The 57,671-nt window shown below is 42.2% G+C and carries 49 protein-coding genes, 1 tRNA gene and 3 rRNA genes (2 of these 53 only partly in view); 31 read left to right on the top strand and 22 right to left on the bottom strand.

Annotated features, from left to right (window positions below; translation table 11 throughout):
• Both rsmA and WCY03_RS11410 read left to right on the top strand, forming a co-directional pair.
• On the top strand, positions 1-506 hold the 3' portion of the coding sequence (gene rsmA, locus WCY03_RS11415) for a 16S rRNA (adenine(1518)-N(6)/adenine(1519)-N(6))-dimethyltransferase RsmA (RefSeq protein WP_345992947.1). The gene continues 268 nt to the left of window position 1, outside the view; the window shows 506 of its 774 coding nt (coding positions 269-774); its start codon lies off the left edge, out of view; its stop codon occupies positions 504-506.
• A 9-nt stretch (positions 507-515) separates the two neighbouring features.
• A complete protein-coding gene (locus tag WCY03_RS11410) occupies positions 516-2,465 on the top strand; it encodes a ribonuclease J (protein WP_345992946.1) in 1,950 nt (649 codons plus the stop codon).
• Positions 2,466-2,509: 44 nt separating this feature from the next.
• On the opposite strand, the gene WCY03_RS11405 is transcribed toward WCY03_RS11410, so the two are convergent.
• Positions 2,510-3,259: a hypothetical protein gene (locus WCY03_RS11405; RefSeq protein WP_345992945.1), complete on the bottom strand. Its 750-nt coding sequence runs from the start codon at positions 3,257-3,259 to the stop codon at positions 2,510-2,512.
• Positions 3,260-3,282: 23 nt separating this feature from the next.
• On the bottom strand, positions 3,283-3,798 hold the full coding sequence (locus WCY03_RS11400; protein ID WP_345992944.1) for a hypothetical protein: 516 nt from the start codon (positions 3,796-3,798) through the stop codon (positions 3,283-3,285).
• Positions 3,799-4,008: 210 nt separating this feature from the next.
• Between WCY03_RS11400 and folE the strand changes: the two genes are divergently transcribed.
• Positions 4,009-4,593, top strand: a complete 585-nt coding sequence (gene folE / locus WCY03_RS11395) for a GTP cyclohydrolase I FolE (RefSeq protein ID WP_345992943.1) — start codon at positions 4,009-4,011, stop codon at positions 4,591-4,593.
• A gap of 12 nt (positions 4,594-4,605) precedes the next feature.
• Entirely contained in the window at positions 4,606-5,910 is a 1,305-nt protein-coding gene (gene fliI / locus WCY03_RS11390; RefSeq protein ID WP_345992942.1) for a flagellar protein export ATPase FliI, read from the top strand.
• 17 nt (positions 5,911-5,927) lie between these two features.
• Here the strand turns inward: fliI and WCY03_RS11385 are convergent, their stop codons facing one another.
• Positions 5,928-7,529, bottom strand: a complete 1,602-nt coding sequence (locus WCY03_RS11385) for an EAL domain-containing protein (protein WP_345992941.1) — start codon at positions 7,527-7,529, stop codon at positions 5,928-5,930.
• Between the two features lie 310 nt (positions 7,530-7,839).
• Here WCY03_RS11385 and WCY03_RS11380 point away from each other — a divergent pair, with 310 nt between their 5' ends.
• Positions 7,840-8,253, top strand: a complete 414-nt coding sequence (locus WCY03_RS11380) for a hypothetical protein (RefSeq protein ID WP_345992940.1) — start codon at positions 7,840-7,842, stop codon at positions 8,251-8,253.
• Between the two features lie 5 nt (positions 8,254-8,258).
• Here WCY03_RS11380 and recJ read toward each other — a convergent pair whose 3' ends face one another.
• Positions 8,259-9,857 (bottom strand): single-stranded-DNA-specific exonuclease RecJ, encoded by a 1,599-nt coding sequence (gene recJ / locus WCY03_RS11375; protein ID WP_345992939.1) that lies wholly within the window; start codon positions 9,855-9,857, stop codon positions 8,259-8,261.
• Positions 9,841-11,463: a CTP synthase gene (locus tag WCY03_RS11370; RefSeq protein WP_345992938.1), complete on the bottom strand. Its 1,623-nt coding sequence runs from the start codon at positions 11,461-11,463 to the stop codon at positions 9,841-9,843. Before WCY03_RS11370 ends, recJ begins: the two co-directional genes overlap by 17 nt.
• 111 nt (positions 11,464-11,574) lie before the next feature.
• Between WCY03_RS11370 and WCY03_RS11365 the strand changes: the two genes are divergently transcribed.
• On the top strand, positions 11,575-13,194 hold the full coding sequence (locus WCY03_RS11365) for a cation:proton antiporter (RefSeq protein ID WP_345992937.1): 1,620 nt from the start codon (positions 11,575-11,577) through the stop codon (positions 13,192-13,194).
• A 57-nt stretch (positions 13,195-13,251) separates the two neighbouring features.
• Here the strand turns inward: WCY03_RS11365 and pyrE are convergent, their stop codons facing one another.
• The 3 genes from pyrE to secG form a co-directional block, all read right to left on the bottom strand.
• Positions 13,252-13,860 carry an orotate phosphoribosyltransferase gene (gene pyrE, locus WCY03_RS11360; RefSeq protein ID WP_345992936.1) on the bottom strand — a complete coding sequence of 203 codons (609 nt, stop codon included), beginning with the start codon at positions 13,858-13,860 and terminating at the stop codon, positions 13,252-13,254.
• Positions 13,861-13,969: 109 nt separating this feature from the next.
• Positions 13,970-14,527 carry a ribosome recycling factor gene (frr, locus tag WCY03_RS11355; protein ID WP_345992935.1) on the bottom strand — a complete coding sequence of 186 codons (558 nt, stop codon included), beginning with the start codon at positions 14,525-14,527 and terminating at the stop codon, positions 13,970-13,972.
• A 90-nt stretch (positions 14,528-14,617) separates the two neighbouring features.
• Positions 14,618-14,941 carry a preprotein translocase subunit SecG gene (gene secG / locus WCY03_RS11350; protein WP_345992934.1) on the bottom strand — a complete coding sequence of 108 codons (324 nt, stop codon included), beginning with the start codon at positions 14,939-14,941 and terminating at the stop codon, positions 14,618-14,620.
• A 143-nt stretch (positions 14,942-15,084) separates the two neighbouring features.
• Between secG and WCY03_RS11345 the strand changes: the two genes are divergently transcribed.
• The 4 genes from WCY03_RS11345 to WCY03_RS11330 are packed head-to-tail and all read left to right on the top strand — an operon-like array spanning position 15,085 to position 18,280.
• Positions 15,085-16,026 (top strand): metal ABC transporter substrate-binding protein, encoded by a 942-nt coding sequence (locus WCY03_RS11345; protein ID WP_345992933.1) that lies wholly within the window; start codon positions 15,085-15,087, stop codon positions 16,024-16,026.
• Positions 16,017-16,787: a metal ABC transporter ATP-binding protein gene (locus tag WCY03_RS11340; protein WP_345992932.1), complete on the top strand. Its 771-nt coding sequence runs from the start codon at positions 16,017-16,019 to the stop codon at positions 16,785-16,787. Before WCY03_RS11345 ends, WCY03_RS11340 begins: the two co-directional genes overlap by 10 nt.
• A 12-nt stretch (positions 16,788-16,799) precedes the next feature.
• Entirely contained in the window at positions 16,800-17,588 is a 789-nt protein-coding gene (locus tag WCY03_RS11335; RefSeq protein WP_345992931.1) for a metal ABC transporter permease, read from the top strand.
• On the top strand, positions 17,585-18,280 hold the full coding sequence (locus tag WCY03_RS11330) for a methyltransferase domain-containing protein (protein ID WP_345992930.1): 696 nt from the start codon (positions 17,585-17,587) through the stop codon (positions 18,278-18,280). The genes WCY03_RS11335 and WCY03_RS11330 overlap by 4 nt, the downstream gene beginning before the upstream one ends.
• Here WCY03_RS11330 and WCY03_RS11325 read toward each other — a convergent pair.
• Together WCY03_RS11325 and WCY03_RS11320 are read right to left on the bottom strand one after the other, a co-directional pair.
• Positions 18,253-18,648 carry a thiamine-phosphate pyrophosphorylase gene (locus tag WCY03_RS11325; protein ID WP_345992929.1) on the bottom strand — a complete coding sequence of 132 codons (396 nt, stop codon included), beginning with the start codon at positions 18,646-18,648 and terminating at the stop codon, positions 18,253-18,255. The two genes, WCY03_RS11330 and WCY03_RS11325, sit on opposite strands and share 28 nt — an antisense overlap.
• Entirely contained in the window at positions 18,641-19,348 is a 708-nt protein-coding gene (locus tag WCY03_RS11320; RefSeq protein WP_345992928.1) for a Bax inhibitor-1/YccA family protein, read from the bottom strand. The genes WCY03_RS11325 and WCY03_RS11320 overlap by 8 nt, the downstream gene beginning before the upstream one ends.
• Before the next feature lie 450 nt (positions 19,349-19,798).
• On the opposite strand from WCY03_RS11320, the gene WCY03_RS11315 reads away from it, so the two are divergent.
• The 9 genes from WCY03_RS11315 (at position 19,799) to ccoS (ending at position 29,418) form a co-directional block, all read left to right on the top strand.
• Positions 19,799-21,313 (top strand): 16S ribosomal RNA (locus WCY03_RS11315).
• A 131-nt stretch (positions 21,314-21,444) separates the two neighbouring features.
• A tRNA-Ala gene (locus tag WCY03_RS11310) sits at positions 21,445-21,520 on the top strand.
• 348 nt (positions 21,521-21,868) lie between these two features.
• A 23S ribosomal RNA gene (locus tag WCY03_RS11305) occupies positions 21,869-24,785 on the top strand.
• A gap of 124 nt (positions 24,786-24,909) precedes the next feature.
• A 5S ribosomal RNA gene (gene rrf / locus WCY03_RS11300) occupies positions 24,910-25,025 on the top strand.
• The 16S, 23S and 5S rRNA genes sit together here with 1 tRNA gene alongside, the layout of an rRNA operon.
• Before the next feature lie 169 nt (positions 25,026-25,194).
• Positions 25,195-25,782: a D-sedoheptulose 7-phosphate isomerase gene (gene gmhA / locus WCY03_RS11295; protein WP_345992927.1), complete on the top strand. Its 588-nt coding sequence runs from the start codon at positions 25,195-25,197 to the stop codon at positions 25,780-25,782.
• Between the two features lie 3 nt (positions 25,783-25,785).
• Positions 25,786-26,301 carry a D-glycero-beta-D-manno-heptose 1,7-bisphosphate 7-phosphatase gene (gene gmhB, locus WCY03_RS11290; RefSeq protein WP_345992926.1) on the top strand — a complete coding sequence of 172 codons (516 nt, stop codon included), beginning with the start codon at positions 25,786-25,788 and terminating at the stop codon, positions 26,299-26,301.
• Positions 26,298-26,780, top strand: a complete 483-nt coding sequence (locus tag WCY03_RS11285) for an asparaginase domain-containing protein (protein ID WP_345992925.1) — start codon at positions 26,298-26,300, stop codon at positions 26,778-26,780. Before gmhB ends, WCY03_RS11285 begins: the two co-directional genes overlap by 4 nt.
• Entirely contained in the window at positions 26,773-29,196 is a 2,424-nt protein-coding gene (locus tag WCY03_RS11280; RefSeq protein ID WP_345992924.1) for a heavy metal translocating P-type ATPase, read from the top strand. The genes WCY03_RS11285 and WCY03_RS11280 overlap by 8 nt, the downstream gene beginning before the upstream one ends.
• 3 nt (positions 29,197-29,199) lie before the next feature.
• The gene (ccoS, locus tag WCY03_RS11275; RefSeq protein ID WP_345992923.1) at positions 29,200-29,418 is read left to right on the top strand and encodes a cbb3-type cytochrome oxidase assembly protein CcoS; all 219 of its coding nucleotides are present in this window, start codon (positions 29,200-29,202) and stop codon (positions 29,416-29,418) included.
• 5 nt (positions 29,419-29,423) lie between these two features.
• On the opposite strand, the gene WCY03_RS11270 is transcribed toward ccoS, so the two are convergent.
• Both WCY03_RS11270 and WCY03_RS11265 read right to left on the bottom strand, forming a co-directional pair.
• Entirely contained in the window at positions 29,424-29,723 is a 300-nt protein-coding gene (locus tag WCY03_RS11270; RefSeq protein WP_345992922.1) for a c-type cytochrome, read from the bottom strand.
• A gap of 115 nt (positions 29,724-29,838) precedes the next feature.
• Positions 29,839-30,135: a c-type cytochrome gene (locus WCY03_RS11265; RefSeq protein ID WP_345992921.1), complete on the bottom strand. Its 297-nt coding sequence runs from the start codon at positions 30,133-30,135 to the stop codon at positions 29,839-29,841.
• Positions 30,136-30,250: 115 nt separating this feature from the next.
• On the opposite strand from WCY03_RS11265, the gene rfaD reads away from it, so the two are divergent.
• The 6 genes from rfaD to WCY03_RS11235 all read left to right on the top strand — a co-directional run bounded on the left by rfaD (position 30,251) and on the right by WCY03_RS11235 (position 38,176).
• Positions 30,251-31,261 (top strand): ADP-glyceromanno-heptose 6-epimerase, encoded by a 1,011-nt coding sequence (rfaD, locus tag WCY03_RS11260; protein ID WP_345992920.1) that lies wholly within the window; start codon positions 30,251-30,253, stop codon positions 31,259-31,261.
• Positions 31,262-32,692: a D-glycero-beta-D-manno-heptose-7-phosphate kinase gene (rfaE1, locus tag WCY03_RS11255; protein ID WP_345992919.1), complete on the top strand. Its 1,431-nt coding sequence runs from the start codon at positions 31,262-31,264 to the stop codon at positions 32,690-32,692.
• Positions 32,686-33,300, top strand: coding sequence for a hypothetical protein (locus WCY03_RS11250; protein WP_345992918.1), 615 nt, complete (start codon positions 32,686-32,688; stop codon positions 33,298-33,300). Before rfaE1 ends, WCY03_RS11250 begins: the two co-directional genes overlap by 7 nt.
• 123 nt (positions 33,301-33,423) lie before the next feature.
• Positions 33,424-34,356 carry a TIGR00730 family Rossman fold protein gene (locus WCY03_RS11245; protein ID WP_345992917.1) on the top strand — a complete coding sequence of 311 codons (933 nt, stop codon included), beginning with the start codon at positions 33,424-33,426 and terminating at the stop codon, positions 34,354-34,356.
• A 3-nt stretch (positions 34,357-34,359) separates the two neighbouring features.
• On the top strand, positions 34,360-36,777 hold the full coding sequence (gene ppsA, locus WCY03_RS11240) for a phosphoenolpyruvate synthase (RefSeq protein ID WP_345992916.1): 2,418 nt from the start codon (positions 34,360-34,362) through the stop codon (positions 36,775-36,777).
• Between the two features lies 1 nt (position 36,778).
• On the top strand, positions 36,779-38,176 hold the full coding sequence (locus WCY03_RS11235) for an MBL fold metallo-hydrolase (protein WP_345992915.1): 1,398 nt from the start codon (positions 36,779-36,781) through the stop codon (positions 38,174-38,176).
• Positions 38,177-38,230: 54 nt separating this feature from the next.
• Here WCY03_RS11235 and waaF read toward each other — a convergent pair whose 3' ends face one another.
• The 5 genes from waaF to WCY03_RS11210 are packed head-to-tail and all read right to left on the bottom strand — an operon-like array spanning position 38,231 to position 44,992.
• Positions 38,231-39,205 (bottom strand): lipopolysaccharide heptosyltransferase II, encoded by a 975-nt coding sequence (gene waaF / locus WCY03_RS11230; RefSeq protein ID WP_345992914.1) that lies wholly within the window; start codon positions 39,203-39,205, stop codon positions 38,231-38,233.
• Entirely contained in the window at positions 39,202-41,118 is a 1,917-nt protein-coding gene (locus tag WCY03_RS11225; protein ID WP_345992913.1) for an LTA synthase family protein, read from the bottom strand. Before WCY03_RS11225 ends, waaF begins: the two co-directional genes overlap by 4 nt.
• Positions 41,105-41,794, bottom strand: coding sequence for a phosphatase PAP2 family protein (locus WCY03_RS11220; RefSeq protein WP_345992912.1), 690 nt, complete (start codon positions 41,792-41,794; stop codon positions 41,105-41,107). Before WCY03_RS11220 ends, WCY03_RS11225 begins: the two co-directional genes overlap by 14 nt.
• A gap of 40 nt (positions 41,795-41,834) precedes the next feature.
• On the bottom strand, positions 41,835-43,082 hold the full coding sequence (locus tag WCY03_RS11215; RefSeq protein ID WP_345992911.1) for a glycosyl hydrolase: 1,248 nt from the start codon (positions 43,080-43,082) through the stop codon (positions 41,835-41,837).
• Positions 43,079-44,992, bottom strand: a complete 1,914-nt coding sequence (locus WCY03_RS11210; RefSeq protein WP_345992910.1) for an LTA synthase family protein — start codon at positions 44,990-44,992, stop codon at positions 43,079-43,081. Before WCY03_RS11210 ends, WCY03_RS11215 begins: the two co-directional genes overlap by 4 nt.
• Positions 44,993-45,075: 83 nt before the next feature.
• Between WCY03_RS11210 and WCY03_RS11205 the strand changes: the two genes are divergently transcribed.
• Both WCY03_RS11205 and WCY03_RS11200 read left to right on the top strand, forming a co-directional pair.
• Positions 45,076-46,401, top strand: a complete 1,326-nt coding sequence (locus tag WCY03_RS11205) for a UDP-glucose/GDP-mannose dehydrogenase family protein (RefSeq protein ID WP_345992909.1) — start codon at positions 45,076-45,078, stop codon at positions 46,399-46,401.
• Positions 46,402-46,404: 3 nt separating this feature from the next.
• On the top strand, positions 46,405-47,373 hold the full coding sequence (locus WCY03_RS11200) for a glycosyltransferase family 9 protein (RefSeq protein WP_345992908.1): 969 nt from the start codon (positions 46,405-46,407) through the stop codon (positions 47,371-47,373).
• A 29-nt stretch (positions 47,374-47,402) separates the two neighbouring features.
• On the opposite strand, the gene WCY03_RS11195 is transcribed toward WCY03_RS11200, so the two are convergent.
• Genes WCY03_RS11195 through WCY03_RS11180 form a run of 4 tightly spaced genes read right to left on the bottom strand, consistent with a single transcriptional unit; the run spans position 47,403 to position 52,486 of the window.
• Positions 47,403-48,476: a hypothetical protein gene (locus WCY03_RS11195; protein WP_345992907.1), complete on the bottom strand. Its 1,074-nt coding sequence runs from the start codon at positions 48,474-48,476 to the stop codon at positions 47,403-47,405.
• A 12-nt stretch (positions 48,477-48,488) separates the two neighbouring features.
• A complete protein-coding gene (locus WCY03_RS11190) occupies positions 48,489-49,877 on the bottom strand; it encodes an MBOAT family protein (protein ID WP_345992906.1) in 1,389 nt (462 codons plus the stop codon).
• A 4-nt stretch (positions 49,878-49,881) separates the two neighbouring features.
• Positions 49,882-51,687, bottom strand: a complete 1,806-nt coding sequence (locus tag WCY03_RS11185; protein ID WP_345992905.1) for a carbamoyltransferase C-terminal domain-containing protein — start codon at positions 51,685-51,687, stop codon at positions 49,882-49,884.
• Positions 51,688-51,733: 46 nt separating this feature from the next.
• Positions 51,734-52,486 carry a lipopolysaccharide kinase InaA family protein gene (locus WCY03_RS11180; protein ID WP_345992904.1) on the bottom strand — a complete coding sequence of 251 codons (753 nt, stop codon included), beginning with the start codon at positions 52,484-52,486 and terminating at the stop codon, positions 51,734-51,736.
• Positions 52,487-52,544: 58 nt separating this feature from the next.
• Here WCY03_RS11180 and WCY03_RS11175 point away from each other — a divergent pair, with 58 nt between their 5' ends.
• Positions 52,545-53,690, top strand: coding sequence for a glycosyltransferase (locus tag WCY03_RS11175; RefSeq protein WP_345992903.1), 1,146 nt, complete (start codon positions 52,545-52,547; stop codon positions 53,688-53,690).
• Here the strand turns inward: WCY03_RS11175 and WCY03_RS11170 are convergent.
• Positions 53,685-54,983 (bottom strand): PIG-L family deacetylase, encoded by a 1,299-nt coding sequence (locus WCY03_RS11170; RefSeq protein ID WP_345992902.1) that lies wholly within the window; start codon positions 54,981-54,983, stop codon positions 53,685-53,687. The genes WCY03_RS11175 and WCY03_RS11170 overlap by 6 nt on opposite strands.
• A 53-nt stretch (positions 54,984-55,036) precedes the next feature.
• Between WCY03_RS11170 and WCY03_RS11165 the strand changes: the two genes are divergently transcribed.
• The 3 genes in view from WCY03_RS11165 to WCY03_RS11155 are tightly spaced (each overlapping or abutting the next) and all read left to right on the top strand, a layout consistent with a single transcriptional unit that may run on beyond the window.
• Positions 55,037-55,777 carry a glycosyltransferase family 2 protein gene (locus WCY03_RS11165; protein ID WP_345992901.1) on the top strand — a complete coding sequence of 247 codons (741 nt, stop codon included), beginning with the start codon at positions 55,037-55,039 and terminating at the stop codon, positions 55,775-55,777.
• Entirely contained in the window at positions 55,770-56,882 is a 1,113-nt protein-coding gene (locus WCY03_RS11160; RefSeq protein WP_345992900.1) for a glycosyltransferase family 4 protein, read from the top strand. The genes WCY03_RS11165 and WCY03_RS11160 overlap by 8 nt, the downstream gene beginning before the upstream one ends.
• Positions 56,879-57,671, top strand: partial view of a glycosyltransferase gene (locus WCY03_RS11155; protein WP_345992899.1) — the 5' portion only. The gene runs 32 nt beyond the window's last position; 793 of the gene's 825 nt are visible here — the first part of the coding sequence; the start codon lies at positions 56,879-56,881; its stop codon lies off the right edge, out of view. The genes WCY03_RS11160 and WCY03_RS11155 overlap by 4 nt, the downstream gene beginning before the upstream one ends.

Below are 57,671 nucleotides of genomic sequence, written 5' to 3'. Positions count from 1 at the left end.
TTTTAGAAGCTTGGCAGAGCACGCTTATTGATGAGCCTTATGATCTGGTGGCGAATTTGCCCTATTATATAGCTACAAACATCATACTCAAGGCACTCGCAGATCCCATGTGTAAGTCTCTTTTAGTTATGGTTCAACGTGAAGTCGCGCTTAAATTCGCGGCTCATACCGGAGATAAAGTCTTTAGTGGACTTAGTGTGATAACGCAGAGCGTGGGAACTGCTTCCATCGTGATCGATGTGCCCCCTTCTGCTTTTGATCCTATGCCCAAAGTAGATTCTGCCGTTATGCTGATAGAAAAGCAGAGAGACAGAAGTGATAAAGCCTTTGAAGAGATGTTGAAGACTGCTTTCTCGCAGCCAAGAAAAACACTCCTTAAAAATCTTTCATCACGCTACGACAAACAAAGACTTTTGGAGATTTTTGAAGAACTGAATCTCTCCATGACCATTCGACCCCATCAGCTCGACACTACCGACTATCACCAACTCTATAAAAAAATATAAGGAGTTTGGATGAGTGAAGCCAGTGAAGGTGCGCAGGGCATACCTGCGAAAACAGAAAAAAAACCAAACAATAATCAAAACAGAAGATCAAATAATCAAAACCGCAGCAGAGGTTCTAAAAGCAATGCAAACGCTTCTCAGAGCTCTTCCCAGTCCCGCAATAATGCTAACAGCAATAACAGCCGTAATCGCCGCCGCAATGCTCCAGCCCCGATAGACTCGGTCTTAAAAGAGTTTGTAAGCAAAAATCAGGATATTCACAAACAGCGTTTGAATCCTCACTATAAACTAAACTTGAACAGTACGGACAAGATTCGCATAACTCCGCTTGGCGGACTCGGCGAGATCGGCGGGAACATTACCGTTTTTGAAACAGAGAAAGAAGCGATCCTCATCGATGTGGGAATGAGCTTTCCGGACGAGGACATGCATGGCGTCGATATTTTGGTCCCTGATTTCTCATATATCAGAGAGATAAAAAATAAAATTGTCGGTGTGATCATTACCCATGCCCACGAAGATCATATCGGTGCCGTACCCTATCTGTATAAAGAGATGCAGTTCCCTATTTACGGAACACCGCTTCCCCTTGCGATGATAGGCAATAAGTTCGACGAACATCATCTAAAAGAGTTCAGAAGATACTTCAATCCCGTCGAAAAACGTAAAGTGTACAGAATAGGAAACGATTTTGATATAGAGTGGATGCATATGACCCACTCCATCATCGATTCATCATCGTTGGCTATCACTACAAGTGCCGGAACTATTATCCATACGGGTGACTTCAAGATAGATCATACTCCTGTCGACGGTTATACGGCGGATCTTCACCGCCTTGCATATTACGGAGAGAAGGGTGTTTTATGTTTGTTAAGCGACTCGACAAACTCTTATAACACGACGCCGACACCGAGTGAACTGACGGTTGCTCCGGGATTTGATCGTATATTCGCCAAAGCTGAGGGACGCATCATCATGTCGACGTTCAGCTCGAATATCCACCGTGTATTTCAAGCGATCCAGTATGGAATGAAATATGGACGCAAGGTGTGTGTGATCGGCCGTTCTATGGAAAGAAACCTGGAAGTGTGTATGCAGTACGATTACATAAAACTGCCTAAAAACATCTTTGTAGATGCGGATGAGGCAAGCCGTATGAGCGATAAGGACATCCTTATCGTCACGACGGGTTCACAAGGCGAGCCGAGCAGTGCACTCTTTAGAATGTCGATAGGCGAACACAGACATATCAAGATAAAGCCTACCGACCTTGTTGTGCTCTCGGCCCGTGCGATCCCGGGTAACGAAGGTTCTATCTCGACCATGCTGAACCATCTTCAGCGTGCAGGTGCAAAAGTGGCAACGGACAGAGATATCCACGTTTCCGGACATGCGAGTATGGAGGAGCAAAAGCTTATGCTTCGTCTGGTGAATCCTAAGTTCTTCCTGCCGGTTCACGGTGAGTACAACCATATCATGAAGCACAAAGAGACAGCCATCATGTGCGGGGTTCCGGAGCGCAATATCCTTCTTATGAACGACGGTGACTGTATCGAAGTGGGTCCTAAGTTTATGCGTAAAGCAAAAACCGTTAGAACCGGAAAAACATATATCGACAATCAAAACAACCATCAGATCGAAGACGATATCGTTATGGATCGTCAAAAACTGGCTCAAGAGGGTATCGTAATGATCGTCGCTCAAGTCAATGAAAGCAACTCTAAGATGATAGCAAAACCGAGAGTCACGACATTCGGTCTGGTAGCAGATAAGCAGGATAAAGCTTTTGCCGCGGAGATGGAAGATGTCTTGGAACATTTCCTCATCAATATGAAAGAGGGGCTGATCCAAAATCCTAGAGCTTTGGAAAACGACTTGCGTCAAGTTGTCAGAAAGCATATTTATCGTAAAATGAAAAAGTATCCGTTGATCGTTCCTACCGTATTTATTATGTAACGACATTTCTTACATGTAGATCTTTTCTACATGTAAGCTCCTCCTTATCGGTGAAATAACTGATCTAGCAGTATGCCTACACCTTGTTTTATTACTTCATTTTTAACTTTTTCTGTTGTCTCATCAGGCTCATCAGGCTTCTGCTGAGTTTGATTTTGTGTAGTTTGATACACTGCAGCAGTGTGTTGAGAAGCGGCTATCCTTTTTTGCTCTTCTAAAAAATAGTTCTGTTGTTTTCGAATTTTTTCATCATGTAGCAAAAGGGTAGTTACATCTATCATCGCTGCTATCACCTTATCTGTCAGTCCCATTTTTTCTAGCAGATCGATCTCATGGAGAGTAAACTTTTTATAGGGACTTTCTTGTTGCTTAATCATGGATAAAAGGATTAGCTCACTTTTACCATTTTTGAGATATTCCCGTATATCTCCTACTTTTAAACCCTTGGGGCCTATCATAGCTAACTTTAACGGTTCATCTTTGATATAGTAAACTGCTTGCGGATGATTGTCGGTATACTCTTTTAATCCCTTGTAGTCTTTATTGGCCTCTAATTTATCGACATCCTTTTGAAGCTTGGCAGATTGCCATGGCTGGTTTACTGCATCTGCTTTGTTTTGTTTTTTAATCGGCTCTTCTGCTAAGGGCTGCATCTTGGGTTTAGTATCTCCATTTGCATATGCAAATTTGCTGGATTTATCAATAGGAACGACTACAACTGCCTTGCTGGCGCAAGCGGTAAATAATGTCGCAAGCAAGGCCAGTAAACTGAGTTTGGCAAATAAATATTTCATATAACTACTTTCATTGATGATGATTATTTGGTAAGCGTATAATTACCTTTTAGTAAAATGTTGTAAAATGTTTCTTTGGAGGTAAAGCCTGACTCATCTGTAACTCCATGAGGATTACAGGTGATTATGTAATATGTAGCCTTTGGTATGGGCATAAATCTTAGACCTTGCAGTGGTCTTGCGGATCCGGCAAATGAATCATGAGAGAGTGTTAAAGATAACTCAGACGTAGCAGGTGCCTTAAAAATTGTATACTGCAGTCCACCGACTTTAGCTACTTGCACATCATTGGCGGAAATATTTAAAGTATACATACCTCTGTCCAGTTCTGTAATTAGGCTATTTATTCCCAAACTAGTTATCTCTGCATTGTTAATAGTGCAGGCTCCCATCGGATCTAATGCCCAATAAAATAAAGCTTCATTCTCCGATGGTTTCATCGAGGTCATCGCTTTGTATTCAGGTGTGCCGACCCCTATGCTGCGCATACCACATCCAGTAAGTATCAAAACCAGTACGATTAAACTAGCAAATTTCATTTTACTACTCTTTAAATAATATTTGTTATACCATTTTATACCTGCTAAACTTAAAACATAATGTAAATTCGGTTGTCGGCATCTGTTCACAACTCAACTTTTTCCTATCTTCACTCTTGTTAACAATAAATCCAATTAGAAGCCAAATCACATCATTCTCTCAGCAATTTAGTGTTAATCTATCACAATAAAAACTTTAGAGGGATATATTTGAGCAAGAAGCAAGACAAAGAGTTTGAAGAAGCCGTAAGACTTATCATACAAAGCGTGGGTGAAAACCCTTTGCGCGAAGGGCTTTTAAAGACGCCGGAGCGTGTTCGAAAGGCATATGAATTTATGTATGGCGGATATAAAGAGGACGCCAACGAGATACTCAACTCCGCACTCTTTACAAGCAGTAACGATGAGATGGTGGTCATTAAAGATATAGAGGTTTATTCTACATGCGAACATCATCTTCTTCCTATCATCGGCCGAGCTCATGTTGCTTATATACCAGACGGGAAGGTTGTGGGGCTTTCAAAGATACCCCGAGTGGTGAACGTGTTTGCACGCCGGATGCAGATACAAGAGCAGTTGACCGAACAGATCGCAGATGCTATCATGCAGACCATCAAGCCAAAAGGTGTAGCCGTCGTCATTCAGGCCCGTCACATGTGTATGGAGATGCGCGGAGTGGAAAAGATAAACTCCACGACGACATCAAGCGCGCTCAGAGGACTTTTCAAAAGTGATGAGAAGACCCGTGCGGAGTTTTTCTCTCTCATCAATGCGCCTATCGGAAATCGCTACTAAAAGTGAGGACATATGCCCTTTAAATCACTTAAATCGAAACTCTCTTCAAAAAACTACTCTACCTCATTTGGAGAGGTCATCAAGATAAATGCCAATGTTATCACGGCAAGAGGGCTGCATGTAAGCATCGGAGATATGGTCCGTATCATCTCAAGCAGTTCCGATCTGGAAACTACCGGAATGGTGACAGAGATAGACGATGCCGTTTTTTATATTACCCCTTTTAGTTTTGTTGAGGGATTTTGTTCGCAGGATAAGGTGTATCAAGACTCAAACGGTATGAACATACCGGTCAGCGAAGCGCTTTTGGGGCGTGTCGTCGATCCGTTTATGAAACCCATAGACGGCAAAGGTCAGGTAAAGTCGGATAGATTGAACCCTATCATCAAATCTCCTATAGAAGCGATGAAACGCGGAATGATAAATGAGGTATTTAGTGTCGGCGTGAAAACGATAGACGGCTTTTTGACATGCGGAAAAGGGCAGAAACTCGGTATCTTTGCGGGAAGCGGTGTCGGTAAATCGACGTTGATGGGAATGATCGTGCGGGGAAGCCAGGCGCCCATAAAAGTTGTAGCGCTCATCGGAGAACGCGGACGCGAAGTTCCCGAATTCATAGAGAAAAATCTCGGTGGGAACCTGGAGAACACCGTAATCGTCGTAGCGACTTCGGATGATTCTCCTTTGATGCGTAAGTACGGAGCATTTTCGGCTATGAGCGTTGCGGAATATTTTAAAGATATGGGGCATGACGTGCTTTTCATCATGGATTCCGTCACCCGTTTTGCGATGGCTCAGCGCGAAATAGGTCTGGCTCTTGGTGAACCGCCTACCTCAAAAGGGTATCCGCCTTCATCTTTAACACTTTTGCCGCAGCTGATGGAAAGGGCAGGAAAAGAGGAGGGCAAAGGCTCTATTACCGCCTTTTTCACGGTGCTTACGGAAGGCGACGATATGAGCGATCCCATCGCCGATCAATCGCGTTCTATTTTAGACGGGCATATCGTACTTTCCCGCGAGCTTACGGACTTTGGTATCTATCCTCCTATAAACATACTCAATTCGGCATCGAGGGTCATGACGGATATCATCGAAGAGGATCATTTTAAAGCGGCAATAAAGTTCAGACGTCTTTACACTCTGCTTCAGGAAAATGAAACGCTTATACGTATCGGCGCCTATACAAAAGGTAGTGACAAAGAACTGGACGAGGCTATTGCAAAAAAAGAGACCATGGAGGCGTTCATGAGCCAAAAAGCCGCGAATCAAAGTGAGTTTGACAAAACGGTTGAAGAGCTTATTGTCCTAATGAAGTAGGAGTTAAAAGGAAAAAATCAGGCTAAAAGACTTGGTCCGGGCTTGCCGGTGAAGTATCCTTGGGAATAATCTATTCCATGCTCGATCACGGCTTGATATATAGATTCGCTGCTTACAAATTCGGCGATAGTTTTTGCGCCTATCTTTTTGGAGAACTCCACGATAGTTTCGATGATGATACTGTGGCGGGTGTTGTTTGAGATACCCTGTATCAAAGAACCGTCGATCTTTATATAATCTACGTTAAGATTTAGTATGTTTTCAAAATTTGAGTACCCCGTTCCAAAATCGTCTATGGCGATCTTGACGCCCAATTTTTTCGCTTTTGCTATAAATTCCGCAACCTCTGCATAGTTTTCGATCTCTTCATATTCAAGGATCTCAAAGATAATACGAGATGCGGTGCCCGTTTCTGTAATGATCTCAAGGATATCATTTACCGTATTTTGATGTTCGATATCACTTTTTGAAAGATTTATGGAGAACTGTTCTTTACGTGTAGAGAAGAGTTCACAGGATTGACGTACTACCTCTTTTGTTATCGCGGGATAAAGCTTTGTCTTTTTTGCAAGAGCTAAAAACTCTGCAGGAGGGATGATATTACCTTGAGAATCGATCAGACGAACAAGAGTCTCATATTCGCCGACCGTATTCGTATGTAAGTTTACGATAGGCTGATAGTAGCATATTATACGGTTATTGGCGAGTGCATCGCGTATGGTAGCGGTCATCGCAATGTTCTTATGAAGTATCTCTTCCACATTATCCTCTTCCTCATACAGAAGGATCGATTTTTTCTGCTCTTTTGCCCGATGCAAAGCGATATCTGCACGGGTTAAAAGCTTGTCGTTGCCGATCGCGATACCGGCTGTCATTCTTATGCTGAATGTTTCGTTATCGACGATAAAGACCTTTTCTTCAATGGATTGCAGCAGATTCGTGACGTGCTTATGAATATTTTTCCAGGAGATATCTTCTTTATAAAGAACGACAAACTCGTCGCCGCCAATGCGATAAGCGCTTATTTTCATCTCTTTGAACCACTCTCCAACCTGTTTTAAGATAGAGTCTCCTATGGAGATACCGAAAAAATCGTTGATCTCTTTAAAAAGGTCTATATTTAAAATAGCACATGCCATAGGAGCAGCATCTTGTAGCACTTCTGTAAGTTTTTGGCGGTTTGGCAGGTTCGTAAGACTGTCGTAATATGCCAGTTGAAAGACTTTGTCTTCGTTCTCTTTAAGTTTTGAAATATCGAGTACGGCGCTGACACGAATGGATTTACCAGCAAGGAGCATATCTCTTCCGCGTACGATCGCCGGAAAAGCAGAGCCGTCACTGCGCTGCATCCAGATCTCATAGGGATCTTTGTCGGGTATTTTGATCATACTTTTTGCGAGTTCTCGGCACTGTGGGGCGATAAACTCTTTTATATCCCTACCCAAGATATTGTCTTTGTCATATTTGAACATATTGATCATCGCACTGTTGGCATATATGCAGCATCTGTCTTCATCTAGGATGATCAGGCCCTCTATGGTCGAGTTTATAAGAGTGATAAATGTTTGAAGGGTAGTTTCTTGTTCAAACGCATCTGCTTGTTCATGAGTTTTTTCCATTGCTACCTTCCTTTCATCGCCCAAAGTAAATTATTGCCGAGACTTTGCTGATTGCTTTATAGAGATTTACTGTCAAATTTGTGCGGCTCGATTTTCCGTTTTTTGCATTTTATCTAAAAATAGTACGGATTCGATTACAATCAAATAATATTATTGTACTTAACGTACAAAAATATACTGTAAAACAAGTTATATTGACTTGTATAATACAATAAATATGAAGAGATTATGTATCATAACTACAAAAAAGTAGGTTAAATGAGCTATGGAAGTGTATGAAAAAATAAATTTATACTTAAGAGACAGAAAGATGTCGAAAAAAGAGTTCGCCAAAAAGCTGATTCTACTGGATGTCAAACTAAAAAATACAGGCAACATTCCTTCAGAAAATACTATTTATGCATATTTAAACGGCAGAATAGGAATAAAAATAGAACTTATTCCATCCATTGCGGAAGTTTTGAATATACCAGAACAACTGTTGTTTGATGACAGCTTTAGAGCGAGAAAGATATTTTTGAAACATATTTCAGAATCGATCACGGCAAAAGAGAAAGAGTTGTTACAATCTTCGTTATGCAAAGAAAGAGCCCTTGTAAACAAGATGGAAACGGATAAGTTTTATAAGATACAAGACCTGCTTGTTTATGCTCCTGAAATGTTTTTAGAAAAGCTTGAATCGATTTTACGAGAGTATAGGGATTTGACTTTAAAATTTAGGTAGATGTATCAGTTATACAGAGTATCGAGCATCAGTTGTATAGATGTTCGTCCGTTAAAGACATTTTTGCCGACCGTATAGCTGCAAGTGATCTTTTTGTCGCCGGGAACTTCCAAAACCTGTCTGAATGCCACTATCTCCAATATTTTTTTGTCGTAAGGATGGATCTTTATATTTAGCCTGCTGTGCGATCTGTCTGCACCGAAAAGTTTTATGCTTTGAAGCCGAGCGTCTCTTATAAGGAATTTTGGACGGGGATTTCCCTCTCCGTAGGGCTCGAACTTTTCAAGTATGTCAAGCAGTTCAAAATTTATGGCATCACTTTCAAGTTCACCAAGTATGTTCTCTTTGGGCAGAAAATCGTTCGGATCTATTTTCGATGCTTCCTCGTTTATCGCTCTTTTAAATGCCTCTATTTTGTCTTCTCGCAAACTGAGTCCTGCCGCCATTTTGTGTCCGCCGAACTTTTCCAAAAGATTTTTTTGAGAATCTATAAGAGAGAATATATCCACATCACCTATGCTTCTTGCACTGCCTTTTGCGATTCCGTTGTGTACGTTTAAAACGATGGAAGGTTTTTTAAATTTATTGACCAGTCTGGAAGCGACGATCCCGACGACACCTTCATGCCAATCTTTTCCTGCGACGACGATCACTTTGTCGTTTTGATCTACAAAGAGGCTTGCCGTTTGTGCCGTTTGTGCTTCTGTCGATTTTCTGATGTTGTTGAGATTGTTGAGCGTTTCAAAGCGCTGCGCCGCCGACTCATAAGTTTCTGCTGTCAAGAACTCCAATGCGATCGAAGCGTCTTCCAGTCTTCCCGCGGAGTTTATACGCGGTGCGATGCTAAAGGCTATGTCTTCTGAAGAGATGACGGCTTTATTCAAAAACTCTTTGATAATGATCGATGAAGGCCGAGGAGAAGATGCCATCTGCTTTAGACCCTCTTGAACGATCGCACGGTTTATGTTTTGCAGCGGCATGACATCTGCGATCACGGCAAGGGCGACGAGATCCAGGTACTGTTTCATATCTATCTGAACTCCGAGCTCTTTTTTTACGAGTCCCAGCAGCAGCCAAGCCACTTGTGCTCCGCATATCTCTTTAAACGGATAGGTGCATCCGTCGAGTTTGGGGTTCACTATGGCAAAGGCATCAGGGAGCTGCCGGGAAGGAGTGTGGTGATCGGTTATGATGAGGTCGATACCTCTTTCTTTGCATATGCGCGCGGCGTCAACGGCGGTTATACCGTTGTCCACGGTTATAACCAAGTCCGCATTGATCCTTTGTAAAATATTTTCGTTTATGCCGTAGCCGTCTGCGAATCTGTTCGGTATTATCGCGTTAAGCGGATAGCCGATCTCACGGAAAAAAAGTACCATGATGGAAGTGGAAGTCACTCCGTCGACGTCGTAATCGCCGACAAGCGTGATCTTTTCTCCGTTTTTAACCGCATCGGCGATTCTTTGTGCCGCTTTTTTCGAATTTTTTAAAAGTGTAGGAGACGGAATATCTTTTAATCTCTTATGACCGTCGGCAAAACGATCTGCTAGCAGCCGATAAACTTTATCGGCCGTCAGCAGGGGGATATCAAGAAATATGTTCAAGAGTCGCTTTTACAAATGCTAGGATAGTAGGGTTTGGTGTTTGTAGACGCGATGTAAATTCCGGATGAAACTGTACGCCCAAAAACCATGGATGATCCTGTACCTCTACCGTTTCGATAAGGCCGTTTGATTCGCCCGTGACTATCATCCCCGCATCTTCAAGTGCTTGTCGGTAGGCGGGATTTGCTTCATAACGGTGGCGGTGGCGCTCATATATGACCTTTTCGCCGTTGTACGCATTGCGAAGTATAGAGCCCTCTTTCGTTTCACACGGATACTCGCCAAGACGAAGTGTTCCGCCCATCGGAGATGTATGTGTGCGCAGTTGTTTGTTTCCGCTTTGATCCAAGAAGTTGTCTATAAGATATATCATCGGATACGGGGTGTTTTCATCGAACTCCGTGGAGTTCGCGCCTTTATAACCGAGTACGTTTCTGGCATATTCGACGAGCGTTAGCTGCATGCCCAGACATATCCCCAAATACGGTATTTTATTTGTGCGCGCATAGTTGATGGCCTGGATCTTGCCTTCAACTCCGCGGTTGCCAAAACCGCCTGCAACGAGAATAGAGTCACAGTCGCTTAGAAGTGTTTCGGCACTTTTCTCTTCTATCTCTTCGCTGTCGACCCATACTATATCGACGCGGGTATCAAGATGTGCCCCTGAGTGAATGAGTGATTCTGTTAGGGACTTATACGATTCTTTTAGTTGAAGATATTTGCCGACGAATCCTAAAACTATGCGGTTTTTCGGCTGCACTATCTTTTTGACCAGATCGTCCCATCTTTCCATATCGGGGTTAAGTTCGCCGAGTCCCAGCTCTTTTGCTATCGGGTTTAGGATGTTTTGTCTTAAAAAAGACATCGGAACATCGTAGATAGTGGCTGCGTCAAGCGCTTCGATAACACTGTCCTGACTAACATCACAGCTCATTGCAAGTTTTTTCTTGAACGTTTTTGGAAGTACGTTCTCGCTTCTTGCAATGATCATATGAGGAGAGATACCGATACGACGAAGCTCTTGGACCGAGTGCTGAGTCGGCTTGCTTTTGAGCTCTCCCGCGGCTTTGATGTACGGGATAAGCGCGACGTGGGCAAAAAAAGTGCCTTCGACCTCTTCGTCATGTTTCATCTGGCGGATAGCTTCCATAAAAGGAAGCCCTTCGATATCGCCTACTGTTCCGCCGAGTTCGACGATAAGGACGTCGCGTTCTTCGCCGGCTTTTTTGATACGGCTTACGATCTCGCCTACGATGTGCGGAACGACCTGTATGGTCTGCCCGAGATATCCGCCGCTTCTTTCACGTTCGATCACCGAAAGATAGACCTGCCCCGTCGTAAAGTTGCTTGATTTTAAAAAAGACGTATCTAAAAATCTTTCATAGTTACCGATATCCAGATCCGTCTCTGCACCGTCTTTTGTGACAAAAACCTCTCCATGCTCCAGGGGACTCATGGTACCGGGATCGACATTGATGTAAGGATCAATCTTTAGCATTCCTACATTTACACCGGCGTGTTTCAACAGAGTTCCTATACTGGCCGCAGTAATTCCCTTTCCAAGAGAGCTTAAAACTCCTCCGGTTACAAAAATGTATTTAGTCATGCACAAACCTTACTTTAGTAAATAATTAGGCGATTATATTAAAAAATCTCTTAAAACTCTATATGGAGGCTGATTAAGCTGATATAATTAGCAGATAATTATGGAGGATGAATGCAAGAGGCCGTCTTATATATTTCAATCGCTTTGGGTATATCCACCGTTATTAATATCGTACTCAAACATTACGGGATCTCACAGATCATCGGTTATATTTTAACGGGTACGATCATTAGTCATGCTTTTGGATTGGCAGGCAATGCTCATAGTGCACTTCTCGATCAGATCGGTGAATTCGGCATTGTCTTTTTGATGTTCACCATAGGGCTGGAAATATCTTTGGCCAAAATGAACTCGATGAAACTGTTTATATTCGGCAACGGATTTATGCAGGTCGGTTTTACGTCGCTCGTGATCTTTGCGATCACCTATTATCTGTTTCATCTTGACTATATGTCTTCGCTTATTATTGCGCTTTCGTTTTCCATGTCGTCTACGGCAGTCGTTTTAACGTATCTGAAAAACTCTAAAAACATATACACCTCTTACGGGCAGAGATCGACGGGAATCTTGATCTTCCAAGACATTGCGGTCATCCCGATACTTATTCTTATCGGTATTTTGACCAATGAGGGCGGTGAAGATATCTATACGATCCTGTTTCATACGTTCGTAAGTGCGGCCATCGTATTGTTTTTGCTCTTGGTCGTAGGTAAAAAAGTGATATCTTGGCTATTGCAGTTCTCTGCGACATCTGAGCTGGACGAGCTGTTCATGGGCTCTGTCTTGTTTGTGGTAACCGGAGCGTCACTTATAGCGCATTATCTGGGATTTACGTATTCTCTGGGCGCGTTTGTCGCCGGCATGGTCATAGCCGAAACGAAGTACCACTATAAGGTCGAAGCAGATATAGCTCCGTTTAAAGACATGCTGCTTGGAACGTTCTTCATAGTGGTCGGGATGAAGATAAACATCTCTCTTTTTATCGACAACATCTCTTTGATTTTTGCCATATTCGCCATGGTCCTTTTGCTAAAAACCCTTATCACTTTCATTGTCATCAGAATAACGTCGACGAACTCCATATCTTTTAAAACGGCGCTTTCCATTTCTCAAGTCGGAGAGTTCTCGTTCGTCATTTTCGCTATCGCTTCCATGGGCGGGATCATTAAAGACGAACTGAGTCAGCTTCTGGTCTTGGTCGTCATCTTGTCCATGGTGCTGACACCTTTTTTCATATCAAAAGTAAGATCTATTTCAAGAATGTTTTTTAAAGAGAACATGTCCGTACCGGAAGTCTCGAATCTTCCGAACAGAAAAGATCATATCATCGTCTGCGGCTACGGCTCGGTCGGCAAATATGTTTCTCAACAGCTTAATGAATACGGAACGAACTATATAGTCGTGGACAACAACCCCAAAAACGTAAAACGAGCGGTAAAGGATGGAATGGAAGCCTATCTGGGTGATATGTCAAAACGTTCCATCTTAGAAGCGATACATGTAAAGGAGTGTGCGATAATCATCGTTACACTTGATAACGTAGAGAAGAAAAGACTTATCTGTGAAGCTATCGTAAAGCAGACAAACGATGCGAACATCATAGTAAAAGTGGTTTCTGCGGAGGAGGGCTACAAGCTGGAAAAACTGAATATTTCTATGATCGTGGATTCAAAAGTCGAAGTCGCGAGAGTCTTGGTCGAGAGGGTGATGACCTGTCAGCTAAAAATATAGGGGGGGCAAAAGAGCTGATCTCTGACACAAAGTGTCAAGCTTTAGCTACGCTAGTTATTAGTTCCCTCTTGAACCCGGTTTTATGGCTTCGCTTCCCGCCTGACACATAGGACAAGCATCCGATGAATACATTTCAAAAGTAAAGTCCGCAAGTGCGAAGAACGGAATGTCTTGAGGCAGCTTGCAGTTTGGCTTGGTCGTTACGTCGCTGTTCTCGCGTTTACAAAATCCGCGGTTTGCTAAAGCTGCGACACCGACAATCTTTCCGCCTAAAGATTCGACGACTCGTGCTGCTTCCATTGCAGAACCGCCTGTCGTGATGATATCTTCGCACATCAGGACTCTTTCATCTTTACTTACTTCAAAACCGCGGCGGATGCTCATTTCGCCGTTTACCCGTTCTGCAAAGATATACCTGCATTCAAGTGCTTGCGCAAGGGCATATCCTGCGATCAGTCCGCCAAGGGCAGGTGCGCAGACGGTATCTATCTTTAAACCGCTCTCTTTTATTTGTGCAGCCAAAGCCGTCGCCAAAAGATTTGCGGTCTTTGGATCCTCTAAGACTTTTGCGGATTGCAGATAATATTCTGAATGATTGCCTGAACTCAGTTTGAAATGTCCATGTAAAAGGGCATTCGCATCCATATAGATTTGTTTGATATCCATTGAATTTTCCTAGTGTTGAGTATATTAAAGAGCATCTATGATGCGTGAGTTCCCTGCTGAAGAGAACTAAATGCTAACGCAGCCAAAGTGACTTTGTTGCTTTGGCGTATTAAACTTTAAGGATTTCCGCTTCTTTTGTTTTTAGTATCGAATCTATCTCTGCGGTGTATTTATCTGTGAGTTTTTGGACATTGTCCTGAGCAGATTTTGATTCATCGGTTGTGATCTCTTTATCTTTTTCAAGCTTTTTGATCTTATCGTTTGCGTTGCGTCTGTCGTTTCTTACGGCAACTTTCGCGTTTTCTCCCATGACTTTCATCTGTTTAACGCTTTCTTGACGTTGTTCGACCGTCATTGGAGGGAAAAACAGTTTGATCGTATCACCGTCGTTGTTCGGGTTCACGCCGATATTTGCTTTGGCGATCGCGCTTTCGATATCTCCTAAAAGATTTTTTTCCCAAGGGTTGACAACTATCGTTGTAGCATCGGTCGCCAAAACGGAGCCGACCTGATCAAGCGGGGTCATCGTACCGTAATAATCAATTTTAATATTGTCTAAAACCTGAACGGTCACCTTACCGGTACGAAGCGTTTTAAAATCATGCATCATATGTTCGATGCTTTTTTTCATTTTTGTTTCACATTCATTAAATATTTCGTTTAACATAGGACCCCTTTTGAAAGTGTGGTATACAGTTGATAAAATTGTAGCAAAATGGTTTTAAAAAAGAGTTGAGTGCGGATATGATCCCGCACTTTATTTTGTAGCGTTGTTTTGTTTTGCTGCGGCAGGTGCGACAGGCGCTTCAACGACATTGCTTTCTTTTACCGTATCGACTACCGATTCGCTTTTAGCCTTAGAATAAAAATAGCCAAGAGCGATAGTGTTTACCAAAAATAGAAAACCTATAGTGAAAGTAGCTTTTGCTAAAAAGCTACCCGGTCCTTTAGCTCCGAAAACGGACTCGTTTGAGCCGCTATACGCGCCTAATCCTATGCTAGAACTTTTTTGTAAAAGTACAACGATCACGATTGCAATTACGAGTACAATCTGAACAATAAGCAAAAAGCCTGTAGTCATATAAATCCCTCTGCTATCTTCGGCTTATTAAAGCTGTGATAGAATATATAAAAGTTGCGAATTATATCCAAATAATAGTAAAGATGTAAAATATAAAGCTGTAATTGGCTATAATTGCGTTAACTTCAATTAAAAGAATATGTATGAAAACTATCAAAACTATATCGATTTTGTTGATATTGCTTGTAGGAGCTTTTACATATTACAATCTGCATTCGTCGGGCGGGAAGGAAGCTCATAAGTATGAGCAAAAATCAAAACCTCTCATAGCTCTTAGTACTTATGCTCTTTATGATGCGGCAAAAAACATCGCAGGCGACAGCATGGAGTGTTTTTGTGTGCTTCCTTACGGTGTCGAAGTTCATGATTTTGAACCCACGCCAAAGCTAATGGCAAAACTTCATGATTCGGATCTTGTCGTTTACAGCGGAGCCGGTCTGGAGCCTTGGACGCATACTTTTGAAGATGAAAAGAACGGACTCGATATGAGCGGATATGTAAAGCTTTTGGATGCGGCTCATCATGAGGATGAAAAAGAAGGGCACCGTCATGAGCTTCAATTCGATCCGCACTACTGGCTTGACGTCGATAATATGATAACGGCCGTAAACGTTCTCAAAGAAAAGTTCACCAAGATTCTGCCCGCGAATAAAGAGCTTTACAGTGCGAATGCAGAAGCATATATCGCAAAGCTAAAAGAGATAGATGTTCAATACAGGCAAAAGATGAGCGCGTGTAAACTCGATACGATCGTGGTCGATCACAACGCATTCTCGTACCTTGCGGTAAAATACGGCTTTCATGTCGAATCCGTCAGCGGACTTTCACCCGATGCTCAGCCGAGCGCAAAAGTGATGAACAGCATCATAGACAAAGTGAAAGACAAAAACATAAGTACGATATTCTTTGAGTCATTTGCAAGCGATAAGGTCATAAATGCTATTGCGGAAGATACAAAAGTAACAGTCGATATGCTTCAGCCTATCGCAAATATAACGAAAAAAGAATCCGAGGAGGGTGCTACGTATTATTCGCTGATGATTCAAAACCTGCAAAAAATATCGGAGGCCAGAGAGTGCCGATAAAATTTGAAGTACCTATCTTTGACGTTTCATCACTCGGGTTCAGGGTGAACTCGCAAAGTATCTTGGAATCGCTTTCTTTTAAGATATTTTCCGGTGAATATGATGCGATCATAGGACCAAACGGAGGCGGCAAGACGACTCTTATCCGTCTGCTTTTGGGTTTGGAGAAACCCAGCAGCGGAAGTGTAAAGATATTCGGTAAAAAGATAGAGGAGTTTAAAGAGTGGGACAAGATAGGTTATGTCCCGCAGCGTGCATCTCATGTCGATATCACGTTTCCTGCTACGGTGCTAGACGTCGTCAAGATGGGTAGAACCGCCAAAAGAGGTTTTTTTGCGAGGTACTCCGCTGAAGATGCGGCTTGTGTTGAAGACGCTATGAGAAAGATGGATGTCCTGGATATCAAAGAGAAGATGATAGGCACTCTTTCAGGCGGACAACGACAAAGAGTGATGATAGCGCGCGCACTTGCTTCAAAACCGGAAGTTCTTATTCTTGATGAGCCAAATACCGGGGTAGATGTAAAGTCACAGCAAAGATTTTATGAACTTCTAAGAGGTCTGAACAAAGACGAGAAGATCACGATCATTTTCATTACCCACGATATCGGTGTGATCGCCGACGATATCAAAAGACTTTTTACGATAAATAGAAAACTGCTGACTTGTAATAATCCAAAAGAAGCGATAAGCTGTGAAGAGATGAGTCGGCTGTACGGTGTCGATGCGCATCTTCTTTATCACCACCATCACCATCATTAAGGTATTTTCTGTATGTTTGAATACGATTTTATGCAAAGAGCATTTTTAGCCGGGTTTATTATCGCAACACTTGCTTCCATCAGCGGTTCGTTCGTTGTTTTAAAACGCTATTCGATGATGACCGAGACCCTGGCACACTCCGCACTTGTAGGTGTCGCCGTAGGGCTTTTCGCAGGATTTTCTCCGCTTTGGATGGCAGTGTTCATGGCAATATTCAGTGCATGGCTTATAGAATACCTAAGAAGTACGTTTCATCTTTACTCTGATGCAATACTTGCGATCTTTCTCTCGGGCGGTCTTGCTCTTGCCATCATCATCGTATCGCTCGGCGGTGCGTTTAACAACTCTTTGTTCAGTTATCTTTTCGGTTCCATTCTAGCCGTCAGCAATGACGACCTGATAACTATGGCGGTATTTGGTTCTATCTCACTTATCCTTTTGCTCGGTTTTTCAAAAGAGCTTTTTTTTATATCGTATGATGAAGAGGTCGCACATACAAGCGGCATAAAGGTAAAAATGCTGAACTATCTTCTTGTCACCGTCGTCGCAGTGATCATCGCGCTTTCAATAAGAGTTGTAGGCACTCTTCTTATCGGTGCACTTATGGTCATACCGAGTATCGCTGCGCTGCAGTACAGACAAGGATTTTTAAAGACGGTCTTGATCTCTTTGGCTTTTGCTCTTCTCTCAGTGATCATAGGTATGACGCTTTCATATTACTATTCACTGCCTTCGGGAGCCACTATAGTCATGTGCGTGATTCTGTTTTTTATTATATCGCTGGTCGTAAATAAAAGATGAAAATAAGTCGTGAGTTTTCAAAGTATGCGCGAGAGTATCCGAAGTTCAATCAGATACAGGAAAAAGTCGCAAAGAAACTTATAACATCTCTTAGAGGCAAGCCCAAAAAGATCTTGGATCTTGGATGCGGAAGCGGAGCCATCTATAATCTTTTAGACTGGAAGCCGGAGAAGTTTGTCGGCGTCGATTTTTCGCATAAGATGTTAGAACTTCATCCAAAAGCTTCTAACGTCAGATGTATATTGGGCGACTTTAACGATGCTGCGCTTTTTGAAGATCTTTTGAAAGAGGATTTCGATTATGTCGTATCGGCTTCGGCTTTGCAGTGGGCGGAGGATTTAAAAAGCGTATTTGAACACATAGCAAGGTTTGATGTTCCGTTCTCTTTGGTGCTTTTTACTTCCGGTACGTTCGCTGCCGTAAACAAGACGGCAAAAATAGATCCGATCACGCCTTCAAAAGAGCAAGTCATCGAGTTGGCGGCAAAGTGTCTCAAAGCGGATATAGAGATCGTGAACTATTCATTAGAGTTTGAAAGCGTACGCGATATGTTCAAGTATATTAAAAAAAGCGGGGTAAGCGCAGGGCGTAACGTGCTTGATTATAAACAAACCAAAAGACTTATGGATGAGTATCCGCTAAATTATCTGGAGTTTGAAGTCGTTTATATAAACTCTTTTTCCAAGGCGTAAAGCGTATAGCGTATATGTTTGAAGTTTTCCGAGAGTGTTGGATCGGCTAATTTATATATTTCTTCTAAGACGCGGGAGGATTCCTGTGCTCTTTTGAAGTTCGCGGTTATGATATTTTGAAGGCTTTGTCTATTCATTTCCGAAGGAGTTGAAGGACGAAGGACGTCGTTCATACTGTCCCTTCCGTTTAGCAGCGGTTTTAGATCATCTATCTTTGCAAGATGACGAAGCTCTTTGAGTTTTAAAGAGAGCTCTTTGTTGTTATCTCTGTATCTCGCTATATCCTCGACGACGCGTATTCCCTCTTTAAGACGGTTGAGATTTGCATCGCACACCCGAAAAAGATCGGGTGTAAGTTCGTTAGTCATCGCTTGAGCCAAAGATGCCAAATAGCTGCAAAAGCGTTATAAACAGATTGAAAAAATCCAGATATAAAGCGATTGCACCGTCCATCGGTGTCTCATACGCGCCGCTTATGACGTTTTGCGTATCATGGATGACCATTACGCTTATGACAAGCAGGAAAGCGGCTTGAATAAACAGGAATATAGCCGGACTGTGAATGAAAAACACGTTTATCAGTGAAAATCCAAGGATCACAAAAAAAGCTATAATCAACGGTTTGCTGTATGTAGTAAAATCTTTAGTCGTTTTTATCGCAAAAAAGCTCAATGCTCCAAAAAGAGCGGATGTCATTAAAAAAGCGTTCGCGACTAAAGCACCGCCGCCTTTCATTCCTAGAATATGACTTAAAAGCGGAGTTATTATAATACCGCTGACAAATGTGAAAGCAAAAAGTGCGATCATATTTATACCGGGCTTATTTTTTACCATATTCAAGCCAAACATCCCAAATAGCATCCAAGGGATAGCTATAAACCAGTAACTTGCCGCAACAGCGCCCGCAAATGGAATTCCTACATACGCACCGACCGCAGCAGCAAGCATAGATGCAGCGAATAGTTTGTACGTTTCTTTTACAAAAGAGACGGTCTGTGCTTCAGTACGACGCACAGCTTCAAAGCCGAATGAAGTAGATCTTGCATAATCTCTATCATATAATCCCATATATTTCTCCTATTATTATAGTGCAGTATTATAATATAGTTTTTCGCACATATAATTTACAAGTGAAATATATACTAAATTTATGAATGATTAGTTAACAAAAATTGAACGTAACAGAGTTAATTTTATACAATTTGTACAAATTCAAAAATTTCTATAAGATTCTTCCAAAAACCTCTTGACAATGGATAGATTTTTCCCTATAATTCCCGTCCACAAACGAAGAGACCTAAAGTTTAGGGATTTAAAGAGAGATAAGAATTTCACGTTTGAGATCATTGAAAACTAAGCAAGTAGACGACGGGGACGGCTAACGAGAGTTAGGGTTGTCGGAAGTTTACTTAAAGATAACTATAACATAACCGTCTATTTAATACTATTTATTAAATGGATACTTTTTAAAAAATAAAGCCAATGATTTTTATCTTGGGCTTTGGTTCAAATAATTCAATTATGGAGAGTTTGATCCTGGCTCAGAGTGAACGCTGGCGGCGTGCTTAACACATGCAAGTCGAACGATGAATAAGAGCTTGCTCTTAGGATTAGTGGCGCACGGGTGAGTAATATATAGTTAATGTGCCCCAAAGACCGGGATAGCCACTGGAAACGGTGATTAATACTGGATACACCTTTTAAGCAGAAGCTTAAACGGGAAATGTTTTTTCGCTTTGGGATCAGACTATATCCTATCAGCTAGTTGGTGAGGTAAGGGCTCACCAAGGCAATGACGGGTAGCGGGTTTGAGAGGATGATCCGCCACACTGGTACTGAGACACGGACCAGACTCCTACGGGAGGCAGCAGTGAGGAATATTGCACAATGGGGGGAACCCTGATGCAGCAACGCCGCGTGGAGGATGACGCATTTCGGTGTGTAAACTCCTTTTATGAGTCAAGATAATGACGGTAGCTCATGAATAAGCACCGGCTAACTCCGTGCCAGCAGCCGCGGTAATACGGAGGGTGCAAGCGTTACTCGGAATCACTGGGCGTAAAGGACGCGTAGGCGGGTTGTCAAGTCAGGTGTGAAATCCTACAGCTTAACTGTAGAACTGCACTTGAAACTGGGAGCCTAGAGTATGGGAGGGGGAGATGGAATTAGTGGTGTAGGGGTAAAATCCGTAGATATCACTAGGAATACCGAAAGCGAAGGCGATCTCCTGGAACATAACTGACGCTAAGGCGTGAAAGCGTGGGGAGCAAACAGGATTAGATACCCTGGTAGTCCACGCCCTAAACGATGTTCACTAGTCGTCGGGATGCTTGTCATCTCGGTGATGCACCAAACGGATTAAGTGAACCGCCTGGGGAGTACGGTCGCAAGATTAAAACTCAAAGGAATAGACGGGGACCCGCACAAGTGGTGGAGCATGTGGTTTAATTCGAAGATACGCGAAGAACCTTACCTGGCCTTGACATTGATAGAATACTGTAGAGATACGGTAGTGCCTTTCGGGGAACTTGAAAACAGGTGCTGCACGGCTGTCGTCAGCTCGTGTCGTGAGATGTTGGGTTAAGTCCCGCAACGAGCGCAACCCTCGTCGTTAGTTGCTAACAGTTTGGCTGAGCACTCTAACGAGACTGCCTTCGTAAGGAGGAGGAAGGTGAGGACGACGTCAAGTCATCATGGCCCTTACGGCCAGGGCTACACACGTGCTACAATGGGGCGTACAGAGAGTTGCGATACCGCGAGGTGGAGCCAATCTCTTAAAGCGTCTCTCAGTTCGGATTGTTCTCTGCAACTCGAGAGCATGAAGCTGGAATCACTAGTAATCGTAGATCAGCATTGCTACGGTGAATACGTTCCCGGGTCTTGTACTCACCGCCCGTCACACCATGGGAGTTGATTTCACCCGAAATCGGGAAGCTAACCTTCGGGGGGCTACCGCTTACGGTGGAATTAGCGACTGGGGTGAAGTCGTAACAAGGTAACCGTAGGAGAACCTGCGGTTGGATCACCTCCTTTCTAGAGTAAAGAGATATCATTCGTTTGATATGCTCAATATAAAGAAAATCTCACACGAGAAAAAAATGTTAGTTGTTCAGTTGTCTGCTTGCTTAGTCCTGAGTGATCAGGCTGTATTATGATTACTTGATGGGGAATTAGCTCAGCTGGGAGAGCGACTGCCTTGCACGCAGTAGGTCAGCGGTTCGATCCCGCTATTCTCCACCATCTTTTCATTATAAAGTTTAACACCAGACCTACAGAGGTAGGTTTAGTGTTAGACTTTAAAAGTCTAAGAAGAGTTCATTAAATTAATATTGTCAAAGTCAACTAAAGTAAAGAATAAACAAGGTTTATTTTTGAAATAACAACTACAACAGATCGCTGTCTTATGTTAAGTAAGGCAGTGAGCGCAAATTAGAATAGTACGCCAAAGGAAGTAATTCCTTAGGCTGCGCTAACGCTAAGTTCTCTTCGACAGAGAGTCCAATCGCACTAGTGCGATGAGCTTACTGCTGAAGTAAACCCAGTGTTAACGTAGGTATTCGGACTTTGTTCGGATAACGTATCATATAAAAAAAAGATATTAAGGGCCATAGGTGGATGCCTTGGCTGGTAGAGGCGATGAAAGACGTACTAGGCTGCGAAAAGCCTCGGGGAGCTGCCAAGAAGCTTTGATCCGGGGATTTCTGAATGGGGCAACCCGGCATGGCGCGAGTCATGTCACCCTACGGGGGGCGAACGAAGGGAAGTGAAACATCTCAGTACCTTCAGGAAGAGAAATCAAACGAGATTCCCAAAGTAGCGGCGAGCGAAATGGGATTAGGACAAACCTGGTGCTTGCACTAGGGGTTGCGGACTGCATACGGTATTTGAGTCGATAGATGAGCCATTTGGAAAGATGGGCCATAGAGGGTGATAGCCCCATAATCGAAATCGACGATAAGCCAGCAGGATCCAGAGTAGGTCGGGACACGTGTTATCTTGACTGAAGCCGGGGGGACCACCCTCCAATCCTAAATACTACTACCAGACCGATAGTGAACCAGTACCGTGAGGGAAAGGTGAAAAGAACTGCGGTGAGCAGAGTGAAATAGAACCTGAAACCTATGGCTTACAATCATTCGGAGCACTATTATATATAAGTGTGACGGACTGCCTTTTGCATAATGAGCCTGCGAGTTGTGGTATCTGGCGAGGTTAAGCGAACGCGAAGCCGTAGCGAAAGCGAGTCTTAATAGGGCGACATAGTCAGATGCTGCAGACCCGAAACTGAGTGATCTATCCATGAGCAGGTTGAAGCTGGTGTAAGAGCCAGTGGAGGACCGAACCCATTGACGTTGAAAAGTCTCGGGATGACTTGTGGATAGGGGTGAAAGGCCAATCAAACTCAGTGATAGCTGGTTCTCTCCGAAATATATTTAGGTATAGCCTCGAGCATTAGCATACAGGGGTAGAGCACTGACAGGGCTAGGGCTGCCTACCGCGGTACCAAACCCTATCAAACTCCGAATACTGTATGTGCAACCTCGGGAGTCAGGCGGTGGGTGATAAAATCAATCGTCAAGAGGGGAACAACCCAGACTAGCAGCTAAGGTCCCAAAGTTACATCTGAGTGGAAAAGGATGTGGAGTTGCTGTGACAACCAGGAGGTTGGCTTAGAAGCAGCCATCCTTTAAAGAAAGCGTAACAGCTCACTGGTCTAGCGATTCTGCGCCGAAAATATAACGGGGCTAAGATGTACACCGAAGCTCTAGATTCATAGTTTACTATGAGTGGTAGGAGAGCGTTCCAAACAGCGTAGAAGCCATACCGGCAAGGAGTGGTGGAGCGTTTGGAAGTGAGCATGCAGGCATGAGTAGCGATAAAAGGGATGAGAATTCCCTTCGCCGTAAACCCAAGGTTTCCTACGCGATGCTCGTCATCGTAGGGTTAGTCGGGACCTAAGTCGAGTCCGAAAGGGGTAGACGATGGCAAATCGGTTAATATTCCGATACCGACGGTTGTTCATTTGAGTGATGGGGGGACGCATAGAGTTAAACGAGGTCACTGATGGAATAGTGGCTCGAAGGGTGTAGGATGATAAGCAGGCAAATCCGCTTATCGCGAATCCGAGACCTGACAGGCAATCCAATCTCTTCGGAGAGCGGGTTGAATCGTTGATACTGTCGTGCCGAGAAAAGCCTCTAAGCGAGAACAGCCGTTGCCCGTACCGTAAACCGACACAGGTGGGTGAGATGAGTATTCTAAGGCGCGTGGAAGAACCCTGGTTAAGGAACTCTGCAAACTAGCACCGTATCTTCGGTATAAGGTGTGCCTTAATCGTTAGGAGATTTACTCTCCAAAGCGATCAAAGGCCGCAGCAAAGTGTCCCTCCCGACTGTTTACCAAAAACACAGCACTCTGCTAACTCGTAAGAGGATGTATAGGGTGTGACGCCTGCCCGGTGCTTGAATGTTAAAAGGATTTGTTAGCTCTGCGAAGCATTGAATTGAAGCACAAGTAAACGGCGGCCGTAACTATAACGGTCCTAAGGTAGCGAAATTCCTTGTCGGTTAAATACCGACCTGCATGAATGGCGTAACGAGATGGGAGCTGTCTCAACCAGGGATCCAGTGAAATTGTAGTGGAGGTGAAAATTCCTCCTACCCGCGGAAAGACGGAAAGACCCCGTGCACCTTTACTATAGCTTGACATTGCTATTGGGATATCCATGTGCAGGATAGGTGGGAGCCGTTGATGTAGAAACGCCAGTTTTTACGGAGGCATCCTTGAGATACCACCCTTGGATATTCTGATAGCTAACTTGGTACGATTATCTCGTGCGAGGACAATGTCTGGTGGGTAGTTTGACTGGGGCGGTCGCCTCCTAAAAAGTAACGGAGGCTTACAAAGTTCGGCTCAGAAGGGTTGGAAATCCTTCGTAGAGTATAATGGCATAAGCCGGACTGACTGTGAGACAAACACGTCGAGCAGAGTCGAAAGACGGTCATAGTGATCCGGTGGTTCTGAGTGGAAGGGCCATCGCTCAAAGGATAAAAGGTACGCCGGGGATAACAGGCTGATCTCCCCCAAGAGCTCACATCGACGGGGAGGTTTGGCACCTCGATGTCGGCTCATCGCATCCTGGGGCTGGAGCAGGTCCCAAGGGTATGGCTGTTCGCCATTTAAAGCGGTACGCGAGCTGGGTTCAGAACGTCGTGAGACAGTTCGGTCCCTATCTTCCGTGGGCGTAGGAAAGTTGAGGAGAGCTGACCCTAGTACGAGAGGACCGGGTTGGACGTGCCACTGGTGCACCAGTTGTTCTGCCAAGAGCATCGCTGGGTAGCTACGCACGGATGTGATAACCGCTGAAAGCATCTAAGCGGGAAGCCAACTCCAAGATGAACTTTCCCTGAAGTACGCTTGAAGACTACAAGCTTGATAGGCTGGATGTGTACGCAGAGTAATCTGTTTAGCTGACCAGTACTAATAGTACGTTCGTCTTTTTTTTAGCTCACTGCCTTACTTAGTATAAGCAAAGTGGTCTGTTGTTGTAAATGTTGACTTTGATAATAAACTCCTCAAGTCCAAGCAGTTGGATATAAGCGCATCCCGGTGCTTTTATATCCGATTGTCTAGGTGGCTACAGAGAGAGGGAAACGCCTGGCCCCATTCCGAACCCAGAAGCTAAGCCTCCCATCGCTGATAATACTGCACCTTTCAGGTGTGGAAACGTAGGTCGCCGCCTAGTTATCGGATTTACCCTTCCTTTCAAATTATTTTTTTCCTTTGGCTCTTTATATTTATCGAAAAAACTTTTACAACCCACAATTCTATTTTTTTATAAATATTTCTTATTGTTTTAATTTAATTAACTCTGGTTTTGATACAATATCGTTATATAAACATATGGAATAATGATGAAAGAATACATAAAAGATCAAATAAAATCCTCATACGAAACAAAACAAAAAATATATGAGAACGACATGCTTATCGATATAATAGAAAAAGTTGCCGCAAAGTGTGTTGATGTGTACAAAAAAGGTAAAAAGACCATAATAGCCGGAAACGGAGGAAGTGCAGCTGATGCACAGCATATCGCTGCCGAACTCGTAGGGCGTTACGGATTTGATCGTCCTTCGCTGCCTTCTCTGGCTTTGACTACGGATACTTCAAATCTTACGGCGATAGGAAATGATTACGGATACGACAAGGTATTTTCTCGTCAGCTAGAGGGGATGGGACAAGAGGGTGATATTTTTATTGGTATCTCCACATCGGGCAATTCTGCCAATATTATCAATGCATTTAACAGTGCAAAAGCAAAAGGGATAACAACCGTAGCCCTAGCGGGTCGTGACGGAGGTAAAATGGCACAAATGGCCGATATGGCTATCGTCGTTCCTTCAAACGATACGCCGCGCATACAAGAATCGCATATATTGATTGGTCATATCATATGCGATATAATCGAAAAAGAGATATTTGCGGAGGGTGTTAAGTAATATATGGCAAAAAAAGCACTTTTCCTTGACCGTGACGGAGTTATAAACAAAGAGATCAACTATCTGTATAAGATCGAAGATTTCGAGTTTATTGACGGGATCTTTGAACTTTGCCGCTTTTACCAAAAAAAAGGATATCTTCTTATCGTGGTCACGAATCAATCGGGGATCGCAAGAGGATATTATACGAGCGAACAGTTTGATACCCTTACGTCATGGATGATAGAAGAGTTTGCAAAAAACGGCATAAAGATCGACAAAGTCTACTATTGCCCGCATCATCCGGATATCAGCGGTAAATGTGAATGCAGAAAACCGGATATCGGCATGTTCACCGAAGCCGAAAAAGAGTTTGATATCGATTTGAAAAACTCTATAATGGTCGGAGATAATGAAAGAGATATCGAGGCCGCTTTAAAAGCCGGTATATCCGATACGTATCTTTTTGATCAACACAATGAGGCTGCCGATTCAAAAGCCCTGAAAACAATTTATAAATTGGATGAGATATACAGATGAAGATACTAAATACAGGCGGAACTTTTAACAAACGCTATAATCCGTTAAACGGTCAAATGCAAGTGGCGTTTGATAACAAAGCTATCGAGAAGATGATGGAGGGCTTTATCGATCCCGTAGAGATGGCCGGTGTGATCTATAAAGACAGTCTAGAGTTTACTTCAGACGACAGAAAAATGTTGGCAAATGTAATCTATGCCGATGAAGAAGATGTTTTCATTATAGTTCATGGAACCGATACAATGGACGTCACGGCAGGTTTTTTAGATGCGATATTTGATGACAGAATCATTATCCTCACGGGTGCAATGACCCCTTTTGAAATAGATAACACCGAAGCCAGTGTCAATTTTGGAATGGCCCTCGGATATGCAAAATCTTGTAAACAATACGGTGTTTACATATGTATGAACGGTGAAATACTGCCATATGATAAACTAGTTAAGAATAAATCTCTCGGAAAGTTTGAAATTGTCTGATAAAGTAGGCTGTACCCACTGCCATCTCGAATTCAATAAAAGTGTAATGATCGTTGACGGCGAACACTACTTTTGCTGTAAGGGGTGTCAGGGAGTCTATCATCTACTAAAAGATCAGGGGTTGGATAATTTTTACGACAAAGTCGGTGATACAGCATTGACGCCGCCGACACAACAGTATGAAGATTCCGCAAATTTTGATTCTCCCGCATTTTACGATAAATTTGTAACTGTAAACAGCGATGGTTTTAGCGAAGTCTCTTTGATCATAGAGGGGATACATTGTGCCGCTTGTGTCTGGCTGAATGAGAAAGCTCTTCACAAGATGGAGGGTGTGATAAGTGCTGATATCAACTATACCAATAACAAAGCCAAAATAGTCTGGGCTGACGATGTACTAAAACTTTCTTCCATCATAGATATGATACGGGCCATCGGCTACAACGCCTTTCCGTATGATGCTTCATTACAAGAGGTGCGTGCTAACAAAGAGAGAAAAGAGTATTATCTGCGTATGGCGGTAGCCATATTTTCCACTATGAACGTCATGTGGATAGCAGTTGCCCAATATGCGGGATATTTCACGGGCATTACTCAAGATGTAAAAACGATCTTGAATATCGCAGAAGGTGTTCTTGCCACTCCGGTACTGTTTTACAGCGGATGGATATTCTTTAGGGGTGCATATTACGGTATGAAGACCAAAGTCGTAAACATGGATATCTTGGTCGCGACCGGTGCGACGTTGACCTATCTGTATTCCATCTATATCACGATGTTCGAACTCGGCGAAGCGTATTTTGATTCGGTGACGATGATCATCACTTTTGTCTTAATAGGAAAGTTTTTAGAGATACTTAGCAAAAAAAGTGTTGCAGATACCCTGGATATTATGAGCAACCATATACCAAGCAGCATAAAAGTGGTAGAAGAGGGCAAGATCGTATCGAAGAACATCAACAACGTGAAAGTTTTTGATATCATAGCCGTGAGCTCTGGCGAGAGAGTAGCGTTAGACGGTGAAGTCGTAAGCGGAGAAGGTAGTTTTGACGAATCGAACCTGACGGGGGAGAGTGAACCGATCTACAAGCAAAACGGTGATAAGATCATAAGCGGTACCATTAGTATAGATGCGGATATCAAATATAAAGCGACGAAAGATTTTGCGCATTCTACATTATCCAACCTCGTCTCGCTGCTTGAAGGAGCGATGAGCAACAAACCTCGAATTCAACAGCTGGCAAATACGTTGTCAGAATATTTTTCAGGTGCTATTTTACTTTTTGCTTTTGTTACGTTCATCGTTTGGCGGCTTTGGCCGCACAGTTTTGAGACCTCTTTTATGGTCGGTATCTCCGTTATCGTTATAGCATGTCCTTGTGCCTTGGCTCTTGCGACTCCCGTTGCGACACTGGTGGGGCTGGGGATTGCATCAAAACGCGGAATACTTTTTAAGCAGGCTGCACAGCTAGAAACCATGGCAAAAGCAAATACATTGGTTTTGGATAAAACGGGAACGATTACACAAGGAAAACCCAAAGTCGTCAAAGAACATATTTACGGTGAGTTTGACAAATCTTTTCTTTATTCTCTGGTTCAGAGTTCTAAGCATCCCATAGCTAGAGGTGTCGGTGAGTTTATATATGAAAAAGATCTTGAGCATTTTGAGCTAAACGCCGTAAAACAGATACCTGCACTCGGCATAAGTGCCGAATATAAGGGTGAAAAGCTGATCGGCGGTAACATAAAGCTGATGCAAAACGAAGGCCTTCTTTCCCATGATATTTCGTATGGGGGAGAAAAGGGAGAGTACAGTGAGTTTTATTTTGCATATGAAGGGACTGTTGTCGCAAAATACGAGCTCTTTGACACTCCGAGAGAGGATTCAAAAGAGAGCATAAAAGCGATCAAGGCTCAGGGAATAGAAGTGATCATGTTAACGGGCGATCATAAGAAAAGTGCAATGAAAGTTGCACAAGATGTCGGTATAGATATAGTAGAATCCGAATTGACTCCGGAGGATAAATCATCATATATCGAAGCATTGCATAAAGAGGGCAAAGTGGTGGTCATGGCAGGAGACGGAGTAAACGATATATTGGCTTTGGCAAGTTCTGATATCGGTATAGCTATGGGTAACGGCAGTGATATTGCCATAGATGTAAGCGACGTCGTGCTGCTTCATGATTCTTTGAGAAACCTGAGCGATGCATTTAGGATATCCAAAAGAACATATTCAATGATAAAACAGAATCTAATGATCTCTCTTTTATATAACGCTATAACCATCCCGCTTGCGATGGCCGGATATATAATCCCTTTGATAGCCGCGATATCTATGTCTTTTAGTTCGCTGCTGGTCGTCGGAAACTCTATGAGAATACGTTTCGGATTTAAAGATAAACTAAAAGGATAAGGCATGGATTCTTGGGTAATAGCTATGATGCTCGGTGTTTCGATATTTCTTGGTTCAATTGCACTCGCTGCATTTTTGTGGGGAATAAAAAGCGGACAGTTCGATGATGAAGAAAAGTTTTTAAATGCCGTAAAATTTGACGGCGAAGAGGAACTAAACGATGCTGCTCTGCAGCAGAAAAAGCGTGATAAATTAAAAAAGAAACACTACACGCCAGAGTGATATAGCTACTTTAAAGTAGCTATATATTCAGAAACGGCCGCAATCTGCGCATCTGTCATCGTGGCGACTTTTGGAGTCATGATCTTGCCGAGTCCGGTCGTATTTCTAGTACCTGCTTTATATGCATTTAATGCTTCGATGGTTTTTGCTTTATCCCATCCTTTTATCGGCAGCGCTTTATTAAGTGCCGCGGTTTCGCCGTTTTTTCCATGACAGCTTTGACAGTTTTGTGCATATAAAGACGCTCCGTCCTCTGCAAGCAGAGAGATCGTCATAGCTAAAAGTAAGAAGACAGTTTTTTTCATGTGACACTCCTAATCTTTTTTAACGATTATAATCAGTTCTTGATAAAAAGTAAAGAGAGTGGAGTTTAATGGAGAAGATTTCTATCTAAGAAGATCTTAGATAGAAAGAGTAAAATTATTTACCTACAGTTTTTGAGAACGCTTCTAATTCTGCATCAGTGTAAGATTTAACTTGACCAGCCATTACACCTTTTGCCGGGCTGTGACCGAAACCTGCAGTATCTCTATAACCTTTTAATGAAGCAGCGATTTCAGCGTGAGTCATGTCTTTAACGATTTTAGATTGACCAAGAGCTTTTTTCTCGAAGTCTTTACCATGACAACCAGCACATTTATTAGCTTGTACAGCAGCAGCCATTAGACTTGAAGTAACAGCTAAAGCAGCTACAGAAGCGATAACGATTTTTTTCATATTCTTTTCTCCAAAGATAAAATTTTCGAGGCTATTATAATATTTTAACTCTTAAATGAGTGTTAATAAGGGATTTGGTATCATTTGGCTTAAATTAATTATAAAGAGTGTGAAGATGCGATACATAGATGACGAACTAAAAGATAAAACCATTTTAATCACCGGCGGAGCCGGGTTTATCGGCTCTAATTTAGCATTTTATTTTCAAAATAACCACCCCGATGCAAAGGTCGTCGTCGTGGACAGTTTTAGAAGCGGAGAGACCCTTTCAAACGGAAACCTGAAAAGTTTCGGGCATTTTAAAAATCTGATAGGGTTTACGGGCGAGATAATCAGCGGAGATATCAACGACCAGAAACTTTTAGAGGATCTGAAAAAAAACTACAAGTTCGATTATATATTTCATGAAGCTGCCATATCGGATACGACCGCATTGGAACAGGACCTCATGATAAAGACAAACGTAAACGCTTACAAAGATCTGCTCGATCTGGCAGTTTTTCATAATGCAAATATGATCTATGCGTCTTCCGCTGCGACTTACGGCGATGCACTTTCTCCTCAACGAGTAGGACGCGAAGCTCCCCAAAACGTTTACGGATTTTCTAAGCTCAGTATGGATTATCTGAGTCGTGAATATATGAAAAAAACAGATATTTCGATCGTTGGGCTCAGATATTTTAACGTTTACGGTCCCAGAGAGTATTTTAAAAATACGACGGCTTCCATGGTTTTGCAGTTCGGTCATCAGATACTTGCCGGGAAAAATCCGCGTTTGTTTGAGGGAAGCGACAAGATCCTTCGCGACTTTATCTATATCGAAGATGTGATCCAAGCGAACATAAAAGCGATGAAACCCCGTGCAAGCGGAATATATAATGTCGGTACGGGAAAAGCAAGAAGCTTTCAGTCCATCGTCGATATCCTGCAGCGTGAAATGGGAACTGCGCTGGAGTGTGAATATATTCCAAATCCGTTTGTCGGGCGTTACCAGTTTCACACGGAGGCGGATATCGCGGAGACAAAAGAGGGGCTCGGGTATGAACCGGCATATGAGCTTGAAGACGGGATAAAGGCATATATCTCCGAGATCGAGCGTTTATATCAAACGGAAGTGAAAAAATAGATGGAAATCTTAAAAAAAGCAAAACCGAACATTTTGGTTATCGGTGATCTGATGCTTGATCACTACCTGTGGGGGAGTTGTGAACGCATCTCTCCCGAAGCGCCTGTGCAAGTCGTCGATATTGCAAAAGAGACGACCGTTTTAGGCGGTGCAGGAAATGTTGTCAATAACCTTGTTACACTTGGAGCTAACGTAAGTGTTAGCAGTGTTATCGGTGACGATTCCAATGGAAAAGAGCTTACCGCAATGCTTTTAGGTATAGGAGTGAAGACAGACGGTCTTGTTTTACAAACAGGAAGAAAAACGAGTAGGAAGAGTCGTGTTATAGCGGTATCGCAGCAGATCCTTCGTTACGACAAAGAGAGTAAAGACGCTATAGATGAAATCTCGACAACTACAATGCTTGCTTCTTTGAAGAAGAGTATTTCGTCGTATGACGCGATAATACTTTCGGATTACGGTAAAGGCGTTTTGACTCCGTCTCTTTGTCAGGGTGTCATAAAAATGGCAAAAGAGATCGGCAAAATGGTACTTGTCGATCCTAAGGGAAGCGATTACTCGAAATATAAAGGCGCTCATCTTCTGACCCCGAACAAAAAAGAGGCTTCTCTTGCGACCAAGATAGATATAAACAGCGACGAATCCTTAAAAAAAGCACTGTTGAAACTCAAAATCGAGTGTGAGCTCGATATCTCTATGATCACGCTTAGCGAAGACGGTATCGCCATATTCGAAGAGAAGGTCAGAAGATTTCCTACCGTCGCAAAAGAGGTCTATGACGTCACCGGTGCGGGAGATACCGTTATCGCTTCGATCGCGTACTCGTTAAGCGCGGGTAAGAATATAGCCGAGAGCTGTAAGTTCGCCAATCTCGCCGCAGGTGTCGTTGTCGGCAAGATCGGTTCGGCTACGGTTTCACTCGATGAGATAGAGGAGTACGAAGCGACGCTGCACAAAAGCAGTTCGGACACGCACATCAAGAGTTTTGAAGAGATAGACAAGATAGTTTCCCGTTATAAACAAAACGGCAAAAAAGTCGTTTTTACAAATGGCTGTTTCGATATCTTGCATGTAGGACATGTCAAGTATCTTGAGATCGCCAAAAGCTTTGGGGACATACTCATAGTCGGACTTAATTCGGATGAATCGGTCAGACGCTTAAAAGGAGAGAGCCGCCCCGTAAACACCGCAGAGGACAGAGCTTATATTTTGGCTGCTTTGGAGGCTGTAGATTATGTTGTTTTGTTTGCGGAAGATACCCCTTTTGAACTTATAAAGATGATAGCACCCGATGTCTTGGTGAAGGGCGGAGATTACGAAGGAAAAGAGGTGGTTGGAACCGAATTTGCTGGTGAACTAAGACTAGTCGATTTTGTCGACGGCAAAAGTACGACGAAGACAATTCAAAAAATACAAGGCAAATTATGTTAAAAAAACTTGGATTACTCAGCGTGAGTGTGGCGGCAGCGTTTGCTATGCATGGCGTTGATATCAATATAAACGATAAAGATTTAGAGCTTGGCGGTCGTTTGGACATGGGCCAGTTTAACGACACTGTAGAACCAAATACGGTCTTTTTGGGTGTAAGATATCTAAAAGGAAATGAAGACCACAGCGACTTTTCCAGCAATGACAACGCTTATTACGAGATAAGCTTTTTGATGCAAAAAGAGGTTTCAAACAACGGTTTGTCCATGGGCCTTGGAGTAAAGGCGAACTATACGAAAGCAAGAATAAACGGAAGCAATCGTGACTTTACATCGGTTCCTCTGGGAGTCGAAGCAGAATACAAACTTCCTGTAAAGGATGTCGTGCCTCTTTATCTGGACGGCGCTCTTTATTACGCTCCGGAAGTCTTATGTATGAACGATGCGGAAAAGTTTTTCGAGTACCGTGTCAACTTTGACGCCGAGGTCATACAAAACGGCCGTATCACTCTTGGGTACAGATCGTTAGATACAAATTATGATGTCGCAGGATCGACGGTAAACAAGAACTATAACCATTCCGTATATTTAGGCTTCAAGTTTCAATTCTGATCTTTTTTAAATCATCCCTCTTTTAAAAAGAGGGGTAATACCTCCTGTTTTAACGTCTCCATTTTAAAGATAATAAACGATTTTAATAGTATAATGACTTTCAGTTCATTCTAGGAGCATATCGTGAATGATGAAAACAATCATATCAACGAGACTATGCCGTGGCGGCATCCTAAATCTACAAAAGAGGATCCTCAAGCCGAGGAATTGGTCAAAAACCTCATAGGAAGCGACAGTTATAAGATCGCTTTGGAAGATATCGAGTTTATGAACTCCTATGAGGCAAGAGGCATACGCCTTGAGCTTGATTATCTAAAAGCAGAACTGGTCATGAACAGGCTTGGCATAGAGCACACAATAGCTGTCTTTGGAAGTGCAAGAACCATAGAATACAAAACCGCGAAGAAAAAGTTGAACCTGATACAAAAAGAACTCGATAAAAACCCTTCGAACCAAGAGATGCGTTCAAAGATGAATACGGCTCAAAGAATGCTTGAAAAAAGCGTGTACTACGACGATGCCAGAAGATTCGGTTCACTTGTGGGCAGCAGCGGCAAAGGTGCGGACGACTGCCGGGTGACGATCATTACCGGCGGCGGACCGGGCATCATGGAAGCGGCGAACCGCGGTGCGTTCGATGTCGGTGCAAAATCGATAGGGCTGAATATAAATCTTCCTCATGAACAATTTCCAAATCCCTATATAACTCCCGAACTCTGTTTTCAGTTTCACTATTTCGCCATCAGAAAACTTCACTTTTTAAACCGTGCGAAAGCTCTTGTGGTATATCCGGGGGGATTTGGAACCTTCGATGAGCTTTTTGAGATATTGACGCTTGTTCAGACACAGAAATCCGCAGCGATCCCGATCGTTCTGGTCTCGAAATATTTTTGGAACAGAGCCGTCAATCTGGAGTTTTTGCGTGAAGAGGGAGTGATCTCCTACAGCGATATAGAGATCTTTCACATCGTGGACAACGCCGATGAAGCGTGGAAGTTTATAACCCAGTGGTACGAGAAAAAAGGGGAACCGTTATTTAATCATAAAAAGGAGTAGGTTATGTCTTTTAAATATGTCAAGTTTTTCAAAGAGTTGGGTATCGAGGACGTGGCGTCGGTGGGCGGCAAAAACGCTTCGCTTGGAGAGATGTATCGAAATCTGACGGCCGAGGGAGTGAGAATACCAAACGGATTTGCCGTGACCGCCGAAGCATATAACTATATATTCGAATATAACGATATCGGCAAAGATCTTCATGAACAGCTTGATAATATAGACCCGGATGATGTAGACGAGCTGCAAAAACGGGGTAAAAGATGCAGGGATCTGGTTTTCGGCTGTACGCTTCCCGAAGACCTTAAATCTGAAATCTTACAGGGATACAAGCTGCTTAAAGAGGAGTACGGCGAGCATATCTCGCTTGCCGTACGCTCTTCAGCGACCGCGGAAGATTCCCCCGAAGCTTCCTTTGCCGGTCAGAACGACACCTATCTCAACATCTCCAATGACGACGAACTTTTAGACGCGTACAAACGCTGCCTCTCCTCCAATTTTACAGACCGTTCCATCCATTACAAGTTCGATAACGGGTTTGATTATCTGAAAGTTTATCTCAGCGTGACTGTTATGAAGATGATACGCAGCGACAAAGCTGCCAGCGGAGTCATGTTTAGTATCGACACGGAAAGCGGGTTTAGCGATGTCGTTTTTATAAACGGAGCCTACGGTCTGGGTGAAAATGTCGTTCAGGGTACGATCGATCCGGACAGTTTTTATGTCCACAAACCGACATTCAATGCAGGGTATCGAACGGTCTTAAACAGAAGAATCGGCAGGAAACAGCTCAAAATGGTCTTTAACGATGAGATAAACATGGATAATATCGCCGTTGAATATACCAAAAACATCGCAGTCGGCAAAGAGGAAAGAGAACGCTTTTGTATCAGCGACGACGATGTTATGATCTTGGCGGATTATGCGATAAAGATAGAGGATCATTACTCGAAAAAAGCCTCATACACAAAACCTATGGATATGGAGTGGGCAAAAGACGGGGATGACGGAGAGATATATATAGTCCAGGCGCGTCCCGAAACGGTGGAATCCAGAAATAAAAACCTCTTTTATGAGACATATACTTTGAAAAACAGATCGAAGGTCTTGGTGGAAGGCAGAGCGGTCGGAAGAAAGCTGGCTGCGGGAAGAGTTCATAAAATAGAGAGTGCTGCCAAGCTTAACGAATTCAAAGCGGGAGAGATACTTGTCGCCGATACCACGACACCGGATTGGGAGCCTATCATGAAGATAGCTTCTGCCATAATCACGAACAAAGGAGGCAGAACCTGCCATGCTGCGATAATCTCCCGTGAACTCGGTATTCCCGCAATCGTAGGTGCAGATAACGCAACAGAGGTGCTAAATAACGGCGATGAGGTTACGGTAAGCTGTGCGGAAGGTGAGAACGGTTATGTTTATGAGGGAGCTTTGGAGTATGAAATCCACAGAACGGATCTAAGCACTTTGGCAAAGACAAAGACGAAGATCATGATGAATCTGGGCAATCCGGACCTTGCATTTTCGCTTTCATCCCTTCCCGTTGACGGCATAGGTCTTGCTCGTATGGAGTTCATAATCAACGAGTATATAAAAGTCCATCCAATGGCGCTTGTGCATCCCCAAAAACTTGACGATACGACAAAGCAGAAGATCGCAGATCTTGTTGGCGGAGAAACGGATTATAAAGAATATTTTATACGCAGACTCAGCGAAGGCGTCGCGACGATAGCGTCATCCGTCTATCCAAAACCCTGCGTCGTGCGAATGAGCGACTTTAAAAGTAACGAATACGCGGCACTGCTTGGCGGAGAGATTTTTGAACCCTCCGAAGCGAATCCTATGATAGGTTTCCGCGGTGCTTCGCGTTATGCGCATCCCGCCTATGAAGAGGGTTTTGGTTTAGAGTGCGAGGCTATGAAGAGAGTACGCGACGTGATGGGATTTACCAACGTCATTTTGATGATACCGTTTTGCAGACGGGTCAAAGAGGGCAAAGCCGTGTTAGACACCATGTCCAAATACGGTTTGGTGCGCGGTGAAAACGGCCTTGAAGTCTATGTGATGTGCGAGATCCCAAATAACGTCATACTCATAGACGAGTTTAGCAAGATATTCGACGGCTTCAGCATAGGCAGCAACGATCTGACTCAGCTCACGTTGGGAGTCGACAGAGATTCGGAGATAGTTGCATTTGATTATGAAGAGAGAGACGAGGGCGTCAAGAAGATGATAGCCATGGCGGTAAAAGGAGCAAAAAGAAACGGGCGTCACAGCGGTATCTGCGGACAGGCGCCTTCAGATTATCCGGAGATGGCCGAATTTTTGGTAAGTCTGGGAATAGACTCTATGAGCCTGAACCCAGATAGTGTCATAAAAACGATTCAAAATATAGTAGAGTTAGAAAAAGAGCGAAAGGATTAATATGGCGACAGTTACATCATACGGAGCCGCGGAAGTAGTTACCGGCTCATGTCATCTGCTTAGTATAGAAGGCGGTCCCAATATTCTTATTGACTGCGGTATGTATCAGGGGCGTGAAGAGGATAAAAACAGAGAGTCGTTCGGATTTGAGCCGAACAGTATCGATTATCTGCTCATCACTCATGCCCATCTTGATCATGTCGGACGGATACCCAAACTTGTAAAAGAGGGATTTGAAAGAAATATCGTCGCAACCATGCCGACGCGTGATCTTGCGGAAGTCATTCTGCTTGACAGCGCGAAGATCATGTTCCAAGATTATCAGACACAGCTGAAAAAAGCCATGCGTCGAGGAAAAGAGGATACCGTCACAGAGCCGCTTTATATAGAAGATGACGTCAAAACCGCTTTTGAACTTCCATGGAGATATGTGGAATATGACGTAGAGACGCCACTGTGCGAAGGTGTGAAAGTTATTTATAGAGACGCGGGACATATCCTTGGCTCATCCTTTATCGAAGTAAGATATATGGAGCATGAGGTCGAGTATTCGATAGTTTTTTCCGGAGATATCGGCAACGATAACAACATGGTTATGAAAAACCTGCAAAAATGTCCGCGTGCAGACTATTTGTACGTGGAATCCACATACGGTGACAGGGATCATAAAAGTGTAGAAGAGAGTATAACCGAGTTTAAAAAAGTGATCATTACTACTCTACAGGACTGGGGGAATGTCATTATTCCCTCTTTCGCCGTTGAGCGAACACAGGAGATACTTTGTCTTTTGCGTGAAATGTATGATAAAAAAGAACTTCCGGAGTGTAAAGTGTTTGTGGACTCTCCTATGGCTACGCGGGCAACGGACGTGTATAGAAAATATGTGGAACGGCTCAGTTCGAAATGTCAAAAGAACAAAGAAGCAAACGGAAGCGTTTTTGATTTTGAACTTTTGCAATACACCTCCGATGCCGAGTCTTCAAGAGCGATCAACGAGATAGAGCGCCGCGCGATCATCATAGCCGGAAGCGGTATGTGTACGGGAGGGAGAATACTGCATCATTTCAAACACAGATTGTGGAATCCTAAAAATTCTATTATTTTTGTAGGGTACCAGGGTGTCGGGACTCTCGGGCGCCACATTGTCGACGGCGCAAGGTGGGTGAAGATATACGGCGAAGATATCCTTATTCGGGCAAATATTCATACGATAAACGGATTTTCTGCACATATAGATCAAAGTGGACTGCTGAGCTGGATATCAAAGATAGATGATCTAAAAGTCATATATCTCATCCACGGCGAAGAGGATAAACAGGTGATACTCAGAAGCGTATTGGAAAATGCTCTGGAGAAAAAAGTACATATCGTCAAACCCGATGAGGTCATATATTTATAATTTGAACGCTATTTGGGCAAAAAGCCCAAATAGCTACGCTAGTCGCTGGCAGATTTAAATATGCAGGCTTTTGACGGCGTCGATTACTTCATCTGCCGTGATCTCTTTCATACAGTTGTGATGCCCCAGCGGGCATTCTCGTTTCATACATGGAGAACAATCCATCTCGTGGCGGACGATCCTGCTTTTTTCGTTCTTCCATTGTGAGGTTTCTTTATATCGTGTCGGTCCGAAAACAGCGACGGTCGGTACTTGATAGGAGCACGCCACATGCATGGGACCGCTGTCGTTCGTGACAAACAGCGAGCATCCTCCTATATAGGCACAAAGCTCTTGTATGGATGTTTTTCCCGCAAGATTCGTGTAGTTTTTTATGCCAAGCCTTTTTAGTTCCTTTTCGATATCTTTAGCCATCTCGACTTCGTTTGGTCCGCCGAAGATTACGATGTCGAATCTGTCGCTAAAATGAGCCGCAACCTGTGCAAAACGTTCGGGATACCATCTTTTGGCGCTTCCGTAAGTGGCGCCCGCATTTATGCCTAAAGTTTCTTTGTCAAAACGGTGTTTTTGGATGTAAAGTTTAAGAGGCTGCGCATCCGCCGGTTTTTCATCTGCGTTGCAAGCGGCGATCTGAAGGTATTGCAGGACCAAATGCTGATCTGTCGAGATATTCGGCGTATGTGTAAGCAGCAGCCGTGAATGCCAAGAGGACCGGGCACAGCATATAGGTGCGCCTGTCCATCTTAAAAGCAGCGATGCATGGAGCTGGTTTCTAAAACTTACCGCCAAGTCGAATCGGCCGAGCTTCTTTGCGAATCTGTACGTGTTTAGAAATCTGCTGCCCTTTTCTTTTGTTTTATCGATATAAAATTTTTCGCATCGTGGATGATGTTTTAACGCCTCGATAGAAACAAAACTTCCGACAAAAGTGAATTTTGCTTCGGGATGACGTGCCGCGAGATATTCGATAGCGGGTGTTGCCATAAGTGCATCGCCGAGCCAGTTGGGAAGAACAACGAGGATCTTCATTTTGCCCACTTGTTTTTCTGTAGTAATCCTGCTTCAGCTGTATCTACGGCAAAAAGAAGTTTTTTCATATCTGCCGTTTGGTTTGCATCACCTGAAGTTTCTACCACGTGTTTGAAGTTGTACTTGATGTAGCCCTCGTTCGTTTTGATGCCGATAAGATTACCTGCAAAAAAGTAAGCGAATCTTTTACTAACGTTTTTGTCGAACAACGAACTGCCCATAGTCGTAATATCCGCTTTCCAGCCGAGCATATCTACAATAGTTGGGAAAATATCGTTATGACATCCCAGTGTTTTGATAACACGCGGTTTGAATATTTTTGGTGCATAGATGATAAGAGGAATTCTAAAATGCTCTATACTCGGTAGAGGCTTATCATTTGGACGATATTGTCTGGCAATAGGATTAAGTGCATCACCGCTTCCATGGTCGGAAGTAAATATGAAAATAGTTTTGTCAAACCACGGCTCTTTTTTTACACCTTCTATAAAACGTCTTATAGCATCGTCGGTATAGATATGGGCGTTTAGAAATCCGTTATAATTTTTAAGATCATGCGGATAACGCTCGAACTTTTTGCTTGGGAGGTGATAGTCTGAGTGAGTCGTGTCCGTAAATGCAAAACCTAAGAAAGGCTCTTTCATCTCATTGAGCTTTTTATGATAAAAAGCGAACATATTGTAATCGTATGTTCCGGTTTCCGGTGCTCTCCCGGGATCTACCTGCTCGACATTAGGCATATCCTGTGCGCCGTAGTACTGATCAAATCCCGCCAAGTGGCTGACCGCATCTACTCTGTAAGAGCGGCGGTTCGCTGCTTGCATAGCAATAGTGTGATACCCGTTTTCTTTGGCTACTTTTCCAAGATAACTGAGGTTTGAGAGCTCAAGACCGTGTCCAAGATACGGAAAACCAAGTGGAATCGTTACCCCTGAAAACATAGAAGTGATACCGAAAATAGAACGGAATCCATTGGAATAAAAATTTGTAAATTTGAGCCCCTCTTCACTCAGCTTTTTAAAGTAAGGAGTGATACCCAGTTCTTTGTAATGGGTAAAACCGTCAAGATGTTCTGCTCCGAAAGATTCTAACAAAACGATAACGACGTTATATTGCGGCTTGTCTTTTTTAGCGTAATGGCGCTCTAGAGGATACTCAGGATAGATATATGGTGTGTTTGCAGAAGCGAGTGCACTACGAGTTATTTTTACCGCTTCGTTCAGGTGCATAAGATTGTGTTTAGCGGGAGAATCTTCAGAACGGTACATCGTGAAAAAGCCGTTTAATGCCAAGTTCCCGCTACTTACTTTATTGACGGCATATGCGTCGCTTATACCGAAGCTTTTTCCTGCAAAATTGTTTCTGATTCCTATGAAAAACAGTAATACCACGGCGAAGAATACAACAAAGAATTTTTTACCCCGTATAAATGTTTGCACTTCAGCTTTAAAAAGTTTGTATACACCAAATAAAAATAGAACGGACAGAACTATGGCCACCAATGTATAATGCAGCATAGAACCAAAAGCCATACCGAAAATAATGTCGGTGTCGTTACCGAGATTAAATATCTCGTTTGACATATGTCGATGGATGTAATAGTAGTACAAAACGTCACTAAACGTTAGAATGAAGATAGTGTTTAAAACAACACCCCATAAAAGTCCTATAGCGAGTCTTATAACTTTTTTTTGTATAAAGAGCAGCAAAAGGACAAAGATAGACGAAAAAGTAAAAAGGGTGATCATATCTACACGAAAACCCATGAAAAGGGATTTGAAAAACTCGACGGTCGTTAAATCAGCAAAGTCTTCGGGATAAAAACCGTAAAGGCTCAAGCGAATCGCCATCATAACGATAAAACTAAAGAGAAGCAGATAAATCAGAGGCAAGAGCTGATTACGAAGTTTCATATGTTTTGTCCTTGAAAATAAAATGGTGCAGCATTAAAGAGACGATAAAGACGATAAAAAATGAGACGACCGTATCACTAAGGTAGTGCCCTCCAGCAGCGATTCTAATATAGCTGATAGCGATTCCGTAGGCAGATGCCAAGGTAATCCAAAATGCTTTTTTTCTTTTTGCAAGCAATGCTAAAGAGAGCAAAAAGAATGCTCCTGCAGCATGTCCGCAGCTAAAGGAGTACCCTCCCTGGTCGCTTATGACAAAAGCAGGAGTAAACTCTAGTTTTCCTCCAAACTCTACGGTCTGTGCAGGACGTGCACGTCCCCAATGCTCTTTAAAAATATCGTTTACGATGATACCCGGACCGATCGCCAAAACCAAAAGAGCATAGAGTACCACTTTTGCATTTACATGTAAAAGGTTTTTTTTGCTTGCAAGGTTATAAAACCAAATAAGAATAGGAAGTGCTGCTGCGATGGCAACAACAGGTTTTACCGAATCGTAAAGCAGCTTTTCATACCAAGTGCCGTTTGTGCTAAAACCCTCTTTTGCGTAATAGAACAAAGAAGAGATATAGAGGTCTATTTGCGGAAAGAGGACAAAAAGAAGAGAGGAAGTAATAAAAAGTATCCAAACAATGTTGAATACTCCCAAACTCTTTTTTGTAAAAAAGTTTTGCTGCATTTACGTAAAAAACCTTTGATTATAATTTGTAAAATTATATCTAATCTTTTATTTGCAAATATACGGGCTTGTCAAATATGATTATTTCATCATCGGTGATCACTTCACCGTCTCTGGAGTAAGCGATAAAATAATCTTCGTTCTTTAAAGCTCTTTTTTCCAGCGACCAGTGGATCTGGATCAGTTTTTCATCTTTGAGGCATTGAAGGATGTGATAGCCTCTTTTTATATCAAGGCGCAGAAACTGCGAGCTTTTTAAAAAGAAAAGGAGCGTCTTAAAAGCATAAAAAGCACTTCGTTTTCTTACGCCTTGCCGGTTGTCGATAAGCCCGTAGCCCGGAGCTATGAGCTGGTGCCAGCATACGGCGTCGACCTGCTGGGAGGCAAATGCCAGGAGATAGTATCGGATCAGATAGTTCGCGTAACTCTCTTCATCCACGCATTCGTATTCGCTTGTCGGTGCATAGGGCGCTGTGTTTGAGATAGGCCAGTTCGTCTCGGTTATATACAGACGATTTTTGCTTTTGGGACTGAGCCAGATCAAGGTGCTAAGCCATGCTATTTTATCAAGAAGGCTGAAACCCATCTGTGTATTTTCAGGCGCACCGCGCCTGTCTACGTATAAAAGCGAAGCAATGCCGTCATATCTGTAATCAAAAAAATTAAACAGCGTATGAGCGGTAAAATGGTACTCAAAATCGATGACCCCGCTACCGATAAGCTCGATGTTTGGAAACTCTTTTTGTTTTAACTTGTACGCCGTTTCAAAGAAACGGTTGTATTCATCGACGCTGAAAAATCCCCATTTTGCTCTGTTTATGGTCGAGCCGATCTGAAATCTTTGTGCCTGCAGACCGGTAAATATTTTTCGAAGGTCGTCTTCTAAAAGTTTTGGGTCGTCTATATGTTCACGGTCTTGAAGAATGTTTACGGTCACCTCTTTGGCGTTGCATGCGAGAATAAAATCGTTGAGCTCTCTGAGTTTTTCCATCTCCCAAAGCTTACAGCGGACGAGGATGTGCTCGACGCCGAGGTCTTCTAAAAACTCCTGTGTGAGGGAAGGTTCTTTGTCAAGGTTTACGCTCATCGCAAAAAAGTTTTGGGCATCGACGGTTTTACGCTTGACAAAAGGCATCATCAAAACGGAAATCGGCAGAACGACAAGAGCGGTAAGAGATGTTTTTATGATGGAAAAAAGCTCACGCTTTCTCATCATCTTTTTAAAATTTTTATCTTTCAACTGAAAGGGCTGATCCGAAAAATCGTCCCAGACAAATGGCTTTTTCACGGTTTCATCCATCTGGAGTTTTTAAGCAGATTCGCTCCGGCGGTGTCGCACCCCAAAAGCAGATATTTGAGATTTTTGCTTACATACCCTTTTTCATCTACGAAATCTTTGTAGTTGTATCCGACAGAACCGTTGCCGTCAGTTATGGCAATGGTGCTTCCTCTTTTGACGAATGCAAACCGTTTTTTTACGCTCTGATCAAAAATTGATTGGCTCATCGTTGTAAAGTCCGACTGCCAGCCCAGAATATCGACTATCGAAGGGAAAATGTCGTCATGAGAGGCGACAATCGATGAGGTATGCGGTTTGAAAATCTTGGGTGCATAAACGATAAGCGGAATATGAAAATCCGGAAGAAGGCTCTCTTTTTCATGAGAGTTTGTTTTGACTTTTTTATCGAGTATGGCATGGCCTACGTGATCAGCCGTAAAGATAAAGATCGTATTGTCAAACCATGGTTCTTTTTTACATCTTTGCATAAACTCTTTTATTTGCGAATCCACGTAATACATCGTGTTCAAGAATCCCTGCTCACTGTTTTTTGAATGCGGATATATCTCCCACTGTTTTGCCGGCAGATAATAGGGTGCATGGGTGGATGCGGTGAAACAAAAGCTGATAAAGGGCTGCTTGATGACATGCAGTTTGTGTGAAAGAAATCGGAACATGTTTCCGTCCCAAGCTCCAAAATGCGGATTTCCCTCTTCGATTCCCGTACGGGGAATGTCTTCTGCACCGTAATAATCTTCAAATCCCGCCAGTTTGCTTAACTTATCTACTCTAAAAGATCCTCTGTCCGAACTTTGCATAGCAATCGTCGTATAGCCGTTTTTATGGGCGAGCTTCCCTAAAAAGCTGGGATTGTAAAGTTCCAACCCTTCTCCGAGGTTTTCAAATCCTACCACCTGAGTAAGTCCCGTGTAGATAGAAGTGATGCCCTCCAGTGATCTTTGTCCGTTGGCAAAGAAATTTGTATATAAGATCCCCTCATGAGCCAGCTTGTCCAGATAAGGAGTCGCTTTATAGTCATTATGAGAAAGCGCGTCAAGATATTTAGCGCTAAAGCTCTCTATAAGAACTATAACAACGTTATATTTTTGTTTGTTTGGCTCTTTGTAATGTCTCATTAACGGGTATTTTTCATTAACAAATACTGTTTTGCCGGAGTGAATATTTTCTTTTACGATCTCTACTGCTTTTTTTGTCGTCATCGCCGCATGGCAGATATTTTGTCTGTTACCTCCGCGGTAAAAACAGAAAAAACCGTTGAGTGCCAGATTACCCGAAGAGACTTTGTTTACGGCAAATGCATCGGATGTTCCAAAAGAGATGCCGTCCACTTTTCCCCGAATACCGACAAAGGCGATGAGAACGACGACCGGCAGAACGAACCATTCGCTCTGTTTTATATGCGTATTTTTGAGTTTACCGGTAAATATTTTATAGAAAATATAGATAACGAGAAAGAAGATAAGCACGGAAATAACGGTTTGCCAAGGAAAATAATCTTTTGCCATATCTACTAGTATTCCTACATCGTTGCCTATGACGCTTAGTTCGTTGCTTATGTGGCGGTTTACGAATCCGAAGTAGAGAGAGTCGCCTATATTGAAAAAGATAATGGAGGCGATAATGGTTCCCCAGATAATGCCTAAAGATTGTCGGTAGAGTTTGTGAAGGGTGAACTTATAAGGCAGCAGATGTGCGAGCCAAAGCAGAGATGTGAAGGTAAAAATGATCGCCGCATCCACTCGAAATCCCATGATAAAGGAACGGACGGTTTCGTTGAAATCCAGATTTGAAAAATAATCGAAATATGAGATATATAGGAAAATTCTTGTTGCAAGAAAAAATAAAAAACTAAGAGCCAGGGCAGTAAAAAGTTGTGTATACCTGTTTTGAAATTTCAATTTTACAACCCCTTTTGCTTTCATGTAAGTGAAATTATAACAATTGTTTGTTAAAATATCACAATTATAAAATAGGGAAGTTTATGAAGATATCAGTTATCGGTACGGGGTATGTCGGGCTAGTGAGCGGCGTATGTTTTGCGCAGATGGGAAATAAAGTCACTTGTGTCGATATAGATGAAAAGAAGATAGAGAAACTTCGAGAAGGGATCATTCCTATTTATGAACCCGGTTTGGAAGATATGACCTTGCAAAACTATAAAAAAGGGACTTTGAAGTTTACTACCGATGCAAGCGATGCTATTGCCAACTCGCTTATCTCATTTATCGCCGTAGGAACTCCAATGGGTGAAGACGGGAGTGCAGATCTTCAATACGTTTTGGCGGTTGCGAAAAAAATAGGTCAAAGCATGAAAGACTATATGGTCATAGTCGATAAATCGACCGTTCCGGTAGGTACGGCTGAAAAAGTAAGAGCTGCCGTTCAGGCAGAGCTTGATGCCCGGGGTGTCGATATAGAGTTCGATGTGGTTAGCAATCCGGAGTTTTTAAAAGAGGGTGCTGCCATAAATGATTTTATGCACCCAGACCGTGTCGTGATCGGAGCAGATTCCGAAAAGGCGCTAGAGATCATGCGCGAGCTCTATGCTCCGTTTATGAAGCAGCATGATAGATTCATCTCTATGGATATCAAATCGGCAGAGATGACCAAATATGCCGCAAACGCGATGCTTGCAACGAAGATCTCGTTCATGAACGAGATGAGCCAAATCTGCGAGCGCGTGGGTGCAGATATCAACAAAGTGCGCAACGGTATAGGAAGCGACAGCCGTATCGGATACAGTTTTATCTATCCGGGCTGCGGATACGGCGGGAGCTGTTTTCCAAAAGATGTTCAAGCGCTTGCCAAAACCGCAAAAGACAACGGCTATATGCCGCGCATACTCGATGCGGTAGAAGCGGTAAACTATGCACAGAAAAAAGTGATCTCGGACAAAGTCATAAAGAGATTTGGAGAAAATCTTGAGGGTAGAAATTTTGCTGTATGGGGACTTAGCTTCAAACCTGAAACGGATGATATGCGTGAAGCCAGTTCTATTACCATTATCAACGAGCTTACCGCAAGAGGAGCGAAAATAACGGCTTATGATCCAAAAGCGCGCCATGAAGCGGAGGCCCATTATCTAAAAAGAAACGCTAGTGTTTCTTACGCGGATGCCAAATATGATGCTCTAAAAGACGCCGATGCGGTGATCCTTGTCACGGAATGGCAGGAGTTTAGAAGTCCCGACTTTGAAGAGATGAAAAAGCTTTTGAAAAATCCTATCTTTTTTGACGGACGCAATCAGTTCAACAAAGAAAAGATGAATAAAGAGGGATTTGAATATTTCCAGATCGGAGTAAACTGACCCTTGAACATCCTGGTCGTTCGCACGGATAAGCTTGGTGACTTTATCACGGCGCTTCCTGCATGCAAGGTGCTAAAAAAATATGATCCGCGAAACAGGATCATAGTCTGTGTAGCGCCTTTAAACGAATCTTTGGCACATGCCTGTGATTTTATCGACGAAGTTATAATCGATGACGGGAGATCATCCGTCTTTAAACTCTCACAAAGATTCCGTGCCGCGAAGATAGATGTTTCCATAACCCTTTTTTCAAATACCCGTGTAGCGTTTGCACAGTTTCTGGCCCGAATTCCAAAACGTATTGCTCCTGCGACAAAAATAGCACAGATCTTTTATACACAACGTGTAAAACAGCGAAGAAGTGAAGTGAAGATGGCGGAATTCGAATATAATCTAGAACTTGCCCGCGTATTGTTCCCCGATATAGATCTCGATTTTGAAAAACCGCTTTTAAGATTTGACGATGCTTTAAAAGTGTATGAAAAATTCTGTAAAGCCAATAGTATAGAAAAAGAAACTATTGCCTTTCATCCGGGATTTGGCGGCTCATCGGATGCAAATTGGAGCGTTGACGAATATATCGAGCTTGTAAGGACGGTTTTAGAGAAAAAAAGCCTGCAGGCGGTGATGACTTTCGGTCCCGACGAGCAGAATCTTTATGATTATTGCAGAGAAAAACTCAAAAACGAAGATGTCGTCTTTTATATCTCCAAAGAGGGATTGGTGAACTTTGCCAAGCTTATAAGCAACTTCAAACTTTTTGTCTCGACATCGACGGGAACATACCATCTTGCAGCACTTGTCGGAATTCCTACTATGACTTTCTTCGCCGATTCGCTTTTTGCAAGTTCTGCACGCTGGAAGAGCGTCAGTGACGAATCTCTGCAAAAACATTATATGATCCCTCATGACAAAAATAAAAGAGCAAAAATGTTCGAAGATGTGAAAAAGGCGATAACAGACGTTTTTTAGTTGTTTTAAGGGGCAAGTGCAGCGTATCGTTATTTTTCTTTAAACAGATCATCTGTAACATTAAAATTCGCAACATTGCTCAAGAATTTTTGAGATATTTTTGCATAGGTACTTACATCATCCACGATATAATCTTTTTTTCGAATCTCTTTTAATATTATTCTGCTGATATCTTTATTGTAGTGGTAAAGATCATAGTAGTTATGCAGATCGTGCGAGATCTCATCTGCATTTTGAAAGTCGTATATTTTGACATTCTGATAGGTAAGCAAAGTACTTACAATATATCGTTTAAATTTGATGAGATTCTGCAGTTGTCCTCTCTCCTCGTAAGTTTTGTATGCGAGGATAGAGTACGGCGGAAACAGGAGAGTGAAGTTTACGTTCGGATGTTTTTCGATAAGCGGTTTTATATTATGGTCAAAATTGTTCTTCATATAAGGAAGTTTTTTTTCTTCGTCGGTAGCTTCATTATCAAAATTCTTACGATCCAGCCATTTGCGTTTGACAGCCGATAAAACATTTTTATCTTGTGTGCGCGATCTCCACTCGAACATCTTGCTGTAATCATAAACCCAGCCGTCTTTCTCTTTTTTAGTGAATATTTCAAATACTCTGCCCAAAGTGTCGCTTGAGATAAGATACTTGTAATCGTTTAGTATATTTTCGTCATACAGATATGTCGGAAATGAAGAAGCACCGTGTTTATATCTGTGAACAGCGCCGTAATAGGATAAAAAATCGATCCCTATTAGGACATTTTTAACGTTTTGATGTCTAAATGCTGTGCTGAGCACAATATTTTGCTCATAAACGCTGCTTCCCGCTATAGTGAGTTTTATCGGTTTTTTATATCCCGATATATTTTTCAGATCGTCGATATTGAAATTTTGCATCATCGAGGTACCGATGACGACGGAATCATAGTCAAAGTTTTTGGCAAGCCCTGCATCCAGCTCTTTTTCGTTTTCATAGGGAACTTTGTAAAACGTTGCCTTTCTATACTGCTGATAAGGATCGATCACATAATTAAAGACACCTATAACAAGAAGGGAAGAAATAGTTATAAACCAAAGAGAGACCCATTTTTTCATCTTGCTCATATCCCTCAGCCTTTAAAAATCAAAATAGAGGAATTTTGATATATGATTTGTCAGAAGCATTGCACTTACAAAAAATATTCCCGATGCAAAAGCCGTTTTTGGGGTGTATATCGCTTTTTTTGAATATTCTACCGTTGTTTTTAAAGTCAAAATCACAACAAACACCATGATAAACCAATCCGGATGCATATCCATATCTGATGCGATCTTGATGGTTTCGACTGCCGTCATTCCGCTTAGCACTTTAAGAGCATCATCCCACTCTTTTGCCCTAAAAAAGATCCAGGCGACATTGATGAAGTTAAAGGTCAAAAACCATGCAAGAACCGTAGGCAGTCTGAAGCCTATCGATCTCCAGATATGGTTGACGACCAAGGCGATACCGTGTAATAATCCCCAAAACACAAATGTCCATCCCGCTCCGTGCCAGATGCCGCCGAGTGTGAACGTAGCCATAAGATTCACATAAGTTCTAAAATCCCCTTTCCTGTTCCCGCCAAGAGGGATATAGATATAGTCTTTTAAAAAGCGTGAAAGGGTGATATGCCATCTTCTCCAAAAATCCTGAATACTTAGAGCTTTATAGGGTGAGTTGAAATTGATCGGCAATACGATGTTAAATAAAAGTGCTGCACCGATGGCCATATCGGTATATCCGCTAAAATCAAAATAGAGCTGAAATGTATAGGACAATGATGTCGCCCAGGCTTCGGTAAAACTCAAAACATGTAAAACGTCAAAACCTTTATCGGCTATCTCTGCAAAACTATCCGCGATGACCACCTTCTTAAACAGACCTATGGAGAAGATAAAGAGTCCAGTTGCGATGTTTTTGTAGTTCTTTGCCAAGTTCCATTTGTTTGCAAACTGCGGCATCATCTCGGCATGATGCACGATCGGACCCGCGATGAGCTGAGGGAAGAATGTGACAAAGAGTGCGTAATTTAAAAAATCGTACTCTTTGGTTTCGCCTCTATAGCTGTCGACAAGATATGCAATCTGTTGAAAGGTAAAGAAACTAATGGCAAGAGGAAGAGCCAGATGCAAAAGAGATAAGGAACTGTGCAGCGCCAGATTGATGTTTTCTATAAAAAAATCGCTGTATTTAAAATATCCCAGCAGCGCGATATTTGACACTACACCAAACATAAGAAGAGATCTTTTGCCTACTTTTGCTTTTTTAAAGTTCTCGTTCAGGCTGTTACCTATCACATAGTTAAAAAGCATGGACGAAAGTATGAGCGGAAGATACACTATGTTCCACCAGGAGTAGAAAAACAGCGATGCAAAGACCAAAAAGCCCCTGGCTCCTACCGTTAAACGTTTTTGCAGAAGATAAAAATAGATAAAAAATGTAAACGGCAAAAACAAAAAGATGAATTCGTAGGAGTTAAAGAGCATAAAATTAATTTCTTTGTATCTTGTATCCTTCAAGATACAATATATCGATATTACAATCCAGATAATCTAAAATAGCATCATGCGGGGTATGTACGATTGTCCGGCCATGTAAGTTGAATGAAGTATTGATAAGAACACCAAAACCGGTTAATTTTTTTAGCTCTTTTAACAGTTTATAATAAGTAGGGTTGTCGTCTTCTTCGACAAATTGAGGTCTTGCCGTTCCGTCTACATGTATTGCCGATGGGATTTTATCGTTAAACTCCTCTTTTACGCGAAATGCTATTGCCATATGTTTGTGTTGAAAACTCGATTGAAATAAGCGCTCTCTTTCCTCTTCTAAAATCGACGGGCAAAAAGGTTGATATTTAGGTCGTTTTTTAACTTTTAGATTGATCATTTCTCTGATATCGGGATTTACAGGATTGGCTAAAATTGAACGATTTCCTAATGCTCTTGGACCGAACTCCATTTTTCCGTGCACGACAGAGACGACTTTGTCTTGAGAAAGTATTTGTGCGGCATCTTTGTACCATTCATCACCCAGGTATGTATATTTTATCTTTGTGCTAAAATCTTTTATGGCTTTTTCTACGTCGACTTTACTGTGTTCATTGCCAAAATACGGCATCACTTTTTTTGACAGCCAGCTTATATCTTGGTTTAGTTCCAGGGCTTTTAGTATCGCTGAACCTGCAGAAATTCCCTCATCTCCCATAAACGGGAGTACATAGATGCTTTTAAACGGTGTTCTTTCATATATATTCAAACTCATAATGATGTTGGCGGCGACTCCGCCTGACAGACATAAATGTTGTGAGTCATATTTTTTTGATACTTGATTTAAAAAGTCACATATTGTATCTTCAAGGTATGTTTGAATTGTACTGGCAAAACTTTCTTCACCGATGTTCTTTATCTGCTCTTGAAGATATGCAATGTCGTAGAATTTTGCAACAAGCTTTGTGTCATAGTGAATTCCAGAATCACTAATTGTCGTACATTCGGTAAGTTGAGTATATAAAGTTTCGTTTTTTGTTGAAAAAGCGGCGAGTGCTTCGACCTTGCCTTCATCACTATTTGGTCTTAATCCTAACGCTTCTGTAAAATTACTGTAGATATTTCCGATAGAGGTAAGTTTTGTAGATGCATCGACTTTTATAGTTTTAGATTGTGCAATCTCTTTATAATCGGAATCAGCATCAAAGATAAATAGTTTACTAAAATGGCCGTCACCTTCGCCGTCAATGGTAAGACTTAGGACATTTTCTTTTTTAACGAAAGGTGAAAAGTAGTATGCGGCAATAGCATGGCATAGATGGTGATCATAGTAAGCAACTTCTTTGATGGGCATACCGTTTTTTTGAAACACCTCTTTAATATAAAAGTTCATCTTGTCTTTTGGAGTTTTAAAGTTTTGATTCGGATAAAGCTCTTTTTTTGTTTTTCGCTCCAAATAATAAAGTGTATCTTTTGTATTGGTGATTAGACCCAGTAAAGTTGTCGATATTTTTTTATAATTTGAAACTTTCAGATCTTTTACATAAGTGGGTTTGAAAAGTGTTCTAAATGCTTTCTCTTTTTCAATCTCTTCTGCTCTTTTAAAATGCAGAGAATCGCTTGAAAAGCCATGGCAAACATAATCTACCCCGTCAAATTTATATTTTTCTAAAATAGGACTAATATCCATGCTGTCATGTTTTATTCGTGTTACACGTTCGGTACTCATTGCAAAAATGTTTTTTGCTTCAAAATCGATTACAAATAGTGCGCTGTCATGCCCAAAAAACTTGCTGCCTAGAATTTTCATTTTTTTCTTCATCCCGATTATAAATCAATTTATAATTTTAGTGTAATTAAGGTTTACTTATTGATTTAATTTTACGTTTCAAGTTGATTTTGTCTTCAAGCTTTTTTGCTTCGTCCATAATCGTTTTAACGGATTCCTCTTCTTTTAAAGATGCAAGTTTGGCGTACTCTTTTGCGATAATAACCAGATCATTCTTATCTTTTGCCCAGAACTTGTTGAAGTTTTTGAGTCCTTCATACCCCTCTATGGTCTTAAACTCCATTCTATTGATATCGACAAGGGAAAATCTATAGTTGTCTTCTTGTTTGGTGATAAGGATGTTGCCCAAAGAGTAATCGACGTGCCAAACTCCTTTTTTATGGAGGGCATAGCTAAAGTGTGCGAACTCTTTGAGTATCTGTTCTGTATTTTCAACCTTGTGATGAAACACTTCGCGAATGGTAAAATCGTAAGGTTCGTAGACGGATATAAAGTAGCTTTCGCTCAATAATCCCATATCAAAAAACTCTATAATGCCTATGGGTTCGGGAGTATTTATATGCAGGTTGGTCAGTTTTAGGGCGTTTAGATAGGATTTCTTGGCTTTTCCGTCTCGTAAGAATGTGTAGGCTATCCGATTAATAAAGTGCGGGACCTTAAATGATTTTACTACGCATTTTATACCGCCGAGCTCCACTATTTTCAGTTCATTTCTCGCTTTATGGATACTTTCGTTCGAAATATTGAAAATATTTTTTATATTTTGCAGATGTTTTTTAAAATCTGGATACTTGGGATTTAATAGTAGTTTATAGGACAAATTAACCTGCTTTATTTATTTGATTTGATATTATAACATTTTAATATGGAGAGTTTTGATGCGCGTAGCTGTTGTAGTGAGAAGTTTAAAGGTCGGCGGAATGGAAAGAGTGGCCGTAAATCTTTCAGAAGCTTTCGCCGATGCCGGCGACGAATCGCATCTTATATACTTCAAGGATAAAAAAAGAGCTTTTACACCAAAAGAGAATGTTCACTTTCATCACTTCAATCTTGACAAGGCATTAAATCTGACGATCATCGGTGCCTTTCTCGGTGTTGTGGCAAAGCTCTTAAACGGCATCTTCAGAAGTACCTATTTTATTTACAGCGGTATTCTTTTGGCTCCCGTATTTTGGTATAAACTTAAAAAACTGGAAAAGAAGTTTGGAAGATTCGACTTGATAATCATGCGCGGCCACGGTACTTTTGAACTAATTTGGCCGTTAAAAGACGACCGTGTGGTACAGATGGTCGAGAGTGTGTTCATAAAACACGGCTCACCGCTGGAGAATTTTTATATCAAATGCGTTTATGAAGGCAAAAAACTTGCGGGGGTATCGAGCGGCGTCAAAGAGAAGATCGAAGAGGTTTTAAAAATAACATCGGTCAAAGCGAAGTCGGTAAATGTCGTGAATAACCCCTTGGATATTGATGATATCCGCAAAAAAGCCGAAGCGTATAAACCTGAGATAGCAGAAGAGTATATCATCAGCGTTGGGCGGGTGACCCCGAACAAAAATATTACCTTTTTGCTTGAATCTTATAAATTTGCGAGAGATCATTACAACCTTGCTTTGCCTCTGGTTATCGTCGGAGACGGTCATGATATGCAAAACGTCAAACAAAGAATAGAAGAGTTAAAACTCACTTCATATGTAAAGACGTTAGGCTTGTTAAGCAATCCCTATCCGTGGATAAAAAACGCATCACTTTTGACATCGACTTCATTTGCAGAAGGCTTTGGAATGGTATTGATAGAAGCGCTTTCCTGCCATACAAAGATTATCTCGACAAAATCAAAAGGCGGAGTAAAAGATATAATGACCGGTGATCTGCAGAGTTATTTGACCGATTTCGATGTGCAAGAGTTCGCAAAAAAGATGGTCGAGACTCTTGGTGAAGAAAAAGAGTGGGATTTTGACAGCTACACTCAAAAGTTCAGACCCGAAGCGATTGTCGGTAGATATAAAGAACTGTACTTATAATCTTTCTATATTTTTACTTTCGATGACAAAAAAGAGTTCGTTGGCGCGCACCGCTCTTTTAAAGTAGCTTTTGTCTTTTCCCGTAACCGTTCTTTTTATCAATCTTTTCAGATGTTTATAGGCTCTTTTAACGGAGACAGAAAGAAGAGAATCTCTCAGGTCATGGATCGCTTCAAGGGCAAAGAGTTTATCTTGCTGCAACTCTTCGTCCAATTCGAACGAATAGACTCCGTCAAAATAAAATTCATCAAAATTCGGCGGCAGGTTTACGGACGTATGCATTGGACCGACGGGATAGGTTTCGCTTAGAGTCAAATGGTTCGTGTATGCAAGCAGCTTGCACGGCAGTTCCGTTTTTTTTAGAGCATCGATAAGAGCCTGTGTGGTGTATTTGTGATCGGGATGAGAGTCTATGGCGGGATGCGGGGTAATAATATATTCTGGCTGCACTTGCGTAAGTATCAATTCAAGATCATGTAAAAACGAGTCGTATGTCGGTCTTACCTGTACGGACAGATCCAGATAAGAATGAGAGACTTTTCTAAAAGAGTTCATATCTCCAAAACCCTCTATAAACGAAGACGCGTCCTCTTTTGGATGTTCGCTCATCCATTTCAGACTCCCGCCGTAATATCCGAGAGTCAAAGAGTTTTCCGGTACTACGCCGCCCAAAACCGGAACGCTTAGAGCGTCAAAGGTTCGAAGTTCGGCTTTTTTAAGCGCTGCTTGAGTTTTGTTTTCATAAAGATCACAGTAGTTGCACACCCCATGTTCGCCTATCGTCGTCGTGACGATAGTCACGTCTTTTGCAGATTTATACAGTCCAAAAGCTGCTATCTCCGAATCGTCGGCATGCGGGGCTAAAATAAGGATTTTTTTTGAAAGGTCTATCTCGTTTTTATATCCGTACAGTGTCGATTCGCCTGTTTTTAATTTTAAGTTTCTGCAAAGAAGTCTCAAGTGTTCATTTTTTGTGTGCGAAATATTTAGATATCTATCTCCTTGCGCCCCATATTCGAAAAAATGTTTGCTACCCTCTATCTCGATAGACGGCTTAAAAAAGTAGGACAAAGGATGAAAAGCAAGGGATATTTTTAAAAAAAGCGTATCGAAATCCTTATGTTCAAGCGGAAGTGTCATAAAATCTTGTTTTATAACAATATTTTGTAAAAAAGGCGGTTGCAGAGTATATAGATGGTCTTTTGCGGGATCATACCCGTATTTTTTCGTTCGTTTAAAGACGATAAAGAGATAAATGATCAAAATGACGCCAATAAAAGAGTAAAAAAACATAAAATCTCCTGATTAAAATTATATCCAATAGTTACTGTGATAGAATATCAATCATGAAAATAACAGCAAATATTATCACTTTAAATGAAGAAAAAAATATAGCAGATGTCATAAAATCCGTTCAAAAAGTATGTGATGAAGTGTTGGTAGTCGATTCGCTCAGCAGTGATAAAACATGTGAAATCGCGGAGGCTTTGGGCGCAAAGGTTGTCAAACAGGCATATTTGGGTGACGGTCCCCAAAAAGCATTCGGTGGGCCGTTGGCTAAAAACGACTGGATACTCAGTATCGATGCGGATGAAAGACTTGATGTAAATGCTATTGAAGCGATAAAAAAACTTGATCTGGATACTACGCCGTATGATGCGTTTTCCTTTGCCAGAAAAACGTTTGTCGGAAAACATTTTATCAGGCTTTGGTACCCCGATCGCGTGACAAGGCTGTATAACCGTAAAAAGTGCGCCTTTTCCACTGCGGGAGGGCACGCAAGGGTTCAGACAAAAAACGTCAAAGATCTTGATGCAGATATGCTTCATTACTCATACGAAGACTACTCTCAGATGATAAAGACCACGCATAAATTTATAACAAGAGGTGCGAGAATAGCACACGAAGAGGGAAAACGTGCTTCTTCGTTTGACCCGTTTTTACATGGAATGGGAGCATTGTTCAAAGCGCTTGTTCTAAAAGGCGGCGCGTTTCATGGCATCCACGGCTGGAATGTGGCGATTATATCCGCATTCAGCTCTTACATGAAATATGCTTTGATGCTGGAGATGCAAGAAGATGAGTAAAAAAAATCTTCTTGAGCTCTGCCTTTCTCCCGATCTTGGCGGTCTGGAGCTTTATATGGTAAGATGCGCAAAAGCTCTTGAGGAGGATATGAACGTTATCAGTGTCATCAACGCAGAGGGAAAGCTTGAACAGTACTATAAAGATACACCCTATAGATACGAAGCTATTAAAAGAAAATCGGGGATGGGAGCTTACGGTACGGCAAAAAAGCTTGCGCGCATTATAGACGAGAATAAAACGGAGATCATCCATGCCCATTGGACAAAAGATCTTTTGACGGCAGTTCTGGCGAAAAAACTTTCTACACATAAACCCCGCATCGTACAAACAAGAAATATGACAATGACGAGATTTAAAGACGATGTGTATCATCGGTGGCTGTACAAAAATATTTCGCTTATGCTTCCGGTTACCTATCAGGTCAAAGAGCAGCTGGAGCATTTTATCCCTCAAAAAGTAAGACCTAAAATAGAGGTCTTGTATATGGGATCGGATAAGCCTGAACTACTCAATGATGAAGAAGTAAAGGAATTAAAAGATAAACTTGGCTTCGATCTTGAGAGTTTTAATGTCGGGATGGTCGGGCGTATCAACGAAGCAAAAGGGCAGCACTTGCTTATCAAAGCGGTCGAACTGCTAGTAAAAAAAGGTTTGTCCGTAAATGCGTACTTCGTAGGACATCCGATGAAAGAGAGCTATCTTGAAGAGCTGAAGCATGACGTAAAGAGTCGAGGTATTGAGCAAAATATTCACTTTTTGGGTTTTATGAAGAACCCGCATCATTTTTACCAGATATGCGATGCGGTGGTTTTGGCTTCTATGCGCGAGACTTTCGGGCTTGTGCTTATAGAAGCGATGCAGGTAGGTACGGCAGTCATCGGTTCAAACAGCGGCGGAGTCGTCGAGATCATAGACGATGAAAAAACGGGATTGCTGTTTGAAAACCAAAACTATGAAGATCTGGCAAAAAAGATAGAGATGCTCGTCGGAGATATTCACTTAAAAGAAAATCTTGCAAAAGCGGGACAAGAGAAGTGTCAAGAGAAGTTTTCAAATGAAAAGCAGTTTGTGAAGCTCAAAAGTATTTTAGAAGAGATGGTATGAAAGTAAGTATAATAATCGCGGTCTATAAAGATATAACTGCATTGAACCTCATTATTGAAGCACTTAAAACCCAGACATATAAAAATTTTGAAGTGATCGTCGCAGAGGATAATGACAGCCGGGAGATGAAAGAGTATGTGACCTCCATAAAAGGGTTGGATGTCAAGCATACGTTTCAAGAAGATGCGGGTGTCCGAAAATCAAGATCGCAGAATAACGGGATATTAAAAAGTTCCGGCGAATATCTTATATTTTTAGACGGGGATATTATTCCATATTCTACATTTGTAGAAGGACATGCGGCTTTGGCTCAAAGAGGCAGAGTTTTAGCCGGAAGACGAGTCAATTTGAATGCACAGCTGACAAAAAAGTTTAGGGAAGGAGCTTTAAAACCGTATACTTTGGAAAAATATTACTTTTTTTTAGGTTTTGGGCTGATGTTCGATAGAAATGCTAGATTTGAACAGGGAGTACATATCGATCCAAACTCGCTTATCTATAAAAGTTTTATGGCCGGCAGAAAAAGAAATACAAGCCTTATCGGCTGTAATTTCTCCTGTTTTAGAGACGACATGATAGCCATCAACGGATTTGACGAAAGTTACGGTGAATCTTCGCTGCCCGATGATATGGATCTCGATTGGAGATTTCGCGCTTACGGACTTACATTACATTCCTGCAAGAATGTCGCAAATACGTTTCATCTGTTTCATAAAAAACAGAACAATCCCACAAGCAAAGAACAATGGGCAAGATTCAATAAAAACAAAGAAGAGAAAAAATATGTTT

Source organism: Sulfurimonas sp. HSL-1716, from assembly GCF_039645975.1.
In the GTDB taxonomy this organism is placed as follows: Bacteria; Campylobacterota; Campylobacteria; order Campylobacterales; family Sulfurimonadaceae; genus Hydrocurvibacter; species Hydrocurvibacter sulfurireducens.
The sequence above is the reverse complement of the archived record's forward strand: the minus strand, read 5'-3'. Positions and strand labels throughout refer to the sequence as shown.

What these genes read in the sequence shown, in the direction of transcription:
- WCY03_RS11365 (WP_345992937.1), top strand. Translation starts at nt 11,575, where the DNA reads ATGCAAGAGGCCGTCTTATATATTTCAATCGCTTTGGGTATATCCACC.
- WCY03_RS11220 (WP_345992912.1), bottom strand. Translation starts at nt 41,794, where the DNA reads ATGCAGCAAAACTTTTTTACAAAAAAGAGTTTGGGAGTATTCAACATT.
- WCY03_RS11400 (WP_345992944.1), bottom strand. Translation starts at nt 3,798, where the DNA reads ATGAAATTTGCTAGTTTAATCGTACTGGTTTTGATACTTACTGGATGT.
- rfaE1 (WP_345992919.1), top strand. Translation starts at nt 31,262, where the DNA reads ATGGAAATCTTAAAAAAAGCAAAACCGAACATTTTGGTTATCGGTGAT.
- ppsA (WP_345992916.1), top strand. Translation starts at nt 34,360, where the DNA reads ATGTCTTTTAAATATGTCAAGTTTTTCAAAGAGTTGGGTATCGAGGAC.
- WCY03_RS11160 (WP_345992900.1), top strand. Translation starts at nt 55,770, where the DNA reads ATGAGTAAAAAAAATCTTCTTGAGCTCTGCCTTTCTCCCGATCTTGGC.
- WCY03_RS11335 (WP_345992931.1), top strand. Translation starts at nt 16,800, where the DNA reads ATGTTTGAATACGATTTTATGCAAAGAGCATTTTTAGCCGGGTTTATT.
- WCY03_RS11345 (WP_345992933.1), top strand. Translation starts at nt 15,085, where the DNA reads ATGAAAACTATCAAAACTATATCGATTTTGTTGATATTGCTTGTAGGA.
- frr (WP_345992935.1), bottom strand. Translation starts at nt 14,527, where the DNA reads ATGTTAAACGAAATATTTAATGAATGTGAAACAAAAATGAAAAAAAGC.
- WCY03_RS11270 (WP_345992922.1), bottom strand. Translation starts at nt 29,723, where the DNA reads ATGAAAAAAACTGTCTTCTTACTTTTAGCTATGACGATCTCTCTGCTT.
- WCY03_RS11410 (WP_345992946.1), top strand. Translation starts at nt 516, where the DNA reads ATGAGTGAAGCCAGTGAAGGTGCGCAGGGCATACCTGCGAAAACAGAA.
- pyrE (WP_345992936.1), bottom strand. Translation starts at nt 13,860, where the DNA reads ATGGATATCAAACAAATCTATATGGATGCGAATGCCCTTTTACATGGA.
- WCY03_RS11170 (WP_345992902.1), bottom strand. Translation starts at nt 54,983, where the DNA reads ATGTTTTTTTACTCTTTTATTGGCGTCATTTTGATCATTTATCTCTTT.
- WCY03_RS11205 (WP_345992909.1), top strand. Translation starts at nt 45,076, where the DNA reads ATGAAGATATCAGTTATCGGTACGGGGTATGTCGGGCTAGTGAGCGGC.
- gmhA (WP_345992927.1), top strand. Translation starts at nt 25,195, where the DNA reads ATGAAAGAATACATAAAAGATCAAATAAAATCCTCATACGAAACAAAA.
- ccoS (WP_345992923.1), top strand. Translation starts at nt 29,200, where the DNA reads ATGGATTCTTGGGTAATAGCTATGATGCTCGGTGTTTCGATATTTCTT.
- WCY03_RS11165 (WP_345992901.1), top strand. Translation starts at nt 55,037, where the DNA reads ATGAAAATAACAGCAAATATTATCACTTTAAATGAAGAAAAAAATATA.
- waaF (WP_345992914.1), bottom strand. Translation starts at nt 39,205, where the DNA reads ATGAAGATCCTCGTTGTTCTTCCCAACTGGCTCGGCGATGCACTTATG.
- WCY03_RS11370 (WP_345992938.1), bottom strand. Translation starts at nt 11,463, where the DNA reads ATGACTAAATACATTTTTGTAACCGGAGGAGTTTTAAGCTCTCTTGGA.
- WCY03_RS11320 (WP_345992928.1), bottom strand. Translation starts at nt 19,348, where the DNA reads ATGGGATTATATGATAGAGATTATGCAAGATCTACTTCATTCGGCTTT.
- WCY03_RS11175 (WP_345992903.1), top strand. Translation starts at nt 52,545, where the DNA reads ATGCGCGTAGCTGTTGTAGTGAGAAGTTTAAAGGTCGGCGGAATGGAA.
- WCY03_RS11285 (WP_345992925.1), top strand. Translation starts at nt 26,298, where the DNA reads ATGAAGATACTAAATACAGGCGGAACTTTTAACAAACGCTATAATCCG.
- WCY03_RS11405 (WP_345992945.1), bottom strand. Translation starts at nt 3,259, where the DNA reads ATGAAATATTTATTTGCCAAACTCAGTTTACTGGCCTTGCTTGCGACA.
- WCY03_RS11325 (WP_345992929.1), bottom strand. Translation starts at nt 18,648, where the DNA reads ATGACTAACGAACTTACACCCGATCTTTTTCGGGTGTGCGATGCAAAT.
- WCY03_RS11190 (WP_345992906.1), bottom strand. Translation starts at nt 49,877, where the DNA reads ATGCTCTTTAACTCCTACGAATTCATCTTTTTGTTTTTGCCGTTTACA.
- WCY03_RS11250 (WP_345992918.1), top strand. Translation starts at nt 32,686, where the DNA reads ATGTTAAAAAAACTTGGATTACTCAGCGTGAGTGTGGCGGCAGCGTTT.
- WCY03_RS11225 (WP_345992913.1), bottom strand. Translation starts at nt 41,118, where the DNA reads ATGAAACTTCGTAATCAGCTCTTGCCTCTGATTTATCTGCTTCTCTTT.
- secG (WP_345992934.1), bottom strand. Translation starts at nt 14,941, where the DNA reads ATGACTACAGGCTTTTTGCTTATTGTTCAGATTGTACTCGTAATTGCA.
- WCY03_RS11185 (WP_345992905.1), bottom strand. Translation starts at nt 51,687, where the DNA reads ATGAAAATTCTAGGCAGCAAGTTTTTTGGGCATGACAGCGCACTATTT.
- gmhB (WP_345992926.1), top strand. Translation starts at nt 25,786, where the DNA reads ATGGCAAAAAAAGCACTTTTCCTTGACCGTGACGGAGTTATAAACAAA.
- rfaD (WP_345992920.1), top strand. Translation starts at nt 30,251, where the DNA reads ATGCGATACATAGATGACGAACTAAAAGATAAAACCATTTTAATCACC.
- WCY03_RS11265 (WP_345992921.1), bottom strand. Translation starts at nt 30,135, where the DNA reads ATGAAAAAAATCGTTATCGCTTCTGTAGCTGCTTTAGCTGTTACTTCA.
- WCY03_RS11380 (WP_345992940.1), top strand. Translation starts at nt 7,840, where the DNA reads ATGTCGAAAAAAGAGTTCGCCAAAAAGCTGATTCTACTGGATGTCAAA.
- WCY03_RS11330 (WP_345992930.1), top strand. Translation starts at nt 17,585, where the DNA reads ATGAAAATAAGTCGTGAGTTTTCAAAGTATGCGCGAGAGTATCCGAAG.
- WCY03_RS11195 (WP_345992907.1), bottom strand. Translation starts at nt 48,476, where the DNA reads ATGAGCAAGATGAAAAAATGGGTCTCTCTTTGGTTTATAACTATTTCT.
- WCY03_RS11235 (WP_345992915.1), top strand. Translation starts at nt 36,779, where the DNA reads ATGGCGACAGTTACATCATACGGAGCCGCGGAAGTAGTTACCGGCTCA.
- fliI (WP_345992942.1), top strand. Translation starts at nt 4,606, where the DNA reads ATGCCCTTTAAATCACTTAAATCGAAACTCTCTTCAAAAAACTACTCT.
- WCY03_RS11385 (WP_345992941.1), bottom strand. Translation starts at nt 7,529, where the DNA reads ATGGAAAAAACTCATGAACAAGCAGATGCGTTTGAACAAGAAACTACC.